Consider the following 57,671-nt stretch of genomic DNA (forward strand, 5'->3'; position numbering starts at 1 on the left):
GATCAGCACAGCCGCACCGGCCGACCTCCCCCGGGGCTGCAGAGCCAACGTACGCACGAGAACGGTGGCACCGCGTGCATCGACCTCCATCCGGTGTCCCACGTTGCCGCTGAGCGACGATCTGATGTGGTCGGCCACTTCCTGTGAGTCGAACGGGTCGGTGACCAGAGATCGCGTGACCGACGCCAGATCTCGACCGGACAACTCCGTCGTCAATCCCATCCGGTGGTACGCCGAGAGGGCGTTGGGACTGGCGTAGTCCACCCGCCCCTCGGTGTCGACGCGAATGAATCCGTCGCCCGCTCGCGGGGACGAGTTCACATCGGTCCGCTCCTCCGGGGTGGGAAACGTCCCTTCGCTGATCATCAGACACAGGTCGTCGGCACATTCCCGATACGCGACCTCGAGGGCACTCGGCGGTCGAAGCTGCGCGGGATTGGTGTCTCGGGTCAGCACCGCGATGACGTGCTCCCCGCAGCGCACCGGAATGCTCTCGGTCCGGGTCACCACTCCTCCGTGCACTATTTGCCGCTGCTGCAGCGCGACCATCACGTCGGGGTGCTCGGACTCGGAGATCGTCGTTCCCACGATGTCGTGCGTGAAGACCGTGGGCGCAGTGGTCGGCCGGCACTGAGCCACACACAGCACGTCGGCAGTCCCACTGGACACGTCGTCGGTGCCGACCCACAGCAGCACGTCGGCGAACGACAGGTCGGCCAGCAGCTGCCACTCCCCCACGACGCGTTGCAAGTGGTCGACCGCGACACCGGGGAGGTCGGTGTGCTCGGCCAGAAGGTCACTGAGGGTCGACACGACAGCTCACGTGATCACTGCTCAGGACACGACGGCGATGAGGTCGCCCTGCTGAATGACGTCGCCCACCGCGACGTCCACCGATGTGACCGTCCCTGCCGTCTCGGCCAGCACGGGAATTTCCATCTTCATCGATTCCAGGATGACGAGGGTGTCACCGACCTCGACTGCGTCGCCTCGGGCCACGACCACCTGAAACACCGTGGACACCATCTCCGCACGAACGTCCTCGGACACCGGCGAACCCCTCTCTCACGTCACCACGAACTGCGCGGACCACCCACCGGAGGCCAGGCCCGTCACAGTAAGCCAATCACACGTGGGAGACTGTAGTGAACAAACGAGAGGAGCCCATCATGGGAAAGCGTGGACGTAAGAAGCGTGCTCGTAAGGGCAACAAGGCCAACCACGGCAAACGTCCGAACAGCTGACGGTTTGCCACAAGCAACGAGGGGCCGAGAAGCTACTGCTTCTCGGCCCCTCGTCGTCGTACGAACTGCGGTTATTCGGAGTCGGTCTGACGAATCAACACCGTCCGTCGGATCTCGACGCTCAGTCGCTCGCGCAACCCGGCCGGTGCCTGGTCTCCCCCGCATTTGCGCGAGATGAGCCGCTTGACCTTCTCTTCGATTCCATATGCCTCGAAGCAGGATCCGCATTCGTCGATGTGCTTCTGCAGACGGGTCCGGCTCGCTTCGTCGCATTCGTTGTCGAGCATCACCCACACGTCCGCGATCACCGCCGAGCAGTCGAGCCGCTCGAACTGTGCGTCGCCTTCGTCCCCGCCGTCGATCTTTCCGGTGCCCGTCACTGGACTACCTCCTGCTCGTGCCGGTCGACTGCGCCGTCCCGGTTGAATCCGCGCTCCCGTGCAACCCCTGCCAGCAGGCCTCGCAGTTGCTTGCGTCCGCGGTGCAGACGCGACATCACCGTGCCGATGGGCGTGCCCATGATCTCGGCGATCTCCTTGTACGGGAATCCCTCGACGTCGGCGTAGTACACAGCCATCCGGAATTCCTCGGGCAGAGACTGCAGCGCGGCTTTGATGTCGTCGTCCGGCAGCGCGTCCAGAGCTTCCACCTCGGCGGATCGCAACCCTGTCGACGTGTGTTCGGCGGTGGCGGCGAGCTGCCAGTCACTGATCTCGTCGGTGGGGTACTGAGCGGGCTGACGCTGCTTCTTGCGATAGGAATTGATGTAGGTGTTGGTGAGAATTCGGTACAGCCATGCCTTGAGGTTCGTGCCCTCACGGAACGATCGGAACGCCGAGTAGGCCTTGACGAACGTCTCCTGAACCAGATCCTCGGCGTCGGCAGGGTTACGCGTCATTCGCAGAGCTGCGCCGTAGAGCTGATCGAGCATCGGCAACGCGTCGCGCTCGAAGCGCTCGGTCAACTGTGCCTCGGTCTCGGCAGCCCTGCGCTCCGCGATCGCCTTCTCGTCGTCCACGTCAGCGACGGGATTGCTGGCTTCTGTCACGCTGATCCCTTCGATAGCTTCCACCGCCCAGGCTACGGCGCCCGTAGTCGGCTTCTGCGAAGAGATCACCCCCTTCAACACGAGGGGACGTCCCGCGGTCAGCACTGCCATTCGTCATTCCTTCCGCCTGCATCCGTATCTGTCGTTACACAACACGGCGTCGTCCCGTCGTGTTCCCGCTCGGTCGCTAGAGTCCGGGGAATGACTGCGTCCACACCCGCTCTCGCGCTGCTCACCGCACGAAAGGTGGCGCACACCGTGCACTCGTACGACCACGATGCTCGGGTGCAGTCCTACGGCGAGGAGGCAGCCCGGATACTCGTCGAACGGCTCGGCGTTCGACCCGAACAGGTCTTCAAGACGCTCGTCGTGGAACGAGCAGATCGCTCGCTGGCGGTGGCGATCGTTCCGGTGACGGCGATGCTCTCCCTCAAGGCCGCGGCCGCTGCGCTGTCCACCAGGAAGATCGCGATGGCCGGCAGGGCTGCCGCCGAGCGCTCCTCCGGGTACGTCTTCGGCGGTATCTCACCACTCGGGCAACGCAGATCCCTGCCCACCGCGATCGACGACTCGGCTCTCGGCTTCGAGACGATTCTGTGCAGCGGAGGTCGCCGGGGACTGGAAATCGAACTCGCACCAGCCGATCTCATCGGGCTCACCCGTGCCACAACCGCGCCCATCGCCGCGCGCTGACATCGAATGAGAGAAGATGGACCGGTGAGCAATTGGACAGCCCCCGCCGCCGTCGCACCCGTCGACGCGACAGTCACTCTGCCCGGATCGAAATCGATCACCAATCGCGCACTGATCATCGCCTCGCTCGCCTCCGGCTCGTCCACGATCACCGGTGCTCTGCGCAGCCGTGACACCGATCTCATGATCGACGCCCTGGCAACCTTGGGGATCGAGATCATCGCCGCGGACGACGACAGGACGGCGTTGCGCGTGACTCCGGCTCCGTTGCACGGAGGAGCCGTGGAGTGTGGTCTGGCGGGTACCGTCATGCGCTTCGTGCCGCCCCTGGCTGCCCTCGCCGCGGGCGAGGTGTCGTTCGACGGCGACGAACAGGCTCGCATTCGGCCACTCGACACCATCCTCGACGCCCTGCGTGCGGTGGGGGCCGAGATCGACGGCAGCGCTCTGCCGTTCACGATGCGCGGCACCGGTTCGCTGCGCGGCGGATCGGTCGACATCGACGCCTCGGGTTCCTCGCAGTTCGTCTCGGGTCTGATGCTCTCCGCGGCGGCGTTCGACGAGGGAATCGAAATCCACCACATCGGCAAGCCTGTTCCGTCCATGCCGCACATCGACATGACCGTGGACATGTTGCGGCGCGCCGGCGTCCGAGTCGATTCCCCCGAGTCCGGTGGTGACGCGAACACCTGGCGGGTGCACCCCGGACCGGTCGCGCCGATCGAGTGGATCATCGAGCCGGATCTGTCCAACGCCACCCCTTTCCTCGCTGCAGCGGCGGTGACCGAAGGCCGAGTGCGCGTGCCGAATTGGCCCGAATCGACCACCCAGCCCGGCGATGCCTTCCGCGAGATACTCACCCGGATGGGCGCTCGAGTCGACCTGACTGCAGGCATATTGACCGTCGAGGGCCCGGATACGTTGCGCGGCATCGATTTCGATCTTCACGATGTCGGCGAGCTGACCCCGACGGTCGCGGCACTCGCCGCACTGGCCGAAGGTCCGTCGATTCTGCGTGGCATCGCCCACCTGCGGGGCCACGAGACCGACCGACTCGCCGCACTGACAACCGAGATCGTCCGACTGGGTGGGCGCGCCGTGGAAACGGACGACGGCATCCGCATCGATCCGGCTCCGCTGCACGCAGGCGTCTGGCACTCGTACGCCGACCACCGGATGGCCACCGCGGGCGCAATCGTCGGACTGCGTGTCCCCGGGGTCGAGGTGGACGACATCGGTACCACAGCCAAGACTCTGCCCGGTTTCGAGATGTTGTGGGACGCAATGCTGTCCGCGTCGACACCGAGCGGGGTCGGCTCCTGACCGCGCGCCGATACGACGAGTCCGACGTTCGTATCCGACCGGGCAAGAGTTCGCGTCCACGGACCAAGACTCGACCCGAACACAACGACGCCGAAGCAGGCATGGTGGTGTCCGTCGACCGCGGCCGATGGGGTTGTGTGCTCGGCGGTGACCCGGCACGGCCGGTGGTGACGATGCGTGCCCGCGAGTTGGGCCGTACTCCGATCGTGGTGGGCGACGAGGTCGGCATCGTCGGAGATCTGTCGGGCAAGGTCGACACTCTGGCCCGAATCGTGCGCGTCGCCGAGCGGCGCACGGTGTTGCGGCGCACGGCGGACGACACCGATCCGTTCGAGCGGGTGGTGGTGGCCAACGCCGACCGGCTGCTCATCGTGGCCGCGCTCGCGGACCCGCCGCCTCGGACCGGTTTCGTCGAGCGGGCACTGGTGGCTGCGTACGTCGGCGGACTCGAACCGGTCCTGTGCCTGACCAAGAGCGATCTGGCCGACCCCGAGGAATTCACCGCGGCCTTCGCCGACCTGGACGTCCCGGTGGTGTTGGCAGGCCAGTCCGAGGACCTCACCGAGCTGACCGCGATGCTGACGAACTCGGTGACGGCGCTCATCGGCCACTCGGGCGTCGGAAAGTCCACGCTCGTCAACAGGCTCGTACCCGACGCATATCGCGCCACCGGTGTGGTCTCGGGCGTCGGGAAGGGCCGTCACACCTCGACGCAGTCGGTGGCGCTCCCTCTGCCCGGCGGCGGCTGGGTGGTCGACACTCCCGGTATCCGGTCGTTCGGACTGGCGCACATCTCCCCCGAGAACGTCGTCGCAGCGTTCTCCGATTTGGCCGACACCATCGAGAACTGTCCCCGAGGATGCACCCACCTCGGCCCACCCGCCGACCCCGAGTGCGCTCTGGACACCTTGACCGGAGACGCGGCCCGACGCGTCGCGGCCGTGCGTCTGCTCCTCGAAGCCGTTCGAACGAACGAAGCCTGGTAGCAACCCCCCTTTCGGGGTCGGTTGCCACCAGGCTGCACGCCGTTCGGAACTTACGCGGCCTTGCGGACCAGGCTGCGAATTCCCTTGCGCTTCTTCGTCTCTGCGATGGCGGTGCGGAGACCGCGACGCTTGCCCGTTTCGGGATCGACGGTGAACAAACCGGCCGGAGCATCGGCCCACTTGCGCTCGGACGCAGTCTCGGGAGCGTCGTCACTGGTCGCCTTCAGGTACTTGTTCGGCAGCGACAGCTTGGCGATGGTTCGCCACGACAGGAAGTACTGGTGGACGATCGAGCCGGTCGTGTACGGCAGGTCGTACTTCTCGGCCAGTTCGAGCACTCGAACCTTGATCTCGCGCAGGCGGTTACTGGGCAGATCCGGGAACAGGTGGTGCTCGATCTGGTAGCACAGGTTGCCGCTCATGAACTCCATGACGGGGCCTGCGTTGAAGTTCGCACTGCCGAGCATCTGACGCAGGTACCACTGACCCTGAGTTTCGCCCTCCATGTCGGACTTGGTGAACTTCTCCGCACCGTCGGGGAAGTGGCCGCAGAAGATGACGGTGTTGGTCCACACGTTGCGGATCATGTTGGCGGCGATGTTCGCCGTCAACGTGCTCTTCCAGGCGGGACCGGTCAGCAACGGATGCAGGACGTAGTCCTTGCCGATCTGCTTGCCGACCTTCTCGAGCACCTCGCGCCGCTTCTGCTCGAATTCCTCACGCGGCACTCGACCCTTGGCGACCTTGCCCAGTTCGAGGTGCTGAAGCGCCACTCCGTACTCGAAGAACAACTGCAGCAGCAGGTTGTAGACGGGGTTGCCGATGTTGAAGGGCTTCCACCGCTGATCGCGGGTGACGCGCAGCAGACCGTAGCCGACGTCGTCGTCCATGCCGAGCACGTTGGTGTACTTGTGGTGAATGTAGTTGTGCGTCTGCTTCCAGTGAGCGGACGGCCCCGTGTTGTCCCACTCCCACGACGTGGAGTGGATTTCCGGGTCGTTCATCCAGTCCCACTGGCCGTGCATGACGTTGTGGCCCAGCTCCATGTTCTCGATGATCTTCGCGACACCGAGCATGGCGGTGCCGACGAGCCACGCCGGACGACGACGGCTGGCGAAGAGCACGGCCCGGCCACCGATGTCGAGGGATCGCTGCAGGCGGATCGTGTTCTTGACGTACCGGGCGTCGCGTTCACCGCGGGACGCTTCGATGTCACGCCGGATGGCGTCGAGCTCGTGGCCCAACGCCTCGATGTCGGCATCGGTCAGATGCGCGTATTCTTTGACGTCCGTAATCGCCACGGGAAACAACCTCCTGGCAGTCGTGAACACACAGCTCGCGTATCAGGCCATGTGTGATTCCGTCACCTACCGTATCGTAACTTACGGTTCCGTAGGTTAGCGCCGGGAATGTGTGTGACGATTCACAACGACGCGCGGTCGCCCGATCGGCGAAGGGCCTTGGCCTGACGCCTGGCTTCCTTCTTGGCGTTGCGCAGGCTCACACGCGCCTCCTGCATCGCCGACCGCAGACCGCGACGTTGCCCGGTCAGCGGATCGATCCGAAGAGCATGAACGGCAGGCGAATCCCCTACGCGCCACCGTCGCTCGGAGGACGTCTCGGGAGCGTTGTCGGACGTGGCACGCAACCACGAGTCGGGCAGCGACAGCTTGTGAATGGTCCGCAGCGCCAGCAGGTACTGCTTGCCGAGCGACCCCGTGGTGTACGGCAGGTCGTACTTCTCGCACAGAGCGTGCACCTTCTCGGCGATCTCCGAGTACCTGTTGCTCGGCAGATCCGGGAACATGTGGTGCTCGATCTGGTAGCAGAGGTTGCCGCTCATGAACGCCATGACCGGACCGGCGTCGAAGTTCGCACTGCCCAGCATCTGACGCAGGTACCACTCGGGTCGTGTCTCGGTCTCGAACTGGCCGATCGTGAACTTCTCTGCCCCGTCGGGGAAGTGACCACAGAAGATCACCGCGTACGCCCACAAATTCCGGACGAGGTTGGCCGTCGCGTTGGCGGTCAACGTCGACTTCCACGCCGGACCGGACAGTGCCGGGAACAGCACGAAATCCTTGCCGACCTGCTTGGCGATCTTGCGCGCGAAGGCGCGGGTCGCCGGAGACTTCAGCAGGCCCTTCTCGTCCTCGCCGTCCAACTGCTTCTGCGCGTCGTAATCGTGCAGCGCGATGCCCCACTCGAAGGTGGTGGCCAGCACGATGTTGGCGAGCGGCTGAACGAGGTTGATCGGCTTCCACGGCTCGTCGCGGGTCATCCGCAGGATGCCGAAGCCGATGTCGTCGTCCATGCCGACGATGTTGGTGTACGTGTGGTGCGAGTAGTTGTGGGCGCGTTTCCACTGCTCCGACGGACCGGTCTGATCCCACTCCCACGAGGTGGAGTGAATCTCCGGATCGTTCATCCAGTCCCACTGCCCGTGCATCACGTTGTGGCCGAGTTCCATGTTCTCGACGATCTTGGCGACACTGAGCATCGCCGTACCCACGAACCAGGCCGGCCGATACTTGCTGCCGAGCAGCACCGCACGGCCACCGAGCTCGAGCAGCCGCTGCAGTCTGATCGTCCGACGGATGTAGGCGGCATCGCGCTCGCCGCGGCTGTCTTCGACGTCTCGACGAATCGCATCCAGTTCACGACCGAACGCTTCCATGTCCGCTTCGCTGAGATGAGCGAACTCTTTGATGTCGGTGATAGCCACCGGGTCCTCCAACAGTTGAGTGCAGTGCCCGAAATATCGGGTTTCGACGTGGGCAACCTACGTAAGCGTAACCGAACAGTCTGAGAAGGCGGTGTGCGAAAAACAGACCTACAGTTCCAGTGTGCAATCGCCCGCAGCAGCGGAAATGCACGTCTGGACGCGGTCGCCCTCACTGTGTTCCTTACCCGAACGAAGGTCGATCACATGCCCTGCCGTCAACGGGACAACGCACGTCTGGCAGATACCCATCCGGCAGCCGAACGGCATCTGAACGCCGACGTTCTCACCGGCTTCGAGCAGGCTGGTCGCGCCGTCGACGGTGGTCTTCTTGTCCGATTTGGAAAACGTGACGGTGCCGCCTGCACCGGAGGTGTCGGCGCGCGAGATCTCGAACCGCTCCAGGTGAAGCCGGTCCTCGATCCCCTCGCGTTTCCAGGTCTTCTCGATCTCTTCGAGCAGAGCTGCAGGCCCGCACGCCCAGGTGTCACGCGTGCGCCAGTCGGGATAGAGCTCGTCGAGCGAGGCGAGTGCGAACTTGCCGTCCGACCGCGTCAGTTGCACGTGCGAGGTGAAGTTGGGATGAGACTTCTCCAGCGCGGCGATCTCGGCGGCGAACATGACTTCGTCCTCGGTGGGTGCCGAGTGGATGTGCACGGTGTCGGGCATGTCGCCGTGCCGATCCAATGCCCGCAGCATCGAGATGATCGGGGTGATGCCGCTGCCTGCCGTGACGAACAAGATTTTGTTCGGCGGCGGCACGGGCAGCGCGAAATTGCCTTTAGGGGCGGCCAGCCGAACGATGGTTCCCTGCGGGACACCGCCGACCAGGTGTGACGAGAGGAAGCCTTCCGGCATCGCCTTGACGGTGATGGAGATCAGCTTGTCCTCCCAGTTCGGCGGAGAGGTCAGCGAGTAGGACCGCCAGTGCCAACGCCCGCCGAGGTGCAACCCGATCCCGATGTACTGGCCGGGCCGGTAATCGAAGTTGAAGCCCCAACCCGGCTGGATCACCAGGGTCACCGCCGTCGCGGTTTCCTTCTCCACTCGCACGATGCGACCGCGGAGTTCGCGTGCGGACCAGAGAGGATTCGCCAGATGCAGGTAGTCATCGGGCAACAAGGGAGTGGTGATGCGGGTGAAGGCACCACGCACCATGTTCAGTCTCGGACGCTTGGGGGCCGATACTCCGGCCGCCGGAGCCTCCAGCCACTTCTTCAGATCCATCGGGTGTTCCATCCCCTCGATCGAGATACTGAACCGCTTGCGGTCATCGAGGTTACGCTACCGTAGGTTCGGGTTCGGGTTCGGGAACACCTGCGCCGATGTGAATCGTGCCCGATCGAACACGGCCGAGTCACAGCAGTTCGAGCAGAAACGACAACTCTTGCGGGGCGTACCACGCGAGGGTGTGATCCTCGGCGTCGCCGAGCACGAACTCCGCGTCCACGTCACCCATGTCCGCGGCATCGACGGCAGCGACGGCCTTGGCCACCGCCGATTTGGCCCCTTCGAGATCGACGTGGACCGACGCGACCTGATCCATCCGCAACGGTTCCTTCAGCCGGACGACGGCATCGTCGAGATCGGGGCGCAGAGTGGGATCGTCCACATCGGCCGCGATCACCGCCCGCCGGTACACCACCCCTTCGGCGACCGTACCGGTATCGCTCTCGTCGTCGACGGCGGCGGCGATCAGTCGCAGAGAGGCCCGCGCGGCCTCCCCCATCGCCACCTCGGCAAGCTCCTCGTCGTCGCCGGACGAGTACGCCTCACGCAGCGTCGGTGTCACCGCGAAGGCCGTGCGCGAGACCGGGCTGAACTCGCCCTCCGCCGACAACACTTTCAAGAACTCCAGCGTCGCCGGAACGTAGACACGCATTGCAAAGACCTCACACTCTCGATTCGTTGCTGGCATCGACCAACTCTTCCAATGCCTCGTGCAGAAGCGCCGTGACGACGTCCACGTCGGGCATGGCACCTCGATCGGCATTGAGCCCGAAGAACACGTAGCCGTCGTAGGACGTCAACCCGATGCTCATCGCCTGGTTCTCGAACAGCGGCGACACCGGATACATCTCGAGCATGCGCGCACCACCCACGTACAGCGGGAACTGGGGTCCTGGCGCGTTGGTGACGATCAGATTGAACACCCGCTGAGAGAGCCTGCTGCCCGCCCGCGCGCCCATCGCGTGCAGGCTCGCAGGCGCAAACCCGGAGATGCGCATCAGTGTCTGTGCGGTGACTCCGCGACTCTGCTTGGCATGCGCCTCGGTGGCGTGCGCAATGTGCGAGAGCCGCACCACAGCATTCGATTCACCGACGGGCAGGTCCACCAGAAACGACGAGACCTCGCTGCGATCGTCCTCGGCCGGCTCGACCGGCCGCTCGGCCGCATCTCCGAAACCGACCCGATCGGCCGAGACGTACACCGACATGGGCACCATGGCCCGCACCGTCGAGGAGGCCGTGACGGGCTCTCCCCGAGAGAGCAGCCAATTGCGCAGTGCCCCGGTCACGACAGCGAGCACCACGTCGTTGATCGAGCAGTCGAACCTGTTGTGGGTTCTCCGGTAGTCGGCGAGCTCGGTCTTGGCCACCGCGAATCTGCGGTTTCGCGAGATCGGGGCGTTCAGCGGACTCGACGGCGCGCTCTGGGTCGCGGTGCGCAGAACCGCCGCGACCTTCGCGGCGGCACGCACTGCCTCGCCCGCGACACCGGCAGCCCCGCGGACCGCACCGCGCAGAGCCTCGACGCTCTCCCCAGGACGTACCACCAACTCGGTCAGAGCATCGATGACCAACGCCGAGTCCTTGGGCTCGCGCGCAGGCATCCAGAGTTCCTCGGCCATCGGCGGCGGATTCTTGCTCGCATCCAGAATGACCTGACCGATGTCTAGCGCGTGCTCGCCGTCGACCAAGGCCGAGTGTGACTTGGTGAAGATCGCGAAGCGATTCTTCGACAGGCCCTCGACCAGATACATCTCCCACAGCGGCCGAGTGCGATCGAGTGGGCGCGAGGTCAGTCGCGCGATCAGATCGTGCAACTGATCGTCGGAACCAGGCTTCGGGAGCGCCGACCGGCGAATGTGGTACGTGATGTCGAAATCCGCGTCGTCGACCCACACCGGCCTGGCCAGACCGAAGGCGACCTCACGCACCTTCTGCCGATACCGGGGAACCAAGGCCAATCGTTGTTCGACCAACGACAGCAGTCGGTCGTAGCTGAATCCGCTGCGCGGAGTCCGAAAGATGGCGAGCGACCCGAGGTGCATGGGGCTGCTACTGGCCTCGAGAAAGTAGAACGACGCATCCTGCGCTGTCAGCCTGGTCGCCATCGCGTGTTCCAGTCCCCGTCCTCGCGTGAAGTACGCGCCGATTCCTGTGGCCGAGCGCGCAGTGTGCTCGAACATAGAGTACGTGGCGGGCCGATGTCGGTCTCGGGGTCGGTCGTGGACCGTATCGCGGGCCGATCCGGGGTACCGACGGGAACCGAACGCGCTCTCGGACCGTCAATGACGGTGTGAGCGTCATCGAATCGAACGACCCGCCGGACATCTCCGACACGTCGGCCCCCGGCACCCGGGTCCGCGCCGAGCATCATTGCTTTCTCTCCCGTGCCGCACCGTTCGAACCGCCGCTCTGCACCGGTGCCGTACACACGTGGGATCCGGCGTCGGCCACCGAACCGCCGCCGCCGGCTCTGCACCGACCTTCCGTGCGCAGCAACCGTTCTCGACCGCGCGTCGAGCCCTACGGCCGGCCACCGGTACCCGCCGATGCACGGTCGAGTGCCGACCGCGCCATGCGCATGATGATCGAGGTCATCGATCGACGACGCAGCGCAGACCAGCTGTCACCGTTGTTCACCGCCTCGATGGTCGACCTGGTTCGGACCATCGTGCGGAACCCCCCGCCCGGCAGACGACTCGGATTCGCTGCCGTGCGTCGAGTACACGTGGCGTACGATCGGATGTCTCCGCGGAGATCTTCGGCTCCTACACCCGCGGTCCACGCACGTTCGCCTTCGCGGGCCGAATCGAGCTGGCGATCGACCCGCGCCGCCCCGGGTGGACGGTCACCTCGCTACGAGTGGGGTGACGGTCTCCTCGCCCGGAGGCGACGCGACCGTCGTGCACTATCTCTTGCGCTTGGAGCGAGCTGCCTTCTTGGGTGCCTTGCTCTGAGTCCTCGCTGCTTCGCGACGCTCGCGGCGGGTGCCTTCGGCGGCGGACTCGCTGCCGGACGGGGACGGACCGGAACGGCGAACCGCAGTGCCACCGCCCTCGGCCGGACCGGAGAAGGTCAGTCTCTGCTCGTCCTGGTCGTCGAGACCCTTTGCCCGCAGAGCCGAGGGCACTGCGGGAGCGGTCGGTGCCGGAGCAGTGGGTGCCGGAGCCGTCGGTGCGGGTGCCGTCGGTGCCGGTGCTGCGGCGGGTGCCGGTGCCGGTCGGCCGGAGCCCACCGGCGAGGACAGTCCTGGAGCGACCGCGAGACCTGCCGAGGCCGCGGGCCCCGCCGGAGCCGGTGTCGCCTCGACCTGAAGGTTGAACAGGAAGCCGACCGACTCCTCCTTCAGGCCGTCGAGCATGCCCTGGAACATGTCGTAGCCCTCGCGCTGGTATTCGACCAGCGGGTCACGCTGCGCCATCGCACGCAGGCCGATGCCTTCCTTGAGGTAGTCCATCTCGTAGAGGTGCTCGCGCCACTTGCGATCGAGTACCGACAGCAGCACTCGACGCTCGAGTTCACGCATTCCGTTCTCGCCGGCGATTCCGTCGATCTCGGCCTCGCGGTTGGCGTAGGCCGATCGCGCGTCCTCGAGCAGCGCCTCACGCAATTCGTCGCGGCTCAGGTCGTCCTTCTCGCCGTCCTCGTTCTCGCCGACGAGCACCTTGTGGTCGATTCCCACCGGATAGAGAGTCTTCAGTGCGGTCCAGAGCTGCTCGAGATCCCAGTCCTCGACGTAGCCCTCGGCTGTCGCACCGTCGACGTAGGCGGTGATCACGTCGGTGATCATGCCCTCGACCTGGCCCTCCATGTCGGCACCTTCGAGGATCCGGCGACGCTCCTCGTAGATGACGGTGCGCTGCTGGTTCATCACCTCGTCGTACTTGAGAACGTTCTTGCGGATCTCGAAGTTCTGCTGCTCGACCTGCGTCTGAGCGCTCTTGATGGCCTTGGACACCATCTTGGCTTCGATCGGGACGTCGTCGGGCAGGTTGAGCCGGGTCATGATCGATTCGAGTGCACCACCGTTGAATCGACGCATCAGTTCGTCGCCGAGCGAAAGGTAGAAACGCGATTCACCCGGATCACCCTGACGACCGGAGCGGCCTCGAAGCTGGTTGTCGATCCGTCGCGAATCGTGTCGCTCGGTACCGAGGACGTACAGTCCACCGGCCTCGCGCACGGTATCGGCATCGGCCTTGACCTGCGCCTTGACCTCTTCGAGCGCAGGCTCCCACGCGGCCTCGTACTCTTCCGGGGTCTCGACCGGATCCAGACCCTGCTTCCTCAGTTTCAGGTCGGCGAGAATGTCCGGATTGCCACCGAGCACGACGTCGGTGCCGCGGCCGGCCATGTTGGTCGCGACGGTCACCGCGCCCTGCCTGCCCGCCTCGGCGATAATCGTCGCTTCCTGCTCGTGGAACTTCGCGTTCAACACGTTGTGCGCCACGCCGCGCTTGGTGAACTGCTTCGACAGGTACTCCGAGCGTTCGACGCTCGTGGTGCCGATGAGGACCGGCTGGCCCTTCTCGTGCCGCTCGACGACGTCGTCTACGACGGCGTCGAACTTCGCTTCTTCCGTCTTGTAGATCAGATCGCCGTTGTCCACGCGGACCATCGGACGGTTCGTCGGAATCGGAATGACGCCGAGACCGTAGATCTGGTGCAGTTCCGCGGCCTCGGTCTCGGCGGTACCCGTCATGCCCGAGAGCTTGTCGTAGAGACGGAAGTAGTTCTGCAGGGTGATGGTGGCCAGCGTCTGGTTCTCGGCCTTGATCTCCACCTTCTCCTTGGCTTCGATCGCCTGGTGCATGCCCTCGTTGTAGCGGCGTCCCACCAGGATGCGGCCGGTGAACTCGTCGACGATGATGACCTCACCGTCGCGGACGATGTAGTCCTTGTCCTTGGTGTAGAGCTCTTTGGCCTTGATCGCGTTGTTGAGGTAGTTCACCAGCGGGGAGTTGGCGGCCTCGTACAGGTTGTCGATACCGAGCTGATCCTCGACCAGTTCGACGCCCGCCTCGTGCACACCGATGGTCCGCTTGCGGATGTCGACCTCGTAGTGGGTGTCGACCTTGAGCATCGGCGCGATACGGGCGAATTCTCCGTACCACTTGCTCGACGCGTCGGCGGGTCCGGAGATGATCAGCGGCGTGCGGGCCTCGTCGATGAGGATCGAGTCGACCTCGTCGACGACGGCGAAGTTGTGGCCGCGCTGCACGAGGTCGTCGAGCGAGTGCGTCATGTTGTCGCGCAGGTAGTCGAAACCGAACTCGTTGTTGGTGCCGTAGGTGATGTCCGCGGCGTATGCGGCACGGCGTTCAACCGGGGTCATGCCGGAAAGGATCACGTCGACCGAGAGACCGAGGAAGCGGTGCACGCGGCCCATCCACTCCGAGTCGCGCTTGGCGAGGTAGTCGTTGACCGTCACCACGTGCACACCGTCGCCGGAGATGGCGTTGAGGTAAGCGGGCAGAACACAGGTCAGGGTCTTGCCCTCACCGGTCTTCATCTCGGCGATGTTGCCGAAGTGCAGGGCGGCACCACCCATGACCTGAACGTCGAAGTGTCGCTGCGACAGCACCCGCCAGGACGCCTCGCGGGCCACGGCGAAGGCCTCGGGCAGGAGCTGATCCAGGGTCTCGCCGGCGGAGTACCTCTCCTTGAACTCCGCGGTCTTGCCGCGCAGTTCGTCGTCGGAGAGGCTCTCGACGTCCGGAGACAGGGTCGAGACGTGGTCGGCGATGCTCTTGAGCCGCTTGACCATGCGACCTTCACCGACACGGAGCAGCTTGGAAAACGACAGCGACGGCACGGGCTTCTCGTCCTCGATCCTCGGTTCACGGGTACTGGTACGAACAACACTGCATACTGCACGAGCTCACGGGTTCGTCACCACGACTTCTGCGTGACGGGTAACCCGAACGCGTCCATGGTAGGCGGTGTCGCTGCGAACCCGGCAGCCCGACTGTCGGTCGTCGGAGATCGTCGATCGACCATTCGGACAACACCGACACAGCACTGCAGGCTCGACGTGGGGATCGAGTCTCCGGTGTCGAGCCTGCAGCGGTGAAAAGATTTCACGGACGGCGAACGAGTCGCGCCGTCCCGAGCGGTCCGGTCAGGTGAGTCTGATCAAGCCGTAATCGAAGGCGTGCCGTCGGTACACGACCGAGGGACGATCGGTTGCGCTGTCGTGGAACAGGAAGAAATCGTGACCGACGAGTTCCATTTCGTACAGTGCGTCGTCGACGCTCATCGGTGCAGCCGAGTGGATCTTGGTTCGCACGATGTGCCCGGGACCGCTCTGGTCGTCCTCGAACGAGTCGAGTTTGATCTCGGGATCGAGAGCCAGCGTGTCGTCCTCGGCGAGTTCGGCAGTGGCCTCGGCGACGGACACGGGTCTCTTCTCGCCGTAGTGGACCTTGCGACGGTCCTTGGTGCGCCGGAGTCTGCTCTCGAGTTTCGACGTCACCGCTTCGAGTGCGGCATAGAAACTGTCGGCACACGCTTCGGCTCGAACGACCGGGCCCTTGCCCTTCGCGGTGATCTCCACGCGTTGACATGCCTTGGCCTGGCGGCGATTTCGTTCGTGCTGCAGTTCGACGTCGAACAGGTAGATGGAGGGATCGAAGCGCTCGAGGCGAGCCAATTTCTCGGAGACGTATATCCGGAAATGATCCGGTATCTCGACGTTGCGGCCCTTGACCACAACGTCCGCATTGCTCTTGGCGGGTTCTTCCGAGGGCTTCTCGTCGAAGAAAACCGAGGCTTGTGAAGGGGTCGTCACGCGTACCTCCCGATATCGGCCACGCCCACTGTTGGACGTGGCAAGTGTGCATGCCGAATGGGGAACCTTCCGGCATCTCGAGTCCGGGGCATCACCTCACATCCGGTCCAGTTGGGGCGTGTCCGCGACGTTAGTCGGTCATCGACTCGTGTGCCACCGTTCACCCCGAATTGGTTGTCGGCGTGTCCCTCCACCTCACCGTCACGCACTGGCCACCACCAGCGCGCCGGCCACCGGGACCCCGAAATCGGTTAGTACTCTTGCCGATTCGGCCAAGGTCGCGCCGGTGGTGACCACGTCGTCGATGAGCAGAACGGTGAAGTCCGCCGACTCCGTCCCACGTGGGCCGGTTCGCGGACGAGTCACCCCGACGGCCTCGATCCGGCCCGCCACGTTGTGCTGCCGTTGCCCGGCCGACAGTCCGACCGAGTCGCGGACCGCGCCGCTCATGCGGAGCACCTCGGGAACGAGCACTCGCTCCGGTGCCAACTGTTCGGCAGCGATCCGAGCGCATCGCAGAACGGGATCACCCCCGCGAACGCGCGCCGCCCGAGCCCGAGAGGGCGCGCAGATCAGAACCAGCGAACCGAGCTCGGGAGGATCGATCTCACCTGCGTAGCGCAGATGTCCCACGGCCCCGGCGAGCGCTCGCCCGAAGGGCCGGGCCACCGACCGTCGACCTCGCTCCTTCAAGGCGATCACACCACTGCGACGCGGCCCGGTGTACGTACCGAGGGACCAGCACGGCACGCCGGGATCGACTCGTGGACGAACGGCGATGGGCGGGACGAACAGGGCCAGGGAACACACCGGGCACCAGTGCTCCCCCGGCACACCGCACCCGGCACACTCGAGAGGCAGAATCAGATCGAGGAGCGATCGCATGGACGGGGAGTCTGCCCGGGCCCACCGACAAACGTCTGCGGCGTGGTCAGCCGGGCAGAATCGGCACCGCTTCGACTCCGGTCAATCCGGTGACCTCGCGCCAGTACCGGTCGCCGACCGGATCGGTGTTGTTGAGCGCGAACACGGCCCGCGCGTCGGCCACGTACTCCGTTTCCGGTGAGGCGTCCACCGCCAACACCGGAGTGGTCAGGTTGCGTGAGGGCAGCGGATCCATCCGGGATCCGTCGACTGTCACCTCGACCACCGGTGTGTCGGTGGCGACCCGTGCGATCACGATCGTGTCGCCCGTACTCCAGTCCAGACTCGTGGCGTCACTACCGAGTCCGATGGCCACGGCCCTCGGCTCGGTCAGGGAGTACACGCCCGAGGGCTCGCGCACCACCGTCGCCACGTACACGACGCCGTCGACGATGAGCGCCGCTCGCACCCCGTCGCGGGCCAGTCGCAGTTCGGTGATCCGATTGCCGAGTGTCGTGACGGCGGTGGCCTCGACCGGGATCACCGACACCTGACCGGTGGATGGATCGCGGGCGGCCCGGATGACGTTGGTGCCGTCGATCACCGCCCACGCCGCGTTGTCGTCGGCTCCCCAGGTGGGACGCGTGATCGATTGCCCCTCGGCCACGGGGAACGCGCCACCGTCGTAGCTACCGACCATGAGCGTGCTCGACGGCGCAGGGGCGGGCCGTCCGGTGTCCGCGACACCTGCCACGAGGGTGCCGTCGTTCGACAGCGCCACCGAACGCAGGTTGCGGGCCTGCCCGAAGTACCCGGGAGCGGGAGTGGTCTGCGCCTCGTCGACGCGGAGCAATGTGCCGGAGGCCAGTGCGTGCAGCCCGATGCTCTCGTCGGTACCGCCCAGCGGATCGAACGCGTCGACGCCCGCGGTCGTCCACCCGTCGGGCTTGGTCGTGTCGATGGGTTGACCGTCGGCGAGCAACACGTACGGCCCTGCTACCTCCGCCGAGGCGAGAGTCCAGATCACTTGAGCGGCAAGCAGTTCGCGATCGCGGTCACCCTTGTTCTGCAGGCCACCGAAGTCGATCTTGATGCCGCCGAGTCCCACCCCCACCTGCGAGGTCTGGCCGTCCGCCTTGGTGATGGGCCCGCGAATACTCACATCGTCGGACAGTTCGTTGCTCACCGCGGCCGCCAGCGCCGACTTGGGGCCGTCGATGAGCAGCTGCACGAGCTGGTTGGCGAGCTGGTCCTGCGATCCGCTGGTCCACCGCACGTCGGGCACGAGTACGCCACCGAGCGGATCGACGAAGTAGAGCGATCGCTGCTGATAGGTGTTCAGAAATGCGGATCGATCGATGACGACGCCCGGCGGCAGTTTCGAGATCCGCCACTGACCGTCCACTCGGGCCATCTCGATCGCGGCGTCGACCGTGTCCGAGCCGGCCTGGTACTCGCCGCCGGAGGCCAGCATTCCCGCCGTCGTCGAGCGGATGGTGAACTGCGCGGTGTCCGCAGTTCGAGGACCGGACAGGGTGTCGATCCGGTCAGCCACGACCGTCCGTGCGCCGTCGTCCCACGTTCCCGACGCCTCCTCGGTGAGAAACTGCCGGGCGGCCTGGTGCCTGTTGGCCGAGACCGCGCTGGCCTCGAAGAAGTCGTCGAGCAGGCGATCGGGCTCGCGTCCCGGCTCGGGGGCCGGGGCGCTGGTCGGCACGGCACCGGCGGTCAAGGTGCCGATGGCCTGAGGGCTGGACGATTCGGGCAGGCTGGCGCAGCCGCCGACGAGGGCGACGACGAGCGCGCACATCGCCAGCACCCGGGTGCTGCGACGACACGAGAAGATCACGTCGCGGGCTCCGACGCGGATGTCTTGGGTGCGGTGATCGCGGGAATCGGTTGTCCTTGTGCGAATTTCCTGGTGCTGGGTTTGAGGGGCAGTGGGGATCCGATCACCTTGTGCCCGCGCACGAGCGGCAGGGTGAGTCGGAAACATGCGCCTTCGCCCACTGCTCCCCACGCTTCGAGCTTACCGTCGTGCAGGCGGGCGTCCTCGACGCTGATGGCCAGCCCCAGGCCGGTGCCGCCGGAACGTCGAACGCGGGAGGGATCCGAGCGCCAGAACCGGTTGAACACCAGCTTCTCTTCGCCCGGTCGCAGCCCGACTCCCTGATCTCGCACCACGAATGCTGCCGCGTCGGCGTCCGAGCGCAGCCGCAGCAGGACCGGTTTGCCCTCGCCGTGGTCGAGTGCGTTCGCCAGTAAATTGCGCAGAATCCGTTCCACCCGTCGGGGGTCGACCTCGGCGATCACTGCGGTCTCGGGCATGTCGATGATCACTTCGGTACCGGTCTCGCGCGCCAGGTGCCGCACGGTCGACACTGCCGCTCGGGCGCACATGCGCAGGTCGAGCTGTTCGGCGGCCAGTTCGGCGACGCCCGCGTCGTGGCGGCTGATCTCGAGCAGGTCGCCGAGCAGGGTCTCGAACCGATCGAGCTCGTTGACCAACAGCTCCGAGGATCTCTTGAGGGCAGGCTCGAGGTCGTCGCTGGCGTCGTGAATGAGGTCTGCGGCCATCCGAACCGTGGTCAGCGGGGTGCGTAGTTCGTGGCTGACGTCGGAGGTGAATCGGCGCTGGAGATTACCGAATTCCTCGAGCTGGGTGATCTGTTTGGACAGGCTCTCGGCCATCTCGTTGAACGACATCGCGAGTCTGGCCATGTCGTCCTCGCCGCGGACCGGCATGCGTTCCTTGAGCCTGCCGTCGGCGAACCGCACCGCGATCCTCGACGCCGAACGAATGGGCAGAACCACCTGCCGCGCGACGAGCATCGCGATCGCCGCGAGCAGAACCAGGAGCACCACCGCACCGATGAACAGCGTGCCGCGAACGAGCGAGAGCGTACGATCCTCGCTGGCCAGCGGAAAGATGAGGTAGAGCTGCAGGGCCGAGATGTCGGATCCGGTGGGCGATCCCATGATCAGCGCCGATCCGGAATACCCGCCGTCGCTGTCGGTCACCGTGGCGTACTGCGAACTGATCAGGCCCTTCTTGACGAAGTCGCGCAGGCTGTTCGGGATCTGATCGACCGGACCGACGGACGCCTCCGCTCGGGTGGCATCGCCCTCCACGATCAGGACCGGATCGAACGATCCCGCCGACCCGGTGGTCGACGCCGCGTCCAGATCCTGGTTGGTCAGTGCCGCCCTGGCCCGTTCGAGGCGTGTCGCGAGCCCGCTCGAATCGTCGGCTCCGGCGAGGTTGCCCTCGACGGTGGTCCGCGAACGGTCGAGCTCCTCGGTCGCGGCGGACAACTTGGCCTCGAGCAGTCGATCGGTGATCTGGCTGGTCAACACCACACCGAGGATGAGAATGACCACCAGGGACAGCGTGAGCGTCGACACGACGACGCGCAGCTGCAGAGACCGTCGCCAGGCATGGCCGAGCGACGTACTCAGCGAACGAAACCAACGCAGTACCGGTGAGAACTTGCCGTTGATCCGCCGCCGAGAATGGGAGAAACGGATCACGGCGGTCCGGCCTTGTAGCCGACCCCCCTCACGGTCAACACCACCTCGGGGTTCTCCGGGTCCTTCTCCACCTTGGCGCGCAAACGCTGCACGTGCACGTTCACCAGTCGGGTGTCGGCCGCGTGGCGGTAACCCCAGACCTGTTCGAGCAACACCTCTCGAGTGAACACCTGGCGAGGTTTGCGGGCAAGCGCCACGAGCAGGTCGAACTCGAGGGGCGTCAGAGAGACGAGTTCGTCGCCGCGACTGACCTTGTGGGCCGGCACGTCGATGACGATGTCTGCGATGGACAGCAGTTCGGCGGGTTCGTCCTCGGTCCGACGCAGGCGCGCACGCACCCGAGCGACCAGTTCCTTCGGCTTGAAGGGCTTCATGATGTAGTCGTCCGCACCGGACTCGAGACCCAGGACGACGTCGACGGTGTCGGTCTTGGCCGTCAGCATGACGATCGGCACGCCCGAATCGGCACGAAGGACGCGGCAGACGTCGATGCCGTTCATTCCGGGAAGCATCAGGTCGAGCAACACCAGGTCCGGCCGATTCTCACGTACGGCAGCCAGAGCTTGGGTGCCGTCGCCGACCACGAAGGGCTCGAATCCCTCACCGCGCAACACGATGGTGAGCATCTCCGCCAGAGCCGAATCGTCGTCCACAACCAGAATCCGAGGCTTCATGGTCCTATGGTGTCACTTTCCGAACCCCTGATGGCTGATTGAACATGTCGGCGGCGAGTCGATCGGGGTCGACGTCGGCGGTGACGACCCGCCACGGCGACACCCAGTGCGATGCAGCGAGGGTGCTGTACGCAGCCGAGGTTCGGCTCTGCAGTGAGCTGTCGCGCTCGTAGGAATCCCGGGTGCGAGCGGCGTCCGCACTCTCCCGGGCCGCAGCACGCTCGGCGGCCAGCGCCACCGGGACGTCGAGGAGAATCTGGACATCGGGAACGGGCACCGCGAATCGGTCGAACTCGAGCGACCTGATCCATTCGACGGCCTCGCCGTCGGCGGACTGCTCGAGCCGAGCGGCGGTGTAGGCGGCGTTGGATGCCACGTACCGATCGAGAAGAACGATGTCTTTGTCCGAGAGCAACTTTCGGATCTCGTCGCCCGCGTCCCGGCGATCGAGAGCGAACAACAGGGCCATCGCGTGCACACTGCCTGCGGTGTCGCCGTGTTCGCCGTGCAACGCCTCCGCAGCCAGATCGGCGTGGATCGATCGGTGGTACCGGGGAAACCCGATGCGCTCGACCGACAGGCCGTCACGTTCCCACGCCGAAACGAGCCGACGGGCGAGCGTGTTCTTGCCCGCTCCGTCGACTCCTTCGATGACGAACAGTTTTCCCACTACCGGACCTGGCCCCGTCGGTCAGTAGCGGTAGTGCTCGGGCTTGTACGGGCCCTCGACGTCGACGCCGATGTACTCGGCCTGCTCCTTGGTGAGCTTGGTGATCGAACCACCGAGCGCTTCGACGTGGATGCGGGCGACCTTCTCGTCGAGGTGCTTGGGCAGGCGGTAGACCTCGTTGTCGTACTCGTCCGGCTTGGTCCACAGTTCGATCTGAGCGATGACCTGGTTGGAGAAGCTGTTGCTCATGACGAACGACGGGTGTCCCGTGGCGTTGCCGAGATTGAGCAAGCGGCCCTCGGACAGGACGATGATCGAGTGCCCGTCCTTGAACTGGTACTCGTCGACCTGCGGCTTGATGTTGATCCGCGTGACATCGGGAGCCTTCTCCAGCCCGGCCATGTCGATCTCGTTGTCGAAGTGACCGATGTTGCCCAGGATCGCCTGGTGCTTCATCTTGCGCATGTGCTCGAACGTGATGATCGACAGGTTGCCCGTCGAGGTGATCACGATGTCGGCCTGCTCGATGAACTCCTCGACCGTGCGCACGTCGAAGCCGTCCATGAGCGCCTGCAGCGCGTTGATCGGATCGGCCTCGGTGACGGTGACCCGCGCACCCTGGCCCTTGAGCGCCTCGGCGCAGCCCTTGCCCACGTCACCGTAGCCGCAGACCAGCACGGCCTTGCCGCCGATCAGGACGTCGGTGCCGCGGTTGATGCCGTCGATCAGCGAATGCCGGGTGCCGTACTTGTTGTCGAACTTGCTCTTGGTGACGGAGTCGTTGACGTTGATGGCCGGGAACGTGAGCTCTCCGGCGGCCGCGAACTGGTAGAGCCGTAGCACTCCGGTCGTGGTCTCCTCGGTGACACCCTGAACGGACTCGGCAACCTCGGTCCACTTGGACTTCGATGCCTCGAGCGAGCGACGAAGCAGGCCGAGGAACACCTTGTACTCGTCCGAATCGTGATCGTCGTCGGTCGGCGGTACGACGCCTGCCTTCTCGAACTGCGCGCCGCGCAGTACCAGCATCGTGGCGTCGCCACCATCGTCGAGAATCATGTTGGCGGGCTGCTCGGGCCAGGTGAGCATCTGCTCGGCCGCCCACCAGTACTCTTCGAGGCTTTCACCCTTCCAGGCGAACACCGGGACGCCCTTGGGCTCCTCGACGGTGCCGTAGGGCCCGACGACGACGGCCGCTGCCGCGTGGTCCTGGGTGGAGAAGATGTTGCACGACGCCCACCGAACTTCGGCACCGAGTGCAACCAGGGTCTCGATCAGCACGGCTGTCTGCACGGTCATGTGCAGCGATCCCGAGACTCGCGCTCCCTTGAGCGGCTGCACGTCTGCGTATTCGCGGCGCAGCGCGATCAAGCCGGGCATCTCGTGCTCGGCGAGTCGAATTTCCTTGCGGCCGAATTCCGCGAGCGACAGGTCTGCGACCTTGAAGTCGATTCCACCGCGGCGATCCACGGTGAGTGCCGATCCTGACGTAACTGAGGTCGTCATCTTGCCTCTCCTGTTGACTGAGTATCTGTTCCCAGGCTATCGGGTCCGCGCGGCGGCACCACCGGCTGCCCGAGCGAGCAGGAGTGGAACCGGCGAATCGACCGACCGTCGAGAACCCGCTCTACCCGTTTCGTCCGGCTCGCGCCAGGATTCGAGCCCGTTTTCGGGGCAGGATGTTCGCGCGGGCGATATCTCCCTGGTAGTGCGCCGATACCCGCGGATCCATCACCCGACGCCACAGCGGCGGAATTGCGGCGAGGATCACCATCGACGCATAGCCGGCGGGCAACTGCGGGGCCTCGTCGCAGGAGAGCAGGGTCTGATATCGCTTGCCCGGATTGGCATGGTGGTCGCTGTGCCGCTGCAGGTGGTACAGAAATATGTTGGTGCAGATTCTGTCGCTGTTCCAGCTGTGGCGAGGCGAGCACCGAACGTATTTCCCGCGATCGTTCGTTTCGCGGAGCAGGGCGTAGTGCTCCACGTAGTTCACCATCTCGAGCAGGACGAATCCGACGACGGCCTGCACCAGAAGATACGGCGCGATGGACCAGCCGAACACGATCAGCAACGAACCGAACAGCACGACACTGAGCAGCCACGTGTGCAGCAGCGCGTTGGAAGGGCTGGCGACCGAGCGGCCCTTGCGCCGGAGTCGTTGCGCCTCGAGCTTCCAGGCGGAGGCAAGGCCGCGGATCGTGCTGCGCGGCACGAAGGTCCACACACTCTCGCCCAGTCGTGCGCTCGCGGGATCCTCCGGCGTCGCCACCCGGACGTGGTGACCGCGATTGTGTTCGACGAAGAAGTGTCCGTACAGCGTCTGGGACAGGGCGACCTTGGCCAACCAGCGCTCGTGCTGCTCGATGCGATGGCCCAGTTCGTGAGCGGCGTTGATACCCGTGCCTGCCACCAGGCCCACCGTGACCGCGAGGCCGATCTTGTCCACCACGCTCAGATCGCCGTAGGCCCACATCCAGCAGGCGACGAAAAGTCCGACGAACTGCACGGGCAGAAACAGATACGTACACCATCGGTAGTACCGATCGTTCTGCAATTTTTCGCTGGCCGACGCATCCGGATTGTGTCCGTCCTCGCCCGCGATCAGATCGATCACCGGAATGATCACGAAGAACACCAGCACGCCGCTCCACCAGAAGAGCGGCATGCCCGTCCAGTAGACCAACTGCGACGGCAGTAGCGCCGACGCCGGGGCCAACAGCCCCAGCATCCACAGATAACGTTTGTTGTCCTGCCAGCGAACCGACCGTTCACTGGCCTTCGAATCCCGCCCCCCGAAAGCGACACCCGAATCCTCCGTAGAAGTGATTCGGCCGTCCACACTCACTGTTGCAACACCCTCTCATCGAACTTTTTGAGTCCTCCAAGTCTGTTTTCGAGGGTATAACATTCCCGCGGTCTGATGTGACGCTATCTAAACTCGCCGCACAATCGCTGGTCAGCGGTCATGAACGCCCAGCGCTGTCACTGCACGGGTCAGCGCTCGGGCTTCTCGGTCCTGGACTTGCCTGCTTCTCGCAGCCCCATCACCGAGTGACGCCTGCCGTACAGGACGTAGATCACGACGCCTGCGGCCATCCAGACCAGGAACCGCAACCACGTCTCCACCGACAGGTTGAGCATCAGCCACAAGCAGGCCAGGACGGCGAGAATCGGCACCAAGGGAACCCACGGCACCCGGAAGCCACGCTCGAGGTCGGGTCGAGTCCGGCGCAGAACCAGCACACCCGCAGACACCAACACGAACGCGAACAGCGTGCCGATGTTCACCATCTCCTCCAGCGTTCCCAGCGGAACGAAGGCAGCGAGGAGACCGACGATGACACCCACCAGAATCGTCGTCCGAACCGGCGTGCCCTTGCTTCCGGTGTGTGCCAGTCCCCGCGGCACCAGTCCGTCGCGCGACATCGCGAAGAGCACTCGGGTCTGCCCCAACATCAACACCATCACCACGGTCGTCAGACCGGCGAGGGCACCGAACGAGATGATGTTCTTGGCCCAGGTCAACCCGTTCAGCTCGAACGCCGTCGCCAGCGTGGAGCTGTCGCCGGCCAGATCGGTGTACTTGACCATTCCGGTCAGCACCAACGTGACGGCCACGTAGAGCACGGTCACGATCGCGAGCGATCCGAGAATCCCGCGCGGCAGTGCCTTCTGGGGTTCCCTGGTCTCCTCCGCGGTCGTGGCGACCACGTCGAAACCGATGAACGCGAAGAACACCAGTGACGCCGCAGCCAACAGTCCGTACCAACCGAAGGTGCTGCCGCCGGCACCGGTGACGAACGAGAACAGCGACTGGTGCAGCCCCTCGCCGGTCGACGCAGGCTCCGACGGCGGAATGTAGGGATCGTAGTTGGCGACCTTGATGTAGAACGCGCCGACGACCACGACGAAGAGAACGACGATGACCTTCACCGCGGTGATCACCAGCGACACCCGTGAGGACAACTTGGTACCCGACGCGATCAGCACCGTCAGGACCACCACGATCAGCAGTGCGCCCCAGTCGAAATTCAGAGAACCGATCTCGAGCACCGGAGCGGACGTACCGAGCAGATCGCCCAGATAGAGCGACCATGCCTTCGCCACCACGGCGGCTGCGAGGCCGAACTCGAGGATCAGATCCCATCCGATGATCCATGCGATGAACTCGCCGAACGCCGCGTACGAGAACGTGTACGCACTTCCCGCTACGGGCACCGTCGACGCGAACTCCGCGTAGCACAGCGCCGCGAGGCCACAGGCGATCGCCGCGAGCACGAAGGCCAACGACACAGCCGGTCCCGCAACGTTTCCTGCGGTCCGCGCGGTCAGGGTGAAGATGCCGGCACCGACGGCGACGGCGACGCCGAACACGGTCAGATCCCAGGATCCGAGTTCTTTCCGGAGTTTCGTGTCCGGCTCGTCGGTGTCCTCGATCGACTGCTCGATCGATTTGGTCCGGAACCAACCCGTCGTACGTGGGGTCTTCGCGGGCCGGTCTGCTCTGGTCATCGGGTCTCCGTATCGCCACTTCACATCTACCGACGGATCACCGAACTCATCCGTCACTTCGATTCACTGTGGCATCAGACTATTGCCTACGGGCACGCCATCGGACCGATCTCACGGTTCGAATCGGCAGACGCTCCGTGAACGCGCGATCTACAGGCGGCCAACGGAGGCCACGAACACCTCGGCCTCGCCCGAATCGGCGGTCACGGTGACGGATTCGTCTGCAGCGGGTATCCATGCCGAGCTGCCCTGGGGCACCGTCAGCTCGAACTGTCGGCCCCCGGTAGCGGCGACGACGGTGCCACTCGTGCACAACAGAATTCTCGGGCCGGAGCCGGGAACGGCGACCGTCTCCCCCGCCGCAACCGCAGTCCGACTCAGCGCGAATTCCGGTGCAGGCGTCGGATACAGATAGGTCGGTCGATCGTCGACACCCGGAGTGATGGGCGAGATGTCGGCAGGCTCGAAATCGAGCACCCGCAACAGTTCCGGGACGTCGACGTGTTTGGGGGTAAGTCCGCCGCGCAGTACGTTGTCGGAGTTCGCCATGATCTCGACGCCGGTGCCGCGCAGATACGCGTGCAGATTTCCGGCGTCGAGGTACAGACCCTGGCCGGGAGTCAGATTCACCCGATTGAGCAGCAGCGCCGCGAGCACTCCGGCGTCACCGGGATACGACTCCCCGAGCTCGAGCAGAGTTCTGGCCTCGGCGGCGAATCGTCCACCGTCCGTGCGTGCGGGCCCGGAGAGATAGTCGATGCATCCTTGGGCGACGGCAGGCAACATGTCGTCGAGTGCCTGCCCGGGAAGCGTGATCCACGAGGTGAACACGGTGCGCAGCCCCGAGGCATCGGGCTGGGCGGCCAGCAGAGTTCGGTACCCGCTCAGGGCGGGGACGGCCAACGCGTCGAGCAGTTCGACGGTCTCGGTCGGACGCCGGAAGCCTGCCAACGCCTCGAATTCCGTGAGCGCGACGATCAGTTCGGGTTTGTGGTTCGGATCCCGGTAGTTGCGTACCGGAGAGTCGATCGGGACACCCGCGGCGTTCTCGCGTGCAAAGCCTTCACGTGCCTGAGCACTGCTGGGATGCGCCTGCAGAGACAAGGGCTCTTCCGCGGCTAGCAGTTTCAGCAGGTACGGCAGGCGTGACTCGTACTGCTGCGCGGAGCCACCGAGATGAGTACCCGGATCGTCGTCGATCAGCGTGAGCAGCGGGGTGCTGCCGCCCTCGTGCACCACATGCGCGGAGTCGGCCGGATGAGCGCCGAGCCAGATTTCTGCCTCGGGATGATCGGACGGCACCGGGCGTCCCTGAATTCGAGCCAGAGCGGTTCGCGAACCCCATGCGTAGGACCGAACCGCGCCTCGCAAGAGCTGCACTAGCTACCGCCCATCAACAGCAGATACGCGGCAGTGGTGTCCAACCGCGTGGCCAACACGGACATCGTGTCGAGCACCGAGAGTCTATCCGGATCCCGCACCGGTGGGGGGCCGTCGAATTCGGAACGTGCGTGCTCGCCACCGAACAGCGCCTCGCTGGAATCGGCGAGCAACATTTCCGACTCCGGTACACCTGCGATTCGTCGTTCGGTCATCGCGCGATCGACGTCCGAGGCCACCACGACGACGCGCATCGGCAGCGCAGGCGGTGGTCCGTCGAGCTGCTCGTCGTGAAAGAACGAGTCGAATGTCTGTGATGTGCCAGATGATTCGACGACGGACGCCCGAATGGACGCGGCAATGACGTCACCCAACTCCCCCGCACCGACGACGACACCCGCCACGCGCAGCAGCACCTCGCTGCCGTGCCGAGCGACCTCGACCGCAGCAGGACTGCCCCCGGTCAGCACGACGCGTCGACCGTTCAACCCACTGGCGAGGGCCTTGGCCGGATTGTGGAACATCTCGTTGGACGGGCTGTTCCTCACCGCCTCCGCGTCGAGCAGGTCTGCAAGACGAGACAAATTGGGCAGCAACGTCTTCCACGATCCGCCGGCAACCGCACCGAGTACCGCAACGAACGCCGCGAGGTAACGCATCAGCGCGTTGTGGTCGCGAACCGCGATTCGCGGCGGCAACCACATGACTCTGGCTCCCCGGACGGCACGCAGCGGCCCCTCCTCGGGGGCAACCACCACGACCTCTGCACCACGCCGGGATGCCGCGTCGACCGACTCTGCCAGTCGCGGATCCCCTGCGTCGTCGCCTGCCACCACCACCACGTCGAGTGGGCCGATCCACGGCGGGGTACCGGTGCTTCGCACGAGGGGGACGCCGAGGCGGTCACCGAGCGCAGCGACCAGCAGTGACGCTGCTCGACTGCTCCGCCCGTCGCCGGTCACGATCACCACGCTCCGGGGACGCAGATCGGCCAGCCGGGCGAGGACCGACTCGTCGACCGCGGTCGCGACGGCACGAACCTGAGCGCCCGCCAGCGCTGCGCTGCGCAGGGAGCCCTCGCGATCGGCTGCGATGAGAGCATCCGAATCGTCGAGATCGACCAGAGACGACACTGCCGTCATGGCTGCGACACCTCCCCTTACCTCACCCGCTCGAAACGTCTGCATACCCACTCACGGGCCCTCGGTAACCACTATTCCAGTCCGGCGCGAACGATGCTCAAGATCTCCGTCGAAAGTGCGTCGACTTCTTCGCGGGTCCGCGCTTCCACATTGAGTCGAAGCAGGGGTTCGGTGTTGGATGCCCGCAGGTTGAACCAGCCGCCGTCGGCCAACTCGACCGTCACGCCGTCGAGGCGGTCGATTCCGGCGGTCCGATCGGCGAACGCCGCGAGCACGGCCTCGGTCCGTTCGGCTGCGTCACCGACCGTCGAGTTGATCTCTCCCGACGCGCTGTAGGTCTCGTAGGTGGCCATCATCTCCGACAAGGGGCGATCCTGTGCACCGAAAGCCGCGAGAACGTGCAGCGCAGCGAGCATGCCCGAGTCCGCTCCCCAGAAATCACGGAAGTAGTAGTGCGCCGAGTGCTCGCCACCGAAAACGGCTCCGGTGTCGGCCATCTGCTGCTTGATGAAAGAGTGGCCGACGCGGGTGCGGACCGGCGTGCCACCGAGCTTCTCGACCAGCTCAGGTACCGCACGGGAGGTGATCAGATTGTGGATGACGACCGCGCCCGGCTCCTTGGCCAGCTCGCGCTCGGCCACCAGGCAGGTCACCGCCGACGGTGACACCGGGTCGCCCTTCTCGTCGACGACGAAGCACCGATCGGCGTCGCCGTCGAAGGCAAGGCCGATTTCGGAGCCGGTCTCGACGACGAATCGCTGCAGGTCCACCAGGTTCGCCGGGTCGAGTGGATTGGCCTCGTGATTGGGAAAGCTGCCGTCGAGTTCGAAGAACAACGGTTCGATCGTCACGGGCAGCGGCGCGAACACGGCGGGCACGGTGTGCCCGCCCATGCCGTTGCCTGCATCCACCGCGATCTTCATGGCGCGAATCCCCGACAGATCGACCAGTTCGCGCAGGAACTGCGCGTACTCGGTCAGCACGTCACGAGACGTCACGGTCCCGGCGGGGCCGTCGAACTCCGGTACCCCGTCCACCAATTCGGCCTTCACCGTGGCCAGACCGGTGTCCTGGCCCACGGGCTTCGCACCGGCGCGGCAGAGCTTGATCCCGTTGTACTTCGCCGGGTTGTGACTGGCGGTGAACATCGCTCCCGGGCATTCGAGCAGGCCGGAGGCGAAGTAGAGCTGATCGGTCGACGCCAGGCCGATGTGCACGACGTCGAGCCCCTGAGCGGTGACGCCGTCGGCGAACGCACGAGAGAGTGCGGGCGACGAATCACGCATGTCGTGCCCGATGACCACCGAACGCGCGGCCCCCGCCTCGTCACGAACCAATCGAGCGAACGACGCACCGACGTCGCGCACGAACGCCTCGTCGATCTGCTCGCCCACGACGCCTCGGACGTCGTAGGCCTTGATGACGGCGTTCACGCATTCTGCGGTTCGGGCCACGAAGATTCTCCTGGTGATCGTTGTCGACGACGCCGCACATCGGCGTCGGAAATCGAGCGTCGGTAGCGGTGCGATCCACACCAAGTATCGGCTGAACCTTGCGGTCCGTTTCTATCCTGCTCCCCGAACCTTGCCAGACGGCAGACGGACCGGCCAGTCGGACCGACGGACGCCACACTCGGTGTCCTCGGGTGGCTCAGGACGTGGGGTCGGGAAGAACTCGGAGGTGGCCGCGCCTGCCCGTTCGGACAGCCGGAGCGGATCGGCGTTCGGTCTCGGACGGCCGGGAGATCGAGCGATCGGAGCTCTCGCGATCCTCGGATCGGACGCGATCGCCGCGACCCGCTTCGCGTACGGCTTCGGCGAGGGCCGTCAGATCATCCTCGTCGGGGCTCGACGTCGAGTAGCCGCCTTCGTAGCGCACCAGTTCCCAGCCCTTGGGAGCGGTGGTGGTCGACGCGTGCACCTCGCACAGATCCCAGGAATGCGGTTCGTCGACTGTGGCCAGCGGTCCGACGACCGCGGTGGAATCGGAGTAGACGTATGTGAGCGTCGCAACGGCAGAACGGTTGCAACCAGGCCTGCAGCAGCCACGCAGTGATCTCACGAGTGCAGAGTATCCGGTGGGTGCAACCGACCGAACGACCGACACACCGGACGAGCGCGATAACCTCCCCGTATGCCTCGTTTCTCATCCGCGCGCCGGATCACTTCTCGGTCCGTGGCCCGACACGGACGCGGCATCCGCGGACCGGTTCTGCCCGAGGACATCCCGGCGCGGCGCTCACGGGCGGAGAAGTTCGACCGGCTGGTGCTCGAGGCGTTCGCGCGGATCGATCATCGGTGGCACGAGAAGCTCTCGAAGCTCGACATCGCTGTGGACGAGGTACCCAAGATCAGGGCGTTGGATCCGGAATCGGTGACGTGGCCACCCGAGGTGGTGGCGGAGGGTCCGGTACCGCTCTCACGCCTGGTACCCGCCGGCATCGACAAGCGCGGGGAGACGACACGCGCCAGAGTGGTGCTGTTTCGGCGGCCGTTGGAACGACGCGCCAAGCATCCGGAGGATTTGGAGGATCTGTTGTTCGAGGTTCTGGTCGAGCAGGTGGCCACGTATCTCGGCATCGACCCGGACGAGGTCGACCCGGCCGGGGAGTGATCGACCCGTCGGGAGACCGAACCGAACTGCTCAGCCGATTCCGCGCTTGAGCCTGCGACGCTCCCGCTCGGACAGCCCGCCCCAGATGCCGAACCGCTCGTCGTTGGCGAGCGCGTACTCGAGGCACTCGTCCTTGACCTCGCAGCCGAGGCAGATGCGCTTCGCCTCGCGGGTGGATCCGCCCTTCTCCGGGAAGAAGGCCTCGGGGTCGGTCTGCGCACACAGGGCGCGTTCCTGCCACTGGTCCTCGATTTCCTCGAACATCTCGTCGAAACCCGCGACGAGACTGAGGAACGGCTTGGCCGGTGGAACCGACTCGGCGACGAACGGCATCGAGTCGACGTCGGAATCCGAATCGAGTTCGGCGTCGATGACGTCGACGTCGTCGGTCTCGTCCGTCGGGACGACGTACGCAGAACCCGCATCGATCGAGACGCTGGAATCTGCGCCGATGCCGGACTCGGTTTGCGGCGCGTCGTCGACAGCGCTGAGATGTGCAGTGGGTCCGCCCCGCTGATCACGTGTCACGTGCTGGTCATACATCGCTTCCGCCTCCTCACCTGTGGTAGCGCAGATACTTTCGGTCCTCGTGTTCTCGAATACCTTGCCCCGCGCGGTCATTCGATCGAGCTGGTCCAACGTGCCGGATCCGACTCTCGACCTCTACTCGACGTCCAGTCAGGGACGAACAGGAAGGGAACGAGTGTTCGAAACCAGGTTCGCCGCAATCGAACTCGTGCTGCGAACACTGAATGACATACCTGTGATTAGACACGTCCAGGTGTGTCGCGGTCAAGCCGATCGCGCAAATCCAATACCATCACATGCCCGAAATCGGCGCTCTCCCCGAATCGAAGCCCGTCCCGTGCGTGTCGCATCGGTTCTCGCACGCGCAAACCGTCCACACGGACGTTGCGGCACGGGGTGGGCGCTCACCCCGCACCACCGCAACCCCATTAGGCTCGCGTGTTGTGAAAGTTACTGTTCTGGTCGGCGGCGTCGGTGGCGCTCGGTTTCTGCAGGGCCTGAAAACGTTGTTCGGCGACGAGCCCGAGCACGAGATCACCGCCGTGGTCAACGTCGGCGACGACGTGTGGATGCACGGACTCCGCATCTGCCCGGATCTCGACACCTGCATGTACACCCTCGGCGGCGGGATCGACACCGATCGAGGCTGGGGTCGGATCGCGGAGACCTGGAACGCTCGAGACGAGTTGGCAGCCTACGGTGCCGATCCCGACTGGTTCGGACTCGGCGACCGCGACATCGCCACGCACCTGATCCGCAGTCGTATGTTGCGCACCGGCTTTCCGCTGTCCGCCGTCACCGAGGCTCTGTGCAACCGTTGGCAACCGGGAGTCCGGCTGCTGCCCGTCACCGACGATCGCTCCGAGACCCATGTCGTCGTCACCGATCCCGACGACCCGAGCGGCGAGCAGCAGCGCGCAATTCACTTCCAGGAGTGGTGGGTTCGGTATCGCGCACAGATCCCGACCCACAGCTTCGCCAACATCGGAGCCGAACAGGCAACTCCTGCACCGGGAGTCGTCGAAGCGATCACCGAGGCCGATGCCGTCGTCCTCGCGCCGTCCAACCCGGTGGTCAGTGTCGGTGCGATCCTCGCAGTGCCGGGTATCCGCGGTGCGCTTCGCACGACGGATGCCAAAGTCGTCGGCCTGTCCCCCGTCGTCGACGGTAAGCCGTTGCGCGGCATGGCCGACGAGTGCCTGTCCGTCATCGGAGTCGAGACCACGGCGCAGGCGGTGGGCCGTCATTACGGAAGCCGGAGCGGTACCGGCATTCTCGACGCATGGCTGGTGCACACCACCGATACGGCGGTCGTCGACGGTGTGGACGTGCAGTCGGTTCCGTTGCTGATGACCGACCCCGAGACCACTGCAGTGATGGCACGCACTGCACTGCGCGCAGCCGGACTCGACCTGTGACCGACTCCCACACCACACACACCGCACCCAGTGATCACGCGCCCGGCGGGGCCATCGAAATTCTTCCGGTGACCGGGCTCCCCGAGTTCCGGCCGGGCGACGATCTCGCTGCGACCGTCGCGGACCGTGCGCCGTGGTTGCGTGACGGCGACATCCTCATCGTCACCAGCAAGATTCTCTCCAAGGTCGAGGGCCGTCTCGTACAGGCACCTCGCGATGCAGACGAGCGAGATGCCGCCCGCAGAGTCCTGGTGGAACAGGAAGCCGTACGCATCGTCGCCCGCAAGGGCCGCACCCTCATCACCGAGAATCGACTCGGCATCGTGCAGGCCGCGTCGGGAATCGACGGCTCCAACGTCGACGGCGGCGAGCTGGCGCTGCTGCCCGAGAACCCCGACGCCAGTGCCGCAGCGCTCCGCACTGCCCTCGGGGCGCTGCTGGGGGTGACGGTCGCCGTGGTCGTCACCGACACCATGGGGCGGGCGTGGCGAATCGGCCAGACCGACGCCGCCATCGGAGCGGCGGGCCTCGGCGTCGTACATGCATACGCAGGAGCCGAGGACGGCCAAGGGAACGAGCTCGTCGTCACCGAGGTCGCGATCGCCGACGAACTCGCTGCCGCAGGCGATCTGGTGAAAGGCAAGCTGGGCGGGGTTCCGATCGCCGTGGTGCGCGGACTGACTCCGGTCGACGACGGTTCCACCGCCGCAGCCCTCCTGCGCGGGGGTGAGGACGATCTGTTCTGGCTCGGCACGGCCGAGGCACTCGATCGTGGTCGACGTGAAGCCCTCCTGCTCCGACGGTCGGTGCGCTCGTTCACCGACGAACCCGTCGATCCCGACTCCGTTCGTGCTGCCGTGTCCGATGCCCTCACCGCCCCTGCTCCGCACCACACCCGTCCGGTCCGCTTCGTCTGGGTCAGGACACCCGCGCTGCGCCGCCGGCTGCTCGAGGCGATGCGAGAGCAATGGCGAGCCGACCTGACCGCAGACGGCCTGAGCGAGGAGCGAACAGCAGCACGACTGAGCCGCGGCGACATTCTGTTCGACGCTCCGGAGATCGTGATCCCGTTCTGTGTGCCAGACGGCGCACACTCGTACCCCGACGAGCGGCGACGGGCGGCGGAGGACACGATGTTCACCGTCGCCGTCGGCGCGGCCGTACAGGGTCTGCTCGTCGCTCTCGCGGTTCGTGACCTGGGCAGCTGTTGGATCGGCTCGACGATCTTCGCGGCCGACACCGTGCGCGCCGAACTCGGCCTGCGAGCGGATTGGAAAGCCATGGGAGCCATCGCGATCGGGCACTCCGCCGAGCCGCTGACCGTGCGGGAGCCAGTGGTGCCCGGCTCCTCGCTGCTGGAGGTCTGAAGCGTGTCGGCGGCGACGCCGCGTCGTTCGACGCTGTGGAACTCGGTCGGCACGGCCCTGCACGGCTGGGCACCCTCCGACTCGGGAGACGAATCGCTCCGGCACACCATGCTGGCGTTTCTCGACAGCAATCCCGACGCCTGCCTGCGCGCCAACCGGGCCGGACACTTCACCGCGTCCTCGCTGGTGCTCGACGCATCGGGAGCCCATGTGCTGCTGACGCTTCATCCCAAGGTCGGTCGGTGGATTCAACTCGGTGGCCACTGCGAACCGACCGACGAGACCGTGGTCGACGCCGCGCTACGGGAGGCCACCGAGGAATCCGGGATCGCCGATCTGACCATCGATCCGATACTGCTCTCGGCGCACACCCACCCGATCACGTGCTCGCTCGGCGCACCGACGCGGCACCTCGACCTCAGATTCCTGGTCCGGGCCCCGGACGGCGCGCGAGCGGTCCGCAGCGAGGAATCGACGGATCTGCGCTGGTGGCCGGTCGATGCATTGCCCGACGACGCCGAGCGAGAGACGATCGACCACCTCGTCGCACTGGCTGCCCGCCGCCGCTGACGGCGAGCACGCCTCAGACGTCGGTGGAGAAGCGGACTCCGCCGTCGGGCAACTTGACCCCGGGCCACACGCGCGCGCCGCGGAGCAACTCGCAGCGAGCACCGATGTCGGCACCGTCTCCGATGACCGCGTCGCGCACCAGTGCGCGGGGTCCGATACGGGCCCCGAAGCCGAGGATGGATCTCTCGACGACGGCCCCTGCTTCGACGATCGCACCGTCGAACACGACGGCCCCGTCGAGGCGGGCACCCGCCCCGATCTCGGCACCGCGTCCGACGACGGTTCCACCGATCAGCAAGGCACCCGGGGCCACGCCTGCACCCGGATGAACCAGTGATTCGCCGCGATCACCGTGCAGTGCAGGCGACGGCGCGATGCCGCGAACCAGATCGGCCGAGCCCTTGACGAAATCCTCCGGTGTTCCCATGTCGCGCCAGTAGGCACTGTCGACGTGCCCGTAGACCTTCTTGTCCTCGGCCAGCAAGGCGGGGAACACCTCTCGCTCCACCGAGACCGGGCGATCGGACGGAATGGACTCGATGATCTCGCGCTTGAAGACGTAGCAGCCCGCGTTGATCTGATCGGTCGGCGGATCCTGAGTCTTTTCGAGAAACGCTGTCACCCGGCCTGATTCGTCCGTCGGTACGCAACCGAACGCGCGCGGGTCACCGACGCGAACCAGATGCAACGTGACGTCCGCATCGGTGGTTCGGTGCGTATCGAGCACCGCTGTCAGATCGGTGCCGCCCAGGACGTCGCCGTTGAAGACCATGACGTTCTCGGCGCGCAGACGCGGCAGTACGTTTCTGATACCTCCACCGGTGCCCATCGGCTCGGTCTCGAAGACGTACTCGAGTTCGATGCCGAGCGAGGATCCGTCCCCGAAATGCTGCTCGAACACTTCGGCTTTGAACGATGTACCGAGAACCACGTGCTCGATGCCTGCGGCCTTGATGCGCGCCAGCAGGTGCGTGAGGAACGGCAACCCAGCGGTGGGGAGCATCGGCTTGGGTGCCGAGAGCGTCAGCGGCCGGAGCCGAGTTCCCTTGCCGCCCACCAAGATGACTGCGTCGGTACGTGCGGCACCCGATGTGGAACTATCCGACATGTCCAGCCTCTGTTCTCTCGTCCGATACTCGTCCGTCAACTGCCCGCGCCCGAAGCGCTCCGGCCACAACGATCTTCGAGCGAAGACCGAGACCTGCGCGCAGGGCCCATCGTAAGGGAGCCTGCCACGTCCGGTCGTGCCGATCGGCCTGGAAGCGGTACGCGCTGGTGTGATGTGCGGGCAACATCACTTCCGGATGCCGTCCTGCCGCATGACCTTTCGAGTGGGTCACCTCGACACCGGGGACGTAGACGTTGTGCCAGCCCGCTCTTCCGAGCCGGTCGCCGAGATCCACGTCCTCCATGTACATGAAGTAGCGCGAGTCGAATCCACCGATCGAGTCGAACGCCGAACGCCGCAGCAACAAGCACGATCCCGACAGCCACCCCACCGGACGCTCGCTGACCGTCTCGTTCTCCTGGCGATACCGCCGAGTCCACGGGTTCGTCGGCCACAGCTTGCCCAACACCGCATGGCCTGCACCGGACGTGAGATCGGGCACCGACCGTGCCGACGGGTAACGCGAGCCGTCGGGCTCACGAATGAGCGGCCCGAGGGCACCCGCCCGTGGCCAACGCGCCGCAGCGTCGAGCAGGCCGTCGAGGGATCCGGGATGCCACCGCACGTCGGGGTTGGCCACGACGACGAACTCGACGTCGGGGTCGATCTCGGCCACCGCGCGGTTGACCGCTGCGCCGTAACCGATGTTCGCTCCGGTTCGCAGCAGTTCCGCCTCCTCGAACGCGGCCTCGGCTGCCTCGGGCGTGCCGTCGACCGAGCCGTTGTCCGCCATGATCACCCGAAGGGGACGCGTCGTCGCCTCACGCAGAGACGTCAGGAACTGGTCAAGGTATTCGCCGGGTGAATAGGTCACCGTCACCACGGCCAGCTCGGAACTCACGCGGGCAAGACTAGCCCGCTCTCGCGTCCGACCCTCATGTCGACTGCGTCAAGGCGGCCGCCAACGCGTCCGACCACGGCCGCGCCGAGGTCAGACCGGCATCGACCCAAGCAGTCGGTGACAGCACCGAGTACGCGGGCCGAGGTGCCGGAACGACGTACTCGGCGCTCGAGCACGGCTGCACTCGCTCGGGATCGGCACCGATGCCCGCGAACACCGCGCGTGCGAGGTCGAACCAACTGGCCTGCCCCGCATTGGTGTAGTGCAGCGTTCGACCGCGCACAGCAGGATCGGCTTCGAGCTCGAGCAGGCCCGACGCCAGATCGAGAGCGAACGTGGGCGACCCGATCTGGTCGTCGACCACCGAGATCGTCTCGCGCTCACCTTCGAGTCGACGCATCGTGGTCACGAAATTCTTGCCGGTGTTGTCGTACACCCAGGCGGTCCGCACGATCACGGCCTCGGGCAGTTCCTCGTGCACCGCGAGCTCGCCTGCGAGCTTGGTGCGTCCGTACGCCGACTGCGGTGCGGTCTTCGCATCGACCTCGTACGGTTCTGTTGCTGTGCCGTCGAACACATAATCGGTGGAGACGTGGATCAACCGGGCCCCGACACGCCCGCAGGCGCGCGCGAGATTTCGAGGGCCGTCCGCGTTGACCGCCGATGCCCTGGCCTCGTCGGTCTCGGCGGCATCGACCGCGGTGTACGCGGCACAGTTGATCACCGTTGCCCCCGCTGTCACCGCCGCAGCAACGGCGTCGGGGTCGGTGATGTCCAGGTCGGCGGAGGAATATCCGAACACCTCGACACCGTCACCTCGTTCGGCGGCCAGAGACATCACTCGGCGGCCCAACTGGCCGTGTGCACCGGTCACCACGATCGCATTCACGGTTGCCAAGTGTGGCACGCCGCGTTCGCTTCGGCGAGGCAGCGACCGGTGCCAAGTAACCTTCGAACGGCGGGGGGAACAACGAAGTAGGCGGGTGTCTCAGACCGGCCGGAAACGAGAGAGGGTCGTCACGGTGCCACGAGATCCAGGCACGCCCGGAGGTGAGCGCACTCCCCCGCCGAGGCGGAGCGCTCCCCGGCGACCCGACGGCCCCCGAGCGCGCACCGCGGGCCGCCCCACCGATCGCGGGGACGCTGCTCACCGATACGGCGACGACGAACTCCGCGGAGAAGGCAGACGGAGAACTCGCAGCGAACGTGCGGACAGATCGCGCCGGCCGGAACGACGCAGCGCTCGCGGTGGCGTCGAGCAACCCGAATCCGACGGCAGGTCGCCTCGCGTCGGCGGTACCCGCTGGCCCGCGACGCACGTCGCGGTCGCGGTGCTCTCGATCCTGGTTCTGCTGGTGACCGGTTTCGCTTGGCGCAGTGTCGACAGCCTGCGCTCGAACATCGCCACCGCGGGTGGTCTCGGTCTCGGCGGAGCCGCCGACGGTGCCGTCGACATTCTCATGGTCGGCACGGACAGTCGTACCGACGCCCACGGCAACGCGTTGTCCCCCGCCGAACTCGCGTCTCTGAACGCAGGCGAAGAGGTGGCGTCCAACACCGACACGATCGTGCTGATCCGCGTCCCGAACGACGGTTCGTCGGCCACTGCGATCTCCATCCCGCGAGACTCGTACGTCGAGGTTCCCGGTATCGGGATGTCGAAGATCAACGCTGCGTACGGCGCGACGAAGGAGAACAAGCGGCTCGAATTGGTGGAGCAGGGTGTCACCGACGCCGATGCCGAATCACAGGCCACCGAAGCCGGGCGCGAGGCCCTCATCGACTCCGTCGCCAACCTCACCGGCATCACCGTCGATCACTATGCCGAGGTGGGTCTGCTCGGCTTCGTGCTGCTGACCGATGCCGTCGGCGGCGTCGAGGTATGCCTGAACAACCCTGTGCGGGAACCACTCTCGGGTGCGAACTTCCCGGCGGGCGAGCAGAATCTTTCCGGTTCGCAGGCTCTCAGTTTCGTCCGACAGCGGCACGATCTTCCCCGCGGAGACCTGGACCGCATCGTGCGCCAGCAGGTGTTCATGGCCTCGCTGGTGCGAAGTGTGCTCAGCGCCAAGACACTGAGCAACCCCGCGAAACTGGGCCAACTCAGCACCGCGGTTCAGCGATCGGTGACGCTCGATTCCGACTGGGACATTCTGCAGTTCGCCACCCGCCTGCAGGATCTCGCAGGCGGCAAGGTCAAGTTCGAGACGATCCCGGCAGTCGACATCAATGCGACGACCGACTACGGCGAATCGATCGTGCAGGTCGATCCGGCCGCGGTGAAGAAGTACGTCGAAGGACTGCTCGGCGACGGCAATTCGGCGGAGGCCAACGCCGAGGATTCGGACGCACCGGTTGTCGATCCGTCGACGGTGACGGTCGACGTCGCGAACGACAGCGGGATCGAGGGACTCGCCAACGGTGTCGCCGGCTCGCTGACTGCACTGGGGTACGTCGACGGCACCATCGGAAACTACGAGGGCTCGTCGATTTCCGCGAGCCGTATCCAGGCTGCCGATGTGGACAGCGATGCCGCGCGTGCCGTGTCGGCTGCCCTGGGCGATCTGCAGATCACCGCCGACGACTCGCTGCCTGCGGACACCGTGCGCGTGGTTCTCGCGAACGACTACGCGGGGCCGGGCTCGGGGCAGGCCGCGACTGCGGAAACCATTGCTCCCGAATCGGGTACGGCGGTTCCCGAGGCACCGGCGGCTCCGATCGACGCCGGTTCCACCGGTCCGATGTGCGTCAACTGATCGGTGCCGCTCGCCGAGCGTGTGAATCGGTGGCGTCGAGCGTCATCTAGGGTGCTGGGGTGGCTTCGAATCTGACTCAGACCCTGCTCGACCCGATTCTCGCCGCCGATCCGGCCGGTCCGCGCGTGACGTTCTACGACGATGCGTCCGGTGAGCGGGTCGAGGTGTCGGCGGTGACCCTCGCGAACTGGGCCGCCAAGACCGCCAACTTGTTGCGCGACGAGTTCGCCTTCGAGGTGGGTGGCAGGGTGAGTGTGCTGTTGCCCGCGCACTGGCAGACGGCTGCGGCGCTGCTGGGAGTCTGGTGGGCAGGCGGCGAGGTGGTCATCGGGGCCGACGACTCCGCGGACGTGGCGATGGTGTCGGGCGATCGGCTCGACGAGTCTCCCGAGGCGGACGAGGTGTTGGCGTTCTCGCTCGACGCGTTCGGCAAGGCGGTTCCCGATCTGCCGATCGGCATGACCGATTACGCGACGTCGGTGCGGGTGCACGGCGATCAGTTCAGGGTCGCGGGTTCCGCGAGCGCAGGCGCGGCACTGGACGGGCGTTCGGTGGACGAGGTGCTCGCTGCCGCTCGTGAGCGAGCCGACGCACGGTCATGGACGGCCTCGGACCGGATCGCCTCCAGCGCGTCCTGGAACACGGCCGACGAGCTGATCGACGGTCTGCTCTCAGTTCTCGTCGTCGGCGCGTCACTGGTTCAGGTGGCCAATCCGGACGAGACGAAGTCCCAGCGGCGCGCCGAGACCGAAAAGGTCACCGCCACCGCTGCTCAGCCGGGCTGACGGTAGCCACCGTCGGCGAGTCCGGCCTCGATCTCGTACTTGTTCGCCGGGCCCCGATTCCGCGCTTCCTCGGCGAGGTAGCGGAACGGAAAGGTGAGCCCGAAGTTCGCCCATTGGTCTGCGTGTACGGCCTCGTGCCGCAGAACCCGACGGGCAGTGTTGCCCTTCGTCAGATAGGCACCGCCGAATGTCGTTCCGCCGCGGCCGAATCCGCCGCGCAGCCCGGTGCACACGAACAGGGAGAATTCGTCGTCGAAGCGCGCCGTACCGCGCCAGAGCCGGGCATAGAGCAACGCCAGCCGTGTCACGAGCATGGACTGCCGACTACCGCGACCTGCGCGCTCGATCTGCTCGCTGCGTGACACGGCTGCGCTCACCCGAGCAGAGTGGTGCGCAGCGCTTTGTCCTTCTCCAGCACCATGGCCTCGAGCGAGGCCTGGAACGCAGCCATCCGTTCTTGCAGAGCCGGATCGGATGCACCGAGAATTCGGACCGCGAGCAGCCCTGCGTTGCGTGCACCACCGATGGAGACGGTGGCCACGGGAACACCGGCGGGCATCTGGACGATCGAGAGCAGCGAGTCCATACCGTCGAGGTACTTCAGGGGCACCGGAACGCCGATGACCGGCAGCGGCGTCGCCGACGCGACCATGCCGGGCAAGTGGGCCGCTCCCCCGGCACCGGCGATGATCACCCGGATCCCGCGGCCTGCGGCCTCGCGCGCGTAATCGAGCATGCGCTGCGGGGTGCGGTGCGCGGACACGACGCCCACCTCGAAGCGAATTCCGAACTCGGCCAGTGCTTCTGCTGCTGCTTCCATGGTGGGCCAGTCGGAGTCGCTGCCAATGATCAGGCCCACGGCAGGAGTGTTGTCAGTCATCGTGCGGGTCCCATCCGTCGGTCCATTCGGCGTGCGACATCCAGTGCGCTGCGCGTTCGGCTCGCTCGCGCACCGCGGCCACGTAGGCGGGGTCGGCCAGCGAACCCGATTGCGCGCCCAGGATGTTCACGTGGCCGATCTTGCGATCCTTGCGCTCGCCCTTGCCGTACAGATGCACCTTCGCATCGGGCATGCGGGCGAACAGGTGATGCAGCCGCTCGTCCATCGTCATCTCGGGGGCCTCGGGCGCGCCCAGAATGTTGGCCATCACCGTCACCGGAGCGAGTGGATCGGTGTCGCCGAGCGGGTAGTCGAGTACCGCGCGGAGGTGCTGCTCGAACTGCGAGGTGCGACACCCGTCCATGGTCCAGTGCCCGGAGTTGTGGGGGCGCATGGCGAGTTCGTTGACCAGGAGCTTGCCCGAGGTGGTCTCGAACAGTTCGACAGCGAGGTCTCCGACGACGCCGAGCGCACCGGCGATGTCGAGCGCGAGCCTGCCTGCGAACGTGGCCACGTCCTCGTCGAGGTCGGGAGCAGGTGCCAGCACCACGGCGCACTGGCCGTTGCGTTGCACGGTCTGCACGACGGGCCACGCGGCGCCCTGGCCGAACGGCGACCGGGCGACCATCGCCGACAGCTCGCGGCGCATGGCGACCTTCTCCTCGACCATGAGCGGTACACCCAGGTCGAGTTGGGCAGTGACGATCGCCTCGGCTTCCTCGGCGTCGGCCGGCATCCAGACGCCGCGCCCGTCGTAGCCGCCGCGAACGGCCTTGAGCACCACCGGCCACCCGTGCTCGTCTCCGAACGCAATCGCGTCCTGCGCCCACGAGACCTCGGCGTAGGCGGGACCGGGCGCGCCGAGTTCGGCGAGCTTGCGGCGCATACGAAGTTTGTCCTGGGCGAAGATCAACGCACTCGGTGGCGGCTGCACGTTGACGCCTTCCGCCACGAGAGTCTCGAGGTGCTCGGTCGGCACCTGCTCGTGGTCGAAGGTGAGAGCGTTGGAACCGGTCGCGGCCGTGCGGAGCGCATCGAGGTCGTCGTGGTGCCCGAAGACGACGACGGGGCTGACCTGAGCTGCCGGCTCGTCGGCACCCGCGGCGAGGACGCGAAGAGTCTGTCCGAGTTCGATGGCGGACTGGTGAGTCATTCGGGCGAGTTGCCCGCCGCCGATCATCGTCACCACGGGCATTCCGGTCGACGACGGGCGCGCAGCGGTGGGGCGCGGTTCGGTACCTGTCACGGCTCACCATGGTGTCATGTCGCGCGCATTCGGTCCGAACCGGCGTCTCGCCCGTGAGAGCGCATGCTGGGCGGGGACCTGTGGAAACCCTGATGATCGGAGCCTCGGTTCGGCGAATCCGGGGTGGGTTTCGTAGACTTCACCGTTGTGCCGACGATCGCAAGCGTGCTTCAGCGCTTACCCAAGCCCATTCGGGACCTCGCGATTCGGCACAGTGAGCTGATCAAGTTCGCCATCGTCGGTGGCACGACGATGGTGTTCGACCTCGTCATCTTCTACTCGCTGAGCCTGACGGTGCTCGAGCAGAAGCCGGTGATCGCCAAGATCATCTCGGGTGTTCTCGCCACCCTGCTCAGCTACTTCCTCAATCGCGAGTGGGCATTCAAGCATCGCGGCGGACGCGAGCGGCACCACGAGGCACTGCTCTTCTTCGCGATCAGCGGCATCGGCGTGCTCATCGCAGCCGGTCCCCTGTGGATCGCGAACAACGTCTTCGACATTCGCGACACCAGTGAGTCGCTGACCACGGTGGTCATCATCGACTTCGTCCTCAACTACATCATCGGCAACCTGCTGCAGATGGCATTCCGGTTCTGGGCACTGCGCCGCTTCGCCTTCCCCGAGGACAACGCGCGCACCATCTTGGAAGTGGACGCCGAACGCAACGAGGACCCGACCGACGCAGCGGACGCACTCGACCTTCCCTGAGACGATCAGCGCGGCTCGCGCCGAGGCACGGCAGCCGACGGTTCACGCCACGCAGGGAGGAAGACCGAGAAGAGCGCCGGACGGCGGCGCTGCAGTTCCAGCCTGCCACCGTCCGCCTCGATCAGCGCCCGGGCCAGCGCGAGCCCCACACCGGTGGAACCGGCTCCCGAGAATCCACGGTCGAAGATGTGCGGAGCGAGTTCGTTGCTCACCCCCGGTCCCTCGTCCGAGACCTCGACACAGACCAGTCGTTCACGGCGTCCCTCGGTGCTCTCGACCGCCGAGACGGCCCGAACCGCCACTGTGCACGCGCCTTCTCCGTGCACCAGGGAATTGTCCACCAGAACCGAGACCGCTTCGCGCAACCGCGAGCCGGTCACCGATGCCTTCAGGTCCGCATCACCCTTGAGCACCAGGGTCCGCCCCACGTCCTCGAAGTTTCGCTGCCACTCGACGACGGTGCCGATCAGTTCCTCGACGACCGAGACCTCGTGCGCGTCGGCAGCGCCGTCACTTCGAGAGGATCGAACGAGCTCGTCGATGGCGAGGGTCAGTCGGTCCACCTGATCCATCGCCTCGTTGGCCTCGTCGACCACCGCCGGATCCGGGTGCGTGGAGATCTCGTCCAGGCGTAGACGGACGGCGGTCAGGCGGCTGCGAAGCTGATGCGAGACATCGGCGACCAACGTGTGTTCACGTTGCAGCCGCCCGGCGATCTCGACGGTCGCCGAATCGAGAACCTCCGAGACCCGATCGAGTTCTGCGATGCCGTGCCGTCGTGGGTCCGGCCGAAAGTCGCCCTCGGCCAGCCGGGCGGCGCGCCGCGCCACATCCTGCAACGGGTCGGCCAGCCGCTTGGCCGTCGCTACGGCCACGACGGTGCCTGCCATCGCCGATGCGAGAACGACGAGAGTCACCGCTCCGAGCGCCTGGCGCTGAAGGGAACGCATGTCGTCGGACGGGACTTCGAGGCGAAGCGAACCCGAGGTACCCATCGACAGCGATTCGACGAGCGGTCGAGGCACGGACGACTGCCCTATGTCCGCGCGCGATGCGGCATCCTCGGGGGTCGGGTAGATGACCACGAGCCGGCCACCCTGTGGGATCGCCAACCGGAGCGAGCCGATATCGAGCTGGCCCTCGATCAGCCCCGCCGACCCTTCCTGCGAAATGATCTCGGCCGCCATTCGATCCAGGCGTGCCTGCAGGTCGTTGCGGGTGAAATCCTCCGCCCACAACCACGCGGTGTACATCAGGGGCAGACCGAGCAGCAAGGCCGTCATGACGACGACAGCGAGAATCGAGACCAGAATCCGGCGCCGCATCGACCGCTAGTCGCTGTTGATACGGAAGCCGACGCCGCGCACCGTCGCGATACGACGCTCGGCCACGGGTCCTTCGTCGCCGATCTTGCGACGCAGCCAGGACATGTGCATGTCGAGGGTCTTCGATCCGCGCAGCTCCGCGTCGCCCCAGACCTCACGCAGGATCACCTCACGAGAGACGACTTGGCCCGCATGGTCGAGCAAGACCTTGAGCAGCTCGTACTCCTTGTTGGCCAGAGATATCTCGGTGCCGCTGACCAGGACGCGTCGAGCAGCGGGTTCGAGACGAATGGCACCGACCTCGATCGGGGAATCCTCCCCGGCACCACGGCGGCGGAGCAACGCACGTACGCGGGCCATGAGCTCGGCGAGCCGGAAGGGCTTGCCGACGTAGTCGTCGGCCCCGGCGTCGAGACCGACCACGAAGTCGACCTCGTCGGTTCGCGCGGTGAGCATGAGTACGGCGACCTCGGATCGGTTGGCACGCACCTGCCGACACACTTCGAGGCCGTCCATCCCCGGCAGGCCGAGGTCGAGTATCAACAGGTCGAACTTTCCGTCCAGCGCGCGCTGGAGGGTTGCGGGGCCGGTCTGTTCGACGGTCACCGTGTAGCCCTCACGTCCGAGAGCTCGGGACAGGGGCGCAGCGATGGCTTCGTCGTCTTCGGCAAGCAGCACGTCGGTCACATCGGTCACCATACGGTTCGAAGGTGAGAACAGCCTGTGTTACCTGCGTTTCCCGGCTCGCCAACCTGGTTTGGACTCGACAGCCGAATCCTCGGGAATCGGCTCGAACGCTCCCTGCAGGCCGTGCACGGATTCCCGGCGGTACTCCATCGAGTCGAATACCTGCTGGTAGAGCAGGGAATGCACACGTTGTACGTGCGGAATGTCGTCGAACTCGAGCGGATCGTCCGATGCCGAGGCGATGATGAGCGTCCCGGTTCGCAACATCCGGTCGAGGAGTCCGTGGCGAAACTGCACGTTGCTGATTCGGCTCATCGGAATGTCGATGCCGGAGTGGGTGAGCACGCCCTGTCTGATCAACACTCGCCGGTCGGTGACGATGAAATGCGTGCACTTCCAGCTGATCAGCGGCACCAGGCACCGCCACACGACGATCGCCACCCACAGCACCGCGGTGGCGATCATGGCGACGTTCGCGGCGGTCGATTCGAGCCGCGCACTCGCGACTCCGAGACCGACCCCTGCCAGGCCGGTGACCAGAACGAATGTCACCGACGGCAGGACGAGCATCTTCCAGTGGGGGTGATGATGGAGCAGGAGCTCTTCCTCGTCGGCCAACGCGTCCTGTGGGTAACCCACGTGCACTCCTGACTACTCGCTTCGACTTCCGTCGAGTCGATATGGTCTCACGAGAGGGGTCGGAGATGAGTGACATCACCGGCGGCCACGGCCAGCACCGACGGCGCGTCGGACCCTTGCTGCTCGACCTCGATCACGATCCGGCCGTGCTCGTCGACGTCGATTGCCGTTCCCACCTTCTCGTCGCCGCCGGGCAGATCGACTCGTACACGCTGTCCGATGGTGCCGCACCTCTCCCGGTACCGGTGGACGAGGGCGTCGGTGTTCCAGTTCGAGTCCCGCCACGAGTCCACCTCGGCGGCCATTCCCCGCAGGATCGCCCGAACCAACGTGTCGCGGTCGAGAACCGCAGCCCCTTCCAGCGCCAGAGACGTCGCCGTGGGCACCGGCAGCTCGTCGCTCGTCATCGACACGTTCACTCCGAGCCCGATGACGACGGTGGGCGAGGGCCCGTGCGCGGCGACCTCGGCCAGGATGCCCGAGACTTTCTTGCCACCGATGAGGACGTCGTTGGGCCATTTCAGTCGAGCATCGACTTCACCGACGGTGCGCAACGCGTCGACCAGTGCGATTCCGGTCATGAGCGATACCCACCCGAGCACGGCCGGATCGATTCCGGGGAACTTCAGCAGCATCGACACCAGAATCTGCGACCGCGGCACACCGGAGAACGGTCGCGCGTGCCTGCCGCGTCCGCTGTCCTGATGTTCGGCGATCAGTGCCGTCCGGTCCGCGTAATTCGCTGCGCCCGCGATCAGGTCCGCGTTGGTCGAACCGGTTTCCGCTACCACGTCCACCCGAGACCAGGAGGCCTGCGGGCCATCCACCAGTGCCCGGCGAAGCGCGCGAACGTCCAGTGGTGGGCGATCGAGGTTTGTCCACATACGCACCAGCATATGGGCTCGGCGACAGGCCCAGGGCCTGCCGCGAACCACCCTCGGTCGGGGCGCAGATCACACTCGCAGTTAAAGTAGTGCCCCATGACCAGCGTCCAGGATTCCACTGCACACGGGTCGGCCGAAGCCCCCGATATCCATACCACTGCGGGTAAATTGGCCGATCTTCGTAAACGTCTCGCGGTTGCGGAGATTCCGTCCGGTGAGGCGGCGGTGGACAAGGTCCACGCCAAAGGCAAGCTGACCGCCCGTGAGCGGATCACCGCCCTGCTCGACGAGGGCTCGTTCGTCGAACTCGACGCCCTCGCCCGCCACCGCTCCCAGAACTTCGGGCTGGGCGAGAACCGGCCCTTCGGTGACGGTGTGGTCACCGGCTACGGCACCGTCGACGGCCGCGATGTGTGCGTGTTCTCCCAGGACGCCACCGTCTTCGGCGGCAGCTTGGGGGAGATCTACGGCGAGAAGATCGTCAAGGTGATGGACCTGGCCGTCAAAACCGGACGACCGTTGGTCGGGATCAACGAAGGCGCCGGAGCCCGCATCCAGGAAGGGGTGGTCTCCCTCGGACTGTACGGCGAGATCTTCCACCGCAACGTCCGCGCGTCCGGGGTGATCCCGCAGATCTCGGTGATCATGGGACCCGCCGCGGGAGGGCACGTCTACTCCCCGGCCCTGACCGACTTCGTGGTCATGGTCGACGGCACCTCGCAGATGTTCGTCACCGGACCCGACGTCATCAAGACCGTCACCGGCGAGAACGTCACCATGGAAGAACTCGGCGGCGCGCACACCCACATGGAGAAATCCGGGGTCGCGCACTACGTCGCCTCCGGAGAACAGGACGCACTGGACTACGTCCGCGACCTGCTCTCGTACCTACCGAGCAACAATCGCGCCGACGCCCCCCGCACCGCACCCTCGGACCCGGTCGTCGGGTCGATCGAGGACTCGCTCACCGCCGAGGATCTCGAACTCGACACCCTGATCCCCGATTCACCGAACACCCCGTACGACATGCACGAGGTGATTCGTCGGATCCTCGACGACGACGAATTCCTCGAAGTCCAGGAAGGGCGGGCCCGCAACATCATCGTCGGGTTCGGGCGCATCGACGGCCGGTCGGTGGGGATCGTGGCCAATCAACCCACCCAGTTCGCGGGCACCCTCGACATCGACGCTTCCGAGAAAGCAGCCCGGTTCGTGCGCACCTGCGACTGCTTCAACGTCCCGATCATCACCCTGGTCGATGTGCCCGGGTTCCTGCCCGGCACCGGCCAGGAATACAACGGCATCATCCGACGCGGCGCGAAACTGCTCTACGCCTACGGCGAGGCCACGGTCGGGAAGATCACCGTCATCACCCGCAAAGCGTACGGCGGGGCGTACGACGTGATGGGGTCCAAGCACATGGGAGCCGACGTCAACCTCGCCTGGCCGACCGCGCAGATCGCGGTCATGGGAGCCTCCGGCGCGGTCGGATTCGTCTACCGCAAACAACTACTCGAAGCCGCGAAGAACGGTGACGACGTCGACGCCCTCCGCCTGACGCTGCAGCAGGAATACGAAGACACCCTCGTCAACCCCTACATCGCCGCCGAACGCGGCTACCTCGACGCCGTCATCCCCCCGAGCCACACCCGCGGCCAGATCGTCACCGCACTACGACTACTCGAACGCAAACAAGTCACCCTCCCACCCAAGAAACACGGAAACATCCCACTATGAGCGAAACGAACGACGACGCAGCGAACGACGCGAACCTCGTCGCAGCCGATTCCGACGAGGTGGTCTCTGCGAGTCCTGCTGCCGTTCGAGTGGTGAAGGGCAATCCGAGCGACGAGGAACTCGCCGCGCTGGTGACGGTTCTGACGGCTGCGCAAGGCGGATCGGAGTCGACGGGCGATTCTCGCCCCCGCGAGCTGTGGGGTTCGCCGGTGTTGCTGCACCGCCGGTTCGCGGCTCAGTCGGCGTATTCGTACGCCGCGTCGGGACGCCACACGCGGTGACGGTCCGGTCCTCCGACGCTGCGCCGGGCCCTGTTCGTCTGGTCCTGGCGTCGGCGTCGCCGGCGCGCCTGTCGGTGCTGCGCGCCGCCGGGGTGGAGCCGATCGTTCGGGTGTCGGGAGTCGACGAGGATGCGCTGACCGATGCGCTCGGGCCGTCGGTGTCTTCGGAAACCGTGGTCACGGAATTGGCCCGAGCCAAGGCTGCGGCGGTGGCCGAGACGTTCGCGGATTCGACCGACGATCTGGTGATCGTCGGTTGCGATTCGATGTTGGCGATCGGTGGCGAACTGCACGGAAAGCCACATTCGGTCGACGTTGCGCGCGCCAGATGGCAGTCCATGGCGGGCAACAGCGGCGAATTGCTGACCGGCCACGCTGTGCTCCGGGTGACCGACGGCGTGGTGGTGGCGCAGGCCGCAGCGCACAGTAGAACCGTCGTGCATTTCGCGACGCCGTCCTCGGTGGATCTCGAGGCCTACCTCGACTCCGGTGAACCATTGTCGGTGGCGGGGGCGTTCACGCTGGACGGTCTCGGCGGCTGGTTCGTCGACCGCATCGAGGGCGATCCGTCGTCGGTGATCGGCATAGGCCTACCGCTGGTGCGTACCCTGCTCACTCGGGTGGGTACGTCCCTGGCCGCCCTGTGGGACGGCACCCCGTCCTGACCGTTTCGGCTCCGCCTGCCGGTGGGGTGCCGAAGCCGAAGGCCACCGTCAGGGCAGCAGGTCGATCAGTTCGCGAGCCCACTCCTCGGCCATGGTCTTCGGCCTGATGTTCGACGAGCTGTCGTGGCGAGCATGAGTGCCGACCTGCTTGCCGCCGAGCTCGGTGAGCTTCTCTGCGATGATCTCGCCGCCGCGGTTGAAGGTGTCCTCGTAGACCCGGTCGCCGAGACCGAACACCGCGAACTGCAGTCCCGCGAGGTCGGGAGCATCCTCGACGAGTGCTTCGAAGAAGGGTTCTGCACCGGTGGGGAGCTCTCCGTCTCCGTAGGTGGAGCAGATGACCACGTGGAAGTCGTCGGTATCGATATCGGACACCTCGTACTCGAGCATGTCGCGCACCTCGGCGTCATGATCGCTGAGCACGTCCGCAATCTTGTCGGCGACCTCCTCGGCCGTACCGGTCTCGGACCCGAACAACACGACCACTGCCATGGATCGCTCCCCTTTCTCACACCTGCCCGAACACTCGAACAGTCGGAAAGCATAGCCTCACCGGCGATCCGGCCGAAAATCCGTCCTCGCCCGCAGTTGTGACTTGTCTCGAGATCACCAGAATTCGGGCGTCAGACCCCATCGATCGAACTCCGCCTCCACCAGCCCTCGCAGGTGTTCCTTGCTGGGAAAGCTGTCCGGATCGAGCCCGGTGACGCACAGGGTCGCCCGTTCTCCCGATTCGTTCCACCAGGCACTGACGCCACCGCCGGTGCGGCGCAGCAAGGCCACGTCGGTGTTCTGCGTGATCGACCTCATCGCCACCGCGGTGGCGTCGACACCACCGATGGCGCGCAGTGCGACACCTCTGGCACCGAGATTCGAGCACAGGCACAGCGGTGCCGAGCCCGACGCGGCGAGTTTGGCCACGATCGCGTCGGGCAGCAACTGCATCAGCGGCTTGAGGAGCTCGAATGTCGTCGTGACCGAGTGATCGGCCTGGGTTCTGAATGCCTTCTTGCTCGCTGCTCGAATCGCTCCGAGATCGTCGAGGTACCCCGCTCCTGGGTCGACGTGGATCGAGACGCCGGACGTCGCGTTGGCACGTCGATCTCCTGCAGTCCTGGTACTGACCGGGAGGGCGACGCGCACCCGGTCCTGCGTGGAGACTCGGCCGCTCCCGGTCAGGATGCCGAGCACCACCGCCACCAGCAGACTGTTGGAACTGCCGCCTTTGCTCGCCGCGGCAGCGGACCACTCGGAGGACAGGCAATCGACAACGACGGTGCTCGGTGTCCACGCACCCTCCGCAGGTGCGACGATCACCCGCGGACGATCCGCACCGGAGCCGTTCGGCACGACCGTGCTCGGGGCGGCAGACGCCGTGGTCCGCGCCCGCACCGCCTCCGCCGCGGTGCGGCCGAGCGCTCGTGCCGCACCCGAGAGCGCCGCACCGAAACGGCCGAGACCATCGGACAGATCGGCTAGCGAGATCGCCGTCGCGGACGCGGAACCGTCATCGAGACCGACGCGCGCGAAATCGTCGGGCACAGCGTGTCCGGCCAGCGCGGCCGCTGCCGCCGAGGTGAGGGCGCCGCCGTCGCCGACGACGTGCGAGCCGACCAAGGACACGACCGTGCCGCCGTCGTCCACCGAGGTGGCCGACAGACGCCACGCCGGTCCCCCGATCGGGTCCAATGTCACGGCGGCCTCGTCCTCGATCCACCTGTCGACCGCCCCGCGGGCGATCGGTGATCCGATGACCACCGGATCGGCGGCTCGACGAGCTGCGGTCCAACTGTCCCGGGCTCCGGGCACCCGGGCCCGCCGAACGGATCGATCGATGGGGCCTGCGGCGAGCATTCGCCACATCGATCGGAGCGCGTCCGGTGCGACGGCGCGGTCGAACCGCCAGACGATCTGGTTCACCACAGGTACCCCGAGAACACATTCCATGCGGAGGAACAGGTCGTCGTCGTACGTCAGTCTTTCCACTACGCGAGACTATCGCTGCGCGAGTGCGGACGCAGGTGGGCCGCAAATGTGTTTCCCGCCATATGTTTTCCGAACCCGACTGCGCCGGGCAGGACTGGTAGGTTGAGGGCGTTTTCCACGCCGACGCGACTGCGAGTGACCCTATGAAGTTCGTGATGCCATTCAACGGCAGTCGCGGTGACGTGACGCCCGGTCTTGCCCTCGGCGTCGAACTCGCCGATCGCGGACACGACGTGGTGTTCGGCGCACCACCGAACCTGATGGACTTCGCGCAAGCGAAAACGGCTGAGTCCGAACGAGTCAGCGTGGTCTCGTTCGGGCCGGACACCCAGCAACTGTTGGAGTCGGAGTTGATCAGGGTGCGCATCAAGTCGCGCAACCCGCGGACCAAGATTGCGGCACTCGCGGAACTGGCCAATCACGGCTGGGACCGGATGACAGCCGAACTCGAGTCGATGGCCCAGGGTTGCCACGCGGTCGTCACCGGTTCGCTGGGGCAGGAGATGGCGTTCAACGTGGCGGAGTCTGCGGGAAATGCCTTTGTGGCACTGCACTATTGCCCGCTTCGACGCAACGACGTCGTGCCCGTGACCCCAGGAGCCGCGTTGCCCGGCTACGTCAACCGATCGATGTGGGCGCTGGCGGAGTCGATGCGCTGGAAGTCCATGAAGGCTCGCGAGAACGCGCAGAGGGTCTCCCTTGGCCTGGCTCCGACGCGGCATTCGTTGCCGGTTCGATCCGAACGCTACGGCGGAGTGGAGATTCAGGCCTACGAGTCGGCGCTGTTTCCCGGACTCGCCGAACAGTGGGGCCCGCAACGGCCGTTCGTCGGATTCCTGGGGCTGAGCAGCGGTCGCGTGGACGTCGATCCTGCGCTCGAGGAATGGCTGCAGGCAGGTTCCGCGCCGGTGTACTTCGGATTCGGCAGCATGCCCGTGCCCGATCCCACCGCACTGGTGCGCATGATCGAGAACGTGACCGGACGGCTGGGCGTTCGCGCTCTCGTCTGTGCCGGCTGGAGCGATCTCACCGGTGCCGATCTTGCTGCGGCCCAGTCGAACGCGAACATCATGATCGTCGAGTCGGTCGATCATGCGAGCATTCTTCCGCGATGCCTGGCTGCGGTCCACCACGGCGGCGCGGGTACGACGGCCGCGACGGCACGGGCCGGTCTTCCGACGCTCGTCTGCTGGTTCAGCGCCGATCAGCCGTTCTGGGGAGCCGCGCTGCGCCGGATCGGCGCCGGGACCAGCACGAAATTCTCGGCATTGACCGAATCCGTTCTGCAGCAGGGAATCATCGACATCACCACCGACCGAGCCAAGCAGGCGGCGCGCCGACTCGCCGCCACCGTCGCTCCGACCGCAACCGCAGTGAGCGCAGCTGCCGACATCACCGAGGCAGCAGCGCAGAGCCGCTGACGCAGTCACCAGAAACGCGCAGTCAGTTCCCAGCGACCCAACGCATCCGCCACGTGGTCACGCAGTGCCCGGTCGTCGACGAATCGATCCGGATCCATGGCGTGGACGGTCAGGGTGATGCTCTCGTCCGTCTCGCACAACCACGCCGTCAGGCCACCGTCCAGCGATCGCGCGAACGCGGCGTCGGCACCTGCGAAGGTTGCTCTGCCCGATACGGCGCGAGCTCGAACGCCGGCCACCGTGGTGAAGACCTCGGGCAGAACGCCCAGGTTCGAAGCCAGACCTTCGGCACCGTCACGTGGTTGCGGAACACGCGCGACCACCGCGTCGGGCAGCATCTGCACGAGGGCCTGCGAGATGCCCGCGGGTGGCAGGCCTGCAGCCTGCCTGGCCGCGAAGGCGGTGAACGCCGCCTTGCTGGTCTTCCGAATCGTCGACAGATCCCGGTCGCCCGCATCGGTGACGGGCACCTCGATCTTGACGATCTTGGTGGCGTTGGACCGGGTGTCGTCGGCGGTGCGATCGCTGACCGGCAGGGACCACTGCAGCGAGTCTCCGATCGAGGCTCGCCCGGCCCGCCAGGAGGCTGCCGTGAGGACCGCGATGAACAGGGAATTCGACGTGCCACCCCATCGCTCGGCGGTTGCTCTCCAGGCCGTCGCGTCCAACTCCACAACCGCGTGAGGCGATACCCAGTCTTCGTCCACCACTCCGGCGGTCGGCTGCGAGCGAGTCGGCTGCGAGCGGGGTGGCTGCGAGGGTGGGACAGCAGCGTCCTCACCGGATCGGGCGGAGCTCGGAAGTGCTGACGCAGCGGTGTTCACCAACCAGCCGGCGACGGACCGCACCTGCTCCACGGCATCTCTTAGGTCCGAGCCGAGCGCCGCGATGCCGTCCGCGCCCGGTATCGACCGAGGCTGCTCGGACGCGGAGTTGGCAGCAACGAACGCGGCGATCAGAGCACCGCCATCGGCGACCATGTGCGAAGCGACCAACGACAGCACCGTCCCTCCGTTCGCCAAGTGTGCCGCTGCCAGTCGCCACCCGAGACCGGTCTCGGGATCGATGTCGCGATCCAGGCGGTCGTCGGCCCACGCCAGAACGTCGGTCGGTTCGATGACGTGTGGGTGAAAATCCAGTGAATGGGAGATGGTCGAGGCCACCCATCGATCGCGTGCCGTCGGCACCGTCGACGCGACCACCCGGCGCGCGAGCAGACCGTCGGACAGGTTGCCCCGTAGTTTTTCCAGATCTGCCCGCTGAACGGATTCGTCGAACCACCACAAGAACTGGTTGTAGACGGGATATCCGATGCCGTGATGCATTCGCAAGAATAGGTGATCGGCAAATCCAATTCGAGTCACGCGCCGAACCTACTACATCCGAGAAACAGGGGCAGTGGTGTCGATTTTCGATCACCAATGCATTCACATTCGGCAATATATGCACGGAAAAGGGGGGGGTCGATTGTGTTCCACACCATGTTCGGGCCATTCAGTGGCCCAGGTCGTCCTCCGACCCGGTGGACAATCTGCGCCACACTGCGATTGTGAACTGTCATCATCGTGACCAGCAAAATCAGTGACTCGATCGTAAGATAGGACAATCGGACACCCCGTCGACTGCCGATCGGAGACCTGCGGGTCAAGACGTTCGACAGTGAGAAGTATTACTTTTACGCGTCGCGAAATAAATTCGCTTTCGCCCTATCGTGTGTTCTGAACTCACTTCGGGTCGACGGCAATGAAGTTGTTCTTTCAACGCGGAAAGCAGCAATCGAACAGCAATCGAATAAACGACCGGTCGGCTGCACGAACACCGCTGACAGGTTTACACGATCGACTCGACCGTAATCCAACGTGCAATACCGAACGAACGCCGCACACCGCCGACCGAGCCCGGAACGGAAGAGGACTCCCATGGAATACACCGAACTCGCCGACTACCCCCTCCCCGCCGGTCGTCTGACCGAGTGGGTCCCCCGCGTCGACGACGACCGTTGGGCACCGGACCCCCGTGGGCTGTCGTTCACGCACCAGGACCATTGCGAGCGCAGCGCGCCGGGCTCGTGGATCGGCACGGTGTTCGAGATCCACCGCCGCTACGACGTCGAGGCAGTGCGGGCAACCATCGCCGCGTACATGGGTCGTCACGAGGCGTTCCGCACCAAGGTTCGACGCGACGAGGAATCCGGTTCCTGGCTGCGCTACACCGCACCGACGGATGCAGTGCAGGTGACCGATCGGGCGCACACCGAACCACGTACCGAAACTCAGGTCTTCGGCCATCTGCACTCCTGGTTCGGCGAAACTGTGTCTCCGACGGCGTGGCCGCACTTCGTCCTCGCCACCATCGAACCGGACGACGCCTCCCGCGCTCTCTCGGACGGGCCCGGAGAGTCGTTCCTGCTCGCGTTCGCCGCCGACCACTCGGTGATGGACGCCTACAGCCAGATCTACGCCATCAACGAGATCGACCGGCTCTACGCGCACGCTCTCGAGGGCGTCGACCCGGAATTGCCCGAAGTCGGCAGCTATGTCGACTTCAGCCAGGCCGAGCGGACTCTCGGCGAGACGCTGACCGGTGACCACAGCGCCGTGCGCACCTGGCAGGACTTCCTGGCCGTAGAGGACGGACGCTTTCCTGCGTTTCCCCTTCCGGTGTCGGTCGACCGGTCGCCGACCGGCAGCGGCCCGGCCGCGCAGAGCAGTATTTCGTCCTGGCTGCTGACCGCCGACAGATCCGATGCCTTCAACGCCGCATGCCGTGCCGCCGGGTACAACATGCAGGCCGGGATCCTCGCCGCTCTGGCGCTGACGAACGTTCGCCTGTCCGGCCGCACGACGTTGCGCACCGTGATGCCGATGCACACCAGAGACGAACAGAAGTGGGCCGCAGCGGTCGGCTGGTACGTCGGAATCCTGCCCATGGAGATCGAGCTCGACAACGCTCGCACGTTCGGGGAGGCGATCGAGGCCGCGGCGACTGCAGGCGCGGCCAACAAGGGGTTGGCACGGATGCCGTACTCGAAGATCGCCCAGATCCTCGAGTCGACGGAAATTCCGCGGTTCGTGGTGTCCTACATCGACCTTCGGTTCCTTCCGGATGCCGACCAGTGGCAGGGCCGCAAGGGTCGGGCTCTGCGAAGCAACTGCCACGCCGACGACGAGGTCTACTTCTGGGTCAACCGGACGCTTCAAGGGCTCAACATCTCCGCACGATTCCCCAGCTCGGACGTCGCGTCCACCAATGTCCACCGCTTCATCACCGAGTTCGTCGCAGTGCTGACGGCAGTGATCGACTCCGACTGCGGTACCGATACGGTGCTCACGTCGGCCTCTCGGTCGGTGACCGTCGCCGCAGAGTGAGCCATCGAATCAACCCGCGGCCCGTATCGAGGAGGACGAAGCGACGATGATCATCACCGCTATGGGCAGGTGGAATCCCGCTCCCGGTCGGCTGCTCGAATGGCACCCCACGTCGGCTGCCCGGGCGAGTGCCGAAGCGGCACCTGTCGATTCGGCTCCGGCCTCGTTTCTCCAGGAGGACCATCTCAAGGCCGCGTGGGCGGCCCGCGAACGCGGCGACGTTCACACCGCGTACACCGGGGTGGCAACCGAGATCGACGGTGACGTGGACACGGACGCGATGAGCCGCGCACTGGCCGCCTACGTGCTGCGGCACGAGGGTCTTCGATGCTGGTTCGAGGTCGAGGGAAACGACGTCGTTCGGCATCTCGCTCCACCCGAGGTCGCGGCGTTCGAAGTGACCGACGCCGGAGAAGCGACGGACGACGACGAATTCCAACGCTACGTACGGGGGCGCTTCTCGTCCGAGGCGACCGCGGACTCCTGGCCGGGATTCGTCGTCGGCGTGGTGGCCAGGCCCGGCAGCTTCACCCTGTACTACGGCGCAGACCACGCGTTCACCGACGGTGGCTCGCAGGCCTTGGTCATCAGCGAGTTGGCGGACCTGTACGCGCTCGAGACCGGTGCGGACGTACCGATCCCTGCGCAGGCAGGTAGCCATCTGGTCTACGCCGCCGACGAGCGGGCGCGGGCCGCGACGTTCGGGGCCGATTCTTCCGAAATCGCCGCTTGGCGAGACATTTTCACCCGGCACGACGGCCGCATGCCTCGCTTCCCACTCGACCTCGGACTCGCGCCCGGCGAGAAAGCTCCCGTTCGCATCGTCGAACGCGACCTGTTGAACAAAGAACTGACCGCTGCATTCGACGCCGCGTGCAAAGCCGCCGGAGCCCGCATGAGCAGCGGGATATTCGCTGCGGTCGGGATCACCGACTTCGAATTGGCCGGAACCACCGACTACTTCGGGATCACCGTGCTCAGTACCC

Annotated in this window: 55 protein-coding genes (2 of these 55 running past the window's edge); 17 read left to right on the forward strand and 38 right to left on the reverse strand. The window is 65.8% G+C overall.

The genetic code is table 11. From position 1 onward, the window contains the following. Both NY08_RS07955 and NY08_RS07960 read right to left on the reverse strand, forming a co-directional pair. A protein-coding gene (locus NY08_RS07955) for a sensor histidine kinase (RefSeq protein WP_045195759.1) crosses the window boundary here: on the reverse strand, window positions 1-813 show its 5' portion. 666 nt of this gene lie to the left of the window's left edge; only the first 813 of its 1,479 coding nucleotides appear in the window; the start codon lies at window positions 811-813; its stop codon lies beyond the left edge, outside the window. 21 nt (window positions 814-834) lie between these two features. Further along, the gene (locus NY08_RS07960) at window positions 835-1,050 is read right to left on the reverse strand and encodes a biotin/lipoyl-binding carrier protein (protein WP_008717734.1); all 216 of its coding nucleotides are present in this window, start codon (window positions 1,048-1,050) and stop codon (window positions 835-837) included. Between the two features lie 119 nt (window positions 1,051-1,169). On the opposite strand from NY08_RS07960, the gene NY08_RS26710 reads away from it, so the two are divergent. Further along, window positions 1,170-1,244, forward strand: a complete 75-nt coding sequence (locus tag NY08_RS26710; RefSeq protein WP_370878772.1) for a 50S ribosomal protein bL37 — start codon at window positions 1,170-1,172, stop codon at window positions 1,242-1,244. Window positions 1,245-1,315: 71 nt separating this feature from the next. Here NY08_RS26710 and rsrA read toward each other — a convergent pair whose 3' ends face one another. Next, a complete protein-coding gene (rsrA, locus tag NY08_RS07965; RefSeq protein ID WP_179272768.1) occupies window positions 1,316-1,624 on the reverse strand; it encodes a mycothiol system anti-sigma-R factor in 309 nt (102 codons plus the stop codon). Next, on the reverse strand, window positions 1,621-2,403 hold the full coding sequence (locus NY08_RS07970; RefSeq protein WP_230596997.1) for a sigma-70 family RNA polymerase sigma factor: 783 nt from the start codon (window positions 2,401-2,403) through the stop codon (window positions 1,621-1,623). Before NY08_RS07970 ends, rsrA begins: the two co-directional genes overlap by 4 nt. 90 nt (window positions 2,404-2,493) lie before the next feature. Between NY08_RS07970 and ybaK the strand changes: the two genes are divergently transcribed. From ybaK to rsgA, 3 genes are read left to right on the forward strand one after another with little or no spacing between them, the layout of a single operon-like run. Further along, window positions 2,494-2,985, forward strand: coding sequence for a Cys-tRNA(Pro) deacylase (gene ybaK, locus NY08_RS07975; RefSeq protein WP_045195763.1), 492 nt, complete (start codon window positions 2,494-2,496; stop codon window positions 2,983-2,985). Between the two features lie 6 nt (window positions 2,986-2,991). Continuing rightward, window positions 2,992-4,308, forward strand: coding sequence for a 3-phosphoshikimate 1-carboxyvinyltransferase (gene aroA, locus NY08_RS07980; protein ID WP_032397670.1), 1,317 nt, complete (start codon window positions 2,992-2,994; stop codon window positions 4,306-4,308). Then, window positions 4,260-5,294: a ribosome small subunit-dependent GTPase A gene (rsgA, locus tag NY08_RS07985; protein WP_045195765.1), complete on the forward strand. Its 1,035-nt coding sequence runs from the start codon at window positions 4,260-4,262 to the stop codon at window positions 5,292-5,294. Before aroA ends, rsgA begins: the two co-directional genes overlap by 49 nt. A 50-nt stretch (window positions 5,295-5,344) precedes the next feature. On the opposite strand, the gene NY08_RS07990 is transcribed toward rsgA, so the two are convergent. The 20 genes from NY08_RS07990 to NY08_RS08080 all read right to left on the reverse strand — a co-directional run bounded on the left by NY08_RS07990 (window position 5,345) and on the right by NY08_RS08080 (window position 30,873). Further along, complete coding sequence (locus NY08_RS07990) at window positions 5,345-6,595, reverse strand: fatty acid desaturase family protein (RefSeq protein ID WP_032397669.1); 1,251 nt, start codon at window positions 6,593-6,595, stop codon at window positions 5,345-5,347. A gap of 122 nt (window positions 6,596-6,717) precedes the next feature. Further along, window positions 6,718-8,019: a fatty acid desaturase family protein gene (locus NY08_RS07995; protein WP_032398294.1), complete on the reverse strand. Its 1,302-nt coding sequence runs from the start codon at window positions 8,017-8,019 to the stop codon at window positions 6,718-6,720. A gap of 108 nt (window positions 8,020-8,127) precedes the next feature. Continuing rightward, window positions 8,128-9,243, reverse strand: a complete 1,116-nt coding sequence (locus NY08_RS08000; RefSeq protein ID WP_032398293.1) for a ferredoxin reductase — start codon at window positions 9,241-9,243, stop codon at window positions 8,128-8,130. A gap of 130 nt (window positions 9,244-9,373) precedes the next feature. Then, entirely contained in the window at window positions 9,374-9,898 is a 525-nt protein-coding gene (locus NY08_RS08005) for a DUF6912 family protein (protein WP_045195767.1), read from the reverse strand. A 10-nt stretch (window positions 9,899-9,908) separates the two neighbouring features. After that, window positions 9,909-11,354, reverse strand: coding sequence for a WS/DGAT/MGAT family O-acyltransferase (locus NY08_RS08010; protein ID WP_045199978.1), 1,446 nt, complete (start codon window positions 11,352-11,354; stop codon window positions 9,909-9,911). Window positions 11,355-11,769: 415 nt separating this feature from the next. Next, entirely contained in the window at window positions 11,770-11,916 is a 147-nt protein-coding gene (locus NY08_RS26035) for a hypothetical protein (RefSeq protein WP_158462516.1), read from the reverse strand. A gap of 238 nt (window positions 11,917-12,154) precedes the next feature. Further along, entirely contained in the window at window positions 12,155-15,061 is a 2,907-nt protein-coding gene (secA, locus tag NY08_RS08015; RefSeq protein WP_045195769.1) for a preprotein translocase subunit SecA, read from the reverse strand. 306 nt (window positions 15,062-15,367) lie between these two features. Then, window positions 15,368-16,036 (reverse strand): ribosome hibernation-promoting factor, HPF/YfiA family, encoded by a 669-nt coding sequence (gene hpf / locus NY08_RS08020; RefSeq protein WP_032397665.1) that lies wholly within the window; start codon window positions 16,034-16,036, stop codon window positions 15,368-15,370. 201 nt (window positions 16,037-16,237) lie between these two features. Next, complete coding sequence (locus NY08_RS08025; RefSeq protein WP_045195771.1) at window positions 16,238-16,921, reverse strand: ComF family protein; 684 nt, start codon at window positions 16,919-16,921, stop codon at window positions 16,238-16,240. A 46-nt stretch (window positions 16,922-16,967) separates the two neighbouring features. Then, window positions 16,968-18,710, reverse strand: coding sequence for an MtrAB system accessory lipoprotein LpqB (lpqB, locus tag NY08_RS08030; RefSeq protein ID WP_045199980.1), 1,743 nt, complete (start codon window positions 18,708-18,710; stop codon window positions 16,968-16,970). A gap of 35 nt (window positions 18,711-18,745) precedes the next feature. Continuing rightward, on the reverse strand, window positions 18,746-20,431 hold the full coding sequence (mtrB, locus tag NY08_RS08035) for an MtrAB system histidine kinase MtrB (RefSeq protein WP_045195773.1): 1,686 nt from the start codon (window positions 20,429-20,431) through the stop codon (window positions 18,746-18,748). Continuing rightward, entirely contained in the window at window positions 20,428-21,105 is a 678-nt protein-coding gene (mtrA, locus tag NY08_RS08040) for an MtrAB system response regulator MtrA (RefSeq protein WP_027496508.1), read from the reverse strand. Before mtrA ends, mtrB begins: the two co-directional genes overlap by 4 nt. Window positions 21,106-21,109: 4 nt before the next feature. Continuing rightward, window positions 21,110-21,775 (reverse strand): dTMP kinase, encoded by a 666-nt coding sequence (locus NY08_RS08045; protein ID WP_045195774.1) that lies wholly within the window; start codon window positions 21,773-21,775, stop codon window positions 21,110-21,112. A gap of 21 nt (window positions 21,776-21,796) precedes the next feature. After that, the gene (gene ahcY / locus NY08_RS08050) at window positions 21,797-23,281 is read right to left on the reverse strand and encodes an adenosylhomocysteinase (protein WP_032397661.1); all 1,485 of its coding nucleotides are present in this window, start codon (window positions 23,279-23,281) and stop codon (window positions 21,797-21,799) included. Window positions 23,282-23,402: 121 nt separating this feature from the next. Next, window positions 23,403-24,506, reverse strand: coding sequence for an alkane 1-monooxygenase (locus NY08_RS08055; RefSeq protein ID WP_045199982.1), 1,104 nt, complete (start codon window positions 24,504-24,506; stop codon window positions 23,403-23,405). A gap of 266 nt (window positions 24,507-24,772) precedes the next feature. Further along, entirely contained in the window at window positions 24,773-26,290 is a 1,518-nt protein-coding gene (locus NY08_RS08060; protein WP_032398289.1) for an amino acid permease, read from the reverse strand. Window positions 26,291-26,440: 150 nt separating this feature from the next. Further along, window positions 26,441-27,670, reverse strand: a complete 1,230-nt coding sequence (gene manA / locus NY08_RS08065) for a mannose-6-phosphate isomerase, class I (protein WP_082073723.1) — start codon at window positions 27,668-27,670, stop codon at window positions 26,441-26,443. Next, on the reverse strand, window positions 27,670-28,812 hold the full coding sequence (locus NY08_RS08070; RefSeq protein ID WP_032397659.1) for a hypothetical protein: 1,143 nt from the start codon (window positions 28,810-28,812) through the stop codon (window positions 27,670-27,672). Before NY08_RS08070 ends, manA begins: the two co-directional genes overlap by 1 nt. A 71-nt stretch (window positions 28,813-28,883) precedes the next feature. Beyond that, window positions 28,884-30,266, reverse strand: coding sequence for a phosphomannomutase/phosphoglucomutase (locus tag NY08_RS08075; RefSeq protein ID WP_045199987.1), 1,383 nt, complete (start codon window positions 30,264-30,266; stop codon window positions 28,884-28,886). Between the two features lie 196 nt (window positions 30,267-30,462). Further along, on the reverse strand, window positions 30,463-30,873 hold the full coding sequence (locus NY08_RS08080) for a DUF3499 domain-containing protein (RefSeq protein ID WP_176459173.1): 411 nt from the start codon (window positions 30,871-30,873) through the stop codon (window positions 30,463-30,465). A gap of 72 nt (window positions 30,874-30,945) precedes the next feature. Here NY08_RS08080 and NY08_RS08085 point away from each other — a divergent pair, with 72 nt between their 5' ends. Then, a complete protein-coding gene (locus NY08_RS08085; protein ID WP_032397658.1) occupies window positions 30,946-31,425 on the forward strand; it encodes a metallopeptidase family protein in 480 nt (159 codons plus the stop codon). A gap of 30 nt (window positions 31,426-31,455) precedes the next feature. Here NY08_RS08085 and NY08_RS08090 read toward each other — a convergent pair whose 3' ends face one another. Then, window positions 31,456-31,689, reverse strand: coding sequence for a WhiB family transcriptional regulator (locus NY08_RS08090; protein ID WP_027496498.1), 234 nt, complete (start codon window positions 31,687-31,689; stop codon window positions 31,456-31,458). Window positions 31,690-32,396: 707 nt separating this feature from the next. On the opposite strand from NY08_RS08090, the gene cofD reads away from it, so the two are divergent. The 3 genes from cofD (at window position 32,397) to NY08_RS08105 (ending at window position 35,308) form a co-directional block, all read left to right on the forward strand. Further along, complete coding sequence (cofD, locus tag NY08_RS08095; RefSeq protein ID WP_032397657.1) at window positions 32,397-33,371, forward strand: 2-phospho-L-lactate transferase; 975 nt, start codon at window positions 32,397-32,399, stop codon at window positions 33,369-33,371. Continuing rightward, on the forward strand, window positions 33,368-34,738 hold the full coding sequence (locus NY08_RS08100; RefSeq protein ID WP_045195775.1) for a coenzyme F420-0:L-glutamate ligase: 1,371 nt from the start codon (window positions 33,368-33,370) through the stop codon (window positions 34,736-34,738). Before cofD ends, NY08_RS08100 begins: the two co-directional genes overlap by 4 nt. A gap of 108 nt (window positions 34,739-34,846) precedes the next feature. Next, entirely contained in the window at window positions 34,847-35,308 is a 462-nt protein-coding gene (locus tag NY08_RS08105; protein WP_082074002.1) for an NUDIX hydrolase, read from the forward strand. 13 nt (window positions 35,309-35,321) lie between these two features. Here NY08_RS08105 and NY08_RS08110 read toward each other — a convergent pair whose 3' ends face one another. Genes NY08_RS08110 through rfbD form a run of 3 tightly spaced genes read right to left on the reverse strand, consistent with a single transcriptional unit; the run spans window position 35,322 to window position 38,206 of the window. After that, complete coding sequence (locus tag NY08_RS08110; RefSeq protein WP_032397655.1) at window positions 35,322-36,416, reverse strand: sugar phosphate nucleotidyltransferase; 1,095 nt, start codon at window positions 36,414-36,416, stop codon at window positions 35,322-35,324. Further along, a complete protein-coding gene (locus NY08_RS08115) occupies window positions 36,406-37,317 on the reverse strand; it encodes a glycosyltransferase family 2 protein (protein WP_045195776.1) in 912 nt (303 codons plus the stop codon). The genes NY08_RS08110 and NY08_RS08115 overlap by 11 nt, the downstream gene beginning before the upstream one ends. Before the next feature lie 34 nt (window positions 37,318-37,351). Beyond that, window positions 37,352-38,206, reverse strand: a complete 855-nt coding sequence (rfbD, locus tag NY08_RS08120) for a dTDP-4-dehydrorhamnose reductase (protein ID WP_045195777.1) — start codon at window positions 38,204-38,206, stop codon at window positions 37,352-37,354. A gap of 442 nt (window positions 38,207-38,648) precedes the next feature. Here rfbD and NY08_RS08125 point away from each other — a divergent pair, with 442 nt between their 5' ends. Both NY08_RS08125 and NY08_RS08130 read left to right on the forward strand, forming a co-directional pair. Further along, window positions 38,649-40,073: an LCP family protein gene (locus tag NY08_RS08125; protein WP_045199992.1), complete on the forward strand. Its 1,425-nt coding sequence runs from the start codon at window positions 38,649-38,651 to the stop codon at window positions 40,071-40,073. Window positions 40,074-40,132: 59 nt separating this feature from the next. Further along, a complete protein-coding gene (locus NY08_RS08130; RefSeq protein ID WP_032397652.1) occupies window positions 40,133-40,858 on the forward strand; it encodes a TIGR03089 family protein in 726 nt (241 codons plus the stop codon). On the opposite strand, the gene NY08_RS08135 is transcribed toward NY08_RS08130, so the two are convergent. Genes NY08_RS08135 through NY08_RS08145 form a run of 3 tightly spaced genes read right to left on the reverse strand, consistent with a single transcriptional unit; the run spans window position 40,846 to window position 42,984 of the window. Next, complete coding sequence (locus NY08_RS08135) at window positions 40,846-41,235, reverse strand: hypothetical protein (RefSeq protein WP_442970811.1); 390 nt, start codon at window positions 41,233-41,235, stop codon at window positions 40,846-40,848. The genes NY08_RS08130 and NY08_RS08135 overlap by 13 nt on opposite strands. Continuing rightward, complete coding sequence (gene purE / locus NY08_RS08140; RefSeq protein ID WP_045195778.1) at window positions 41,232-41,738, reverse strand: 5-(carboxyamino)imidazole ribonucleotide mutase; 507 nt, start codon at window positions 41,736-41,738, stop codon at window positions 41,232-41,234. The genes NY08_RS08135 and purE overlap by 4 nt, the downstream gene beginning before the upstream one ends. Continuing rightward, complete coding sequence (locus NY08_RS08145; protein WP_045195779.1) at window positions 41,731-42,984, reverse strand: 5-(carboxyamino)imidazole ribonucleotide synthase; 1,254 nt, start codon at window positions 42,982-42,984, stop codon at window positions 41,731-41,733. Before NY08_RS08145 ends, purE begins: the two co-directional genes overlap by 8 nt. 147 nt (window positions 42,985-43,131) lie before the next feature. Here NY08_RS08145 and NY08_RS08150 point away from each other — a divergent pair, with 147 nt between their 5' ends. Beyond that, window positions 43,132-43,692 (forward strand): GtrA family protein, encoded by a 561-nt coding sequence (locus tag NY08_RS08150; protein ID WP_045199996.1) that lies wholly within the window; start codon window positions 43,132-43,134, stop codon window positions 43,690-43,692. A 5-nt stretch (window positions 43,693-43,697) separates the two neighbouring features. Here the strand turns inward: NY08_RS08150 and NY08_RS08155 are convergent, their stop codons facing one another. The 4 genes from NY08_RS08155 to NY08_RS08170 are packed head-to-tail and all read right to left on the reverse strand — an operon-like array spanning window position 43,698 to window position 47,227. Further along, the gene (locus NY08_RS08155) at window positions 43,698-45,017 is read right to left on the reverse strand and encodes a sensor histidine kinase (RefSeq protein WP_045195780.1); all 1,320 of its coding nucleotides are present in this window, start codon (window positions 45,015-45,017) and stop codon (window positions 43,698-43,700) included. Window positions 45,018-45,023: 6 nt separating this feature from the next. Further along, complete coding sequence (locus NY08_RS08160) at window positions 45,024-45,704, reverse strand: response regulator transcription factor (protein WP_032398281.1); 681 nt, start codon at window positions 45,702-45,704, stop codon at window positions 45,024-45,026. A gap of 39 nt (window positions 45,705-45,743) precedes the next feature. Beyond that, window positions 45,744-46,343 (reverse strand): PH domain-containing protein, encoded by a 600-nt coding sequence (locus NY08_RS08165; protein ID WP_045199999.1) that lies wholly within the window; start codon window positions 46,341-46,343, stop codon window positions 45,744-45,746. Window positions 46,344-46,390: 47 nt separating this feature from the next. Beyond that, the gene (locus tag NY08_RS08170) at window positions 46,391-47,227 is read right to left on the reverse strand and encodes a biotin--[acetyl-CoA-carboxylase] ligase (protein WP_045200001.1); all 837 of its coding nucleotides are present in this window, start codon (window positions 47,225-47,227) and stop codon (window positions 46,391-46,393) included. A gap of 96 nt (window positions 47,228-47,323) precedes the next feature. Here NY08_RS08170 and NY08_RS08175 point away from each other — a divergent pair, with 96 nt between their 5' ends. Genes NY08_RS08175 through NY08_RS08185 form a run of 3 tightly spaced genes read left to right on the forward strand, consistent with a single transcriptional unit; the run spans window position 47,324 to window position 49,910 of the window. Next, window positions 47,324-48,964, forward strand: coding sequence for an acyl-CoA carboxylase subunit beta (locus NY08_RS08175; RefSeq protein ID WP_032397648.1), 1,641 nt, complete (start codon window positions 47,324-47,326; stop codon window positions 48,962-48,964). Then, a complete protein-coding gene (locus tag NY08_RS08180; protein WP_045195781.1) occupies window positions 48,961-49,245 on the forward strand; it encodes an acyl-CoA carboxylase subunit epsilon in 285 nt (94 codons plus the stop codon). The genes NY08_RS08175 and NY08_RS08180 overlap by 4 nt, the downstream gene beginning before the upstream one ends. After that, window positions 49,242-49,910: a Maf family protein gene (locus tag NY08_RS08185; RefSeq protein ID WP_235387138.1), complete on the forward strand. Its 669-nt coding sequence runs from the start codon at window positions 49,242-49,244 to the stop codon at window positions 49,908-49,910. The genes NY08_RS08180 and NY08_RS08185 overlap by 4 nt, the downstream gene beginning before the upstream one ends. 48 nt (window positions 49,911-49,958) lie before the next feature. Here NY08_RS08185 and NY08_RS08190 read toward each other — a convergent pair whose 3' ends face one another. After that, a complete protein-coding gene (locus NY08_RS08190) occupies window positions 49,959-50,402 on the reverse strand; it encodes a flavodoxin domain-containing protein (RefSeq protein ID WP_032397647.1) in 444 nt (147 codons plus the stop codon). A 114-nt stretch (window positions 50,403-50,516) separates the two neighbouring features. Beyond that, window positions 50,517-51,896 carry a hypothetical protein gene (locus NY08_RS08195; protein WP_045195782.1) on the reverse strand — a complete coding sequence of 460 codons (1,380 nt, stop codon included), beginning with the start codon at window positions 51,894-51,896 and terminating at the stop codon, window positions 50,517-50,519. A 155-nt stretch (window positions 51,897-52,051) separates the two neighbouring features. Here NY08_RS08195 and NY08_RS08200 point away from each other — a divergent pair, with 155 nt between their 5' ends. Then, entirely contained in the window at window positions 52,052-53,317 is a 1,266-nt protein-coding gene (locus tag NY08_RS08200; protein WP_235387140.1) for a glycosyltransferase, read from the forward strand. Between the two features lie 5 nt (window positions 53,318-53,322). On the opposite strand, the gene NY08_RS08205 is transcribed toward NY08_RS08200, so the two are convergent. After that, on the reverse strand, window positions 53,323-54,642 hold the full coding sequence (locus NY08_RS08205) for a hypothetical protein (RefSeq protein ID WP_045195784.1): 1,320 nt from the start codon (window positions 54,640-54,642) through the stop codon (window positions 53,323-53,325). Window positions 54,643-55,236: 594 nt separating this feature from the next. Between NY08_RS08205 and NY08_RS08210 the strand changes: the two genes are divergently transcribed. Both NY08_RS08210 and NY08_RS08215 read left to right on the forward strand, forming a co-directional pair. Beyond that, complete coding sequence (locus NY08_RS08210) at window positions 55,237-56,685, forward strand: condensation domain-containing protein (protein ID WP_045195785.1); 1,449 nt, start codon at window positions 55,237-55,239, stop codon at window positions 56,683-56,685. 46 nt (window positions 56,686-56,731) lie between these two features. Beyond that, window positions 56,732-57,671: the 5' portion of a condensation domain-containing protein gene (locus NY08_RS08215; protein ID WP_045195786.1), read on the forward strand. The gene runs 518 nt beyond the window's last position; the window shows 940 of its 1,458 coding nt (coding positions 1-940); its start codon is at window positions 56,732-56,734; its stop codon lies off the right edge, out of view.

It is taken from the genome of Rhodococcus sp. B7740 (assembly GCF_000954115.1).
In the GTDB taxonomy this organism is placed as follows: domain Bacteria; phylum Actinomycetota; class Actinomycetes; order Mycobacteriales; family Mycobacteriaceae; genus Rhodococcoides.

Coding starts and splice junctions, on each gene's coding strand:
- NY08_RS07970 (WP_230596997.1), bottom strand. CDS start 2,403: ATGGCAGTGCTGACCGCGGGACGTCCCCTCGTGTTGAAGGGGGTGATC.
- ybaK (WP_045195763.1), top strand. CDS start 2,494: ATGACTGCGTCCACACCCGCTCTCGCGCTGCTCACCGCACGAAAGGTG.
- aroA (WP_032397670.1), top strand. CDS start 2,992: ATGAGAGAAGATGGACCGGTGAGCAATTGGACAGCCCCCGCCGCCGTC.
- NY08_RS08000 (WP_032398293.1), bottom strand. CDS start 9,243: ATGGATCTGAAGAAGTGGCTGGAGGCTCCGGCGGCCGGAGTATCGGCC.
- NY08_RS08005 (WP_045195767.1), bottom strand. CDS start 9,898: ATGCGTGTCTACGTTCCGGCGACGCTGGAGTTCTTGAAAGTGTTGTCG.
- NY08_RS08010 (WP_045199978.1), bottom strand. CDS start 11,354: ATGGCGACCAGGCTGACAGCGCAGGATGCGTCGTTCTACTTTCTCGAG.
- NY08_RS26035 (WP_158462516.1), bottom strand. CDS start 11,916: ATGGTCCGAACCAGGTCGACCATCGAGGCGGTGAACAACGGTGACAGC.
- NY08_RS08025 (WP_045195771.1), bottom strand. CDS start 16,921: ATGCGATCGCTCCTCGATCTGATTCTGCCTCTCGAGTGTGCCGGGTGC.
- lpqB (WP_045199980.1), bottom strand. CDS start 18,710: ATGTGCGCGCTCGTCGTCGCCCTCGTCGGCGGCTGCGCCAGCCTGCCC.
- mtrA (WP_027496508.1), bottom strand. CDS start 21,105: ATGAAGCCTCGGATTCTGGTTGTGGACGACGATTCGGCTCTGGCGGAG.
- ahcY (WP_032397661.1), bottom strand. CDS start 23,281: ATGACGACCTCAGTTACGTCAGGATCGGCACTCACCGTGGATCGCCGC.
- NY08_RS08055 (WP_045199982.1), bottom strand. CDS start 24,506: ATGCTGGGGCTGTTGGCCCCGGCGTCGGCGCTACTGCCGTCGCAGTTG.
- NY08_RS08060 (WP_032398289.1), bottom strand. CDS start 26,290: ATGACCAGAGCAGACCGGCCCGCGAAGACCCCACGTACGACGGGTTGG.
- NY08_RS08070 (WP_032397659.1), bottom strand. CDS start 28,812: ATGACGGCAGTGTCGTCTCTGGTCGATCTCGACGATTCGGATGCTCTC.
- NY08_RS08085 (WP_032397658.1), top strand. CDS start 30,946: ATGCCTCGTTTCTCATCCGCGCGCCGGATCACTTCTCGGTCCGTGGCC.
- NY08_RS08090 (WP_027496498.1), bottom strand. CDS start 31,689: ATGTTCGAGGAAATCGAGGACCAGTGGCAGGAACGCGCCCTGTGTGCG.
- NY08_RS08105 (WP_082074002.1), top strand. CDS start 34,847: ATGCTGGCGTTTCTCGACAGCAATCCCGACGCCTGCCTGCGCGCCAAC.
- NY08_RS08110 (WP_032397655.1), bottom strand. CDS start 36,416: ATGTCGGATAGTTCCACATCGGGTGCCGCACGTACCGACGCAGTCATC.
- purE (WP_045195778.1), bottom strand. CDS start 41,738: ATGACTGACAACACTCCTGCCGTGGGCCTGATCATTGGCAGCGACTCC.
- NY08_RS08155 (WP_045195780.1), bottom strand. CDS start 45,017: ATGCGGCGCCGGATTCTGGTCTCGATTCTCGCTGTCGTCGTCATGACG.
- NY08_RS08170 (WP_045200001.1), bottom strand. CDS start 47,227: ATGTGGACAAACCTCGATCGCCCACCACTGGACGTTCGCGCGCTTCGC.
- NY08_RS08175 (WP_032397648.1), top strand. CDS start 47,324: ATGACCAGCGTCCAGGATTCCACTGCACACGGGTCGGCCGAAGCCCCC.
- NY08_RS08180 (WP_045195781.1), top strand. CDS start 48,961: ATGAGCGAAACGAACGACGACGCAGCGAACGACGCGAACCTCGTCGCA.
- NY08_RS08190 (WP_032397647.1), bottom strand. CDS start 50,402: ATGGCAGTGGTCGTGTTGTTCGGGTCCGAGACCGGTACGGCCGAGGAG.
- NY08_RS08200 (WP_235387140.1), top strand. CDS start 52,052: ATGCCATTCAACGGCAGTCGCGGTGACGTGACGCCCGGTCTTGCCCTC.
- NY08_RS08205 (WP_045195784.1), bottom strand. CDS start 54,642: ATGCATCACGGCATCGGATATCCCGTCTACAACCAGTTCTTGTGGTGG.
- NY08_RS08210 (WP_045195785.1), top strand. CDS start 55,237: ATGGAATACACCGAACTCGCCGACTACCCCCTCCCCGCCGGTCGTCTG.